Consider the following 55,963-nt stretch of genomic DNA (forward strand, 5'->3'; position numbering starts at 1 on the left):
AGCGCCCCGACAACGGGCCCGGGTGGAGCTGAGGTGGCCAAGCCCTTCTCCAGCCCGGTTGCCGACCCCGTTGCCGACCTCGTCCGGCTGCTCGACCTCGAGACCCTCGACCAGGACCTCTACCGCGGCAGCCAGCCGCCCTCGGCGCGCTCGCGGGTCTACGGCGGTCAGGTGGCCGCTCAGGCCCTCGTGGCCGGCGTGCGCAGCGTGGGGGAGGGGTTCGTGCCCCACTCGTTCCACTCCTACTTCCTGCTGCCCGGCGACTACAGCCTGCCGATCATCTACAACGTCCAGCGGCTGCGCGACGGCCGGTCGTTCCTGACGCGGCGCGTGACCGCCCTGCAGCACGGTCGGCCGATCTACCACCAGACGATCAACTTCCAGCGCCCCGAGGAGGGCTTCGACCACCAGGAGCGGATGCCGCAGGTCCCGGGGCCTGCGGAGGGCGTCGACCTGATGCAGCTGATGCGGGCGGGCGGCAACGAGGAGGCCGAGGAGCTCGGCAAGGAGTGGGCCGCCATCGAGGTCTCCTGGATCGGCAGCTCCGGCCACGGGCTGCCCGAGGACCCCGACCACCCGTCGCGGGCCCGGATGTGGATCCGCATCCGGGACGGGCTGCCCGACGACCCGATGGTCCACCTGGCGGCGTTCACCTACGCCAGCGACATCAGCCTGCTGGGCGCCAGCCTCGCGGCGCACCGCGTCACGCCCGCCACGGTCAAGATGGCCTCGCTCGACCACACGGTGTGGTTCCAGCGACCCCTGCGCACCGACCGCTGGTGGCTCTACGACCAGTGGTCGCCCACGGCGTTCGGCGGTCGCGGGCTGGCCTTCGGCAACGTCTTCTCCGAGGACGGCACCCTCGTCGCGACGGCGGCCCAGGAGGGCATGATCCGCTCGCGGCGGGACTGAACCGGCCGCCTGCGGGTACTGGTCCATCCCACTCGCGCCCGGAGTCAAGAGCGACACTCAGCCGATCGGATGAATTTACGGGGGTCGTGTCGCGTGGCTGGTGTGACTCATGTTGACTGCGTTGCGTGTACCGTCCGAAGCACCGAGCCCTCGTCCGGCGCCGGTATCCACCGCCACCCACCCGTCCCGGCATCTTCATGCTGGCCGTCGCCGCAGCCCTGGCCCTCACGATCGGGCCCGCGGCGTACGCCGACCGGGGAGGCGGGGATCCACCTGGTGGAGGCCGCACCACACTGCTCACGGGTCTGGGGAAGAGCCCCGGGAGCGGTGACTGGGAGGCCGACACGGGATCCGGCCAGGGGTCGGGGAGCGGCAAGGGCAAGGACAGCAAGGCGGGCAAGGACGGTTCGGCCGAGGGGAAGACGGCCGAGCAGTCCGAGGAGCGCCGGCTCGAGAAGCTCGCGCCGACCCCGCCGCCGCTGACGGCGTACGAGATGCCGTTCCCGTGCGGGGAGACCTGGACCGGCGGCACGCGGGCCAGCCACAGCCCGAGCCCGCGCGCGATCGACTTCAACTACGCGGGCGGTGACCTCGGCAAGCCCGTGCTCGCCGCGGCCGGCGGCACCGTCACGACGGCGGTCGTGGGCAAGAACAAGCCCAGCTACGGCCAGTACGTCGTGATCGACCACGGCAACGGCGAGAGCAGCCTCTACGGCCACCTCGACAGCGTCCTGGTGAGCGTCGGCCAGGCCGTCGCGCCCGGCGCGCTCATCGGCACCGTCGGCAACACCGGCAACTCCTACGGCTCTCACCTGCACTTCGAGGAGCGGGTCGGCAACCGGGTCGTCGACGCGTGGTTCCACGGCGCGCTGTTCCCGGTCAACACCTCGCAGACGTCGCAGAACTGCGGCGGCGCGGCGGTGCCCAACACCGGGACGCCGCCGGTGGTGACGCCGGTCGTCCTCACGCCGATCCCGACCACCGAGGTGCCGCTGGCCGGCAACCTGTACGGCGGACGCGCGGCCGAGCTGGTCGTCTACCGCAAGGTCAGCCCGGCGTCGTACCACGTGACCCGCACGGGTCGCAGCGAGCGCGTCATCCGGATGGGCGGCACCGGCGACCAGCCGATGCTCGGCGACTGGGACGGCGACGGCCGGGTCAACCCGGGCGTGCGCAACCCGACCTCCCGGGTGTTCACGATGCGCGTGCGCGGCAAGGACACCTACCTGCGCTTCGGCAAGCGGACCGACTCACCCGTCGCGGGCAACTGGGACGGCGTGGGCGGCTGGGAGATCGGCGTCTGGCGCGGCAAGAACGCGACGTTCCTGCTGCGGGCGGCCGACGGCTCCAAGACCAAGGTGCGCCTCGGCGACGCCGACGACCTGCCGGTCACCGGCGACTGGGACGGCGACGGGATCACCGACCTCGGCGTCTACGACCGGGCCACGGCGGTCTTCACGCTGCGCACGGTCGACAAGGCGACCGGGACCCCGGTGCTGAGCCAGGTCCAGTTCGGCACCCCCGGCGACCTGCCGGTCACCGGTGACTGGGACGGCAACGGCATCACCGACCTCGGCACCTGGAGCATCTCCACCGCGACCTTCACCAAGCGCGGCGCTCCCGCCCCCGTCGCCCGCTCCCAGCGGGCCAAGAAGCTCGTCTGGGGGAGCCCCTCGGCGAGCTGAGGGTCGGGCTCGGGGCGGTAGTCACCGGCGTTCGGGGGTCCTGAGAGATGTCTCAGGCCCCGAAACGTCGGTGACTACCGCGCCGGGGGTGCCGTCGTCAGGACAGGCTGGTCGTGCGCCCGGCGAGGTGCGGGGCGCCCGAGCGCGGGTCGCTGAGCGAGAAGGCCCAGCCGTCCTCGAGCGGAGCGGAGCCGAAGGCGACCCGGCCCGGCAGGAGCACCGGCCGCTTGAAGGCGACGTCGACCCGCACGGCGTCGGGCAGCCGGTTCTCCAGGGCGGCGACGCTGCGCGCCATCGTCCACATGCCGTGCGCGATCTGGCGCGGGAAGCCGAGCGCCTTCGCCGTGAGCGGGTAGAGGTGGATCGGGTTGGCGTCTCCCGAGACCGCGGCGTAGCGCCGACCCAGGTCGCCGGGCAGTTGCCAGGTGATGCCGTGGGCCGGTGCGTCGGGGAACGTCGCGCCCGACGGCGCGTCGGCGTCGCCGCGGCCGCGTCGCAGGTAGGAGGAGGTCTCCTCCCACACGGTCTCGCCGTCCGCGGTCGCCGTCGTCACGAAGTCGTAGACGGTGCCCTTGCTGTGCGGCTTCGGCGCGCCGACCGACACCGAGACCGCGAGCGACTCGCCGATCTCGACCGGGCGGTGGGAGGTGATGGAGTTCTCGACGTGCACCGTGCCGATGGCCGGGGCGGGGAACGCCGGGTCGGTCATGATCGCCATGTGCAGCCCGAACGCCAGCAGGTGCGGGTAGGGCAGCGGCACGGTGTCCTTCTCGGGGAACCCGCACACCCGTGCGTACGCCGCCACGTCGGAGCGCTCGATGCGCACCGGCGGCGCGCTGCGGGAGAGCCCTCCGAAGGGGCCGCCCTTCTTGCGCACGCCGGGCAGCTGGTTGACCACGGGCACCGACGGCAGGGCGGCGCGCAGCATCACGGGGAGGGCCACGTCAGGCTCCGAGCATCATCTGGCCGCAGACCCGCACGACGTTGCCGTTGACGGCGGTCGAGCCGGGCGAGGCGTACCAGGCGATCGTCTCGGCGACGTCGACGGGCAGACCGCCCTGCGACATCGCGTTGAGGCGCTGGCCGACCTCGCGGGTCGCGAAGGGCACGGCGGCGGTCATCTGCGTGATGATGAAGCCCGGCGCCACCGCGTTGACGGTGATGCCGTCCTCGAGCTCGTCGGCGAGGCTGTCGACGAGACCGATCACGCCGGCCTTGGAGGCGGCGTAGTTGGTCTGGCCGACGTTGCCGGCGATGCCGGCGATCGACGCAACCCCGACGATCGAGCCGCCGGCGTTGACGACCTTCTGGTCGAGGAGCTCGCGGGTGATCCGCTCGGGGGCGGTGAGGTTGACCGCGATGACCTGCTCGAAGCGGTCCTCGGCCATGTTGGCGAGCTTCTTGTCGCGGGTGATGCCCGCGTTGTGGACGACGACGTCGACGCCGCCGTGGCGGGTCGAGAGCTCGTGGGCCAGGCGCTGCGGCGCGTCCTTGGCGGTGATGTCGAGGGCGATCCAGTCGCCGTCGAGCTCCTTCATCAGCTTCGCGAGGTCGTCGGCGAGCTGCGGGACGTCGACGCCGACGACCTTGGCGCCGTCGCGGTGCAGCACGCGGGCGATCTGCTCACCGATGCCGCGGCTCGCGCCGGTCACGAGGGCGACCTTGCCCTCGAGCGGGCGCTTCCAGTCGGCGACCTCGGCGGCGTCGAGGTGACCGTGGGCGCCGATGCGCACGACCTGGCCCGAGACGTAGGCCGACTTGGGCGAGAGCAGGAAGCCGAGCGTGGAGGCCGCCGCGCCCTCGGCGCCCTCGGCGACGTAGACCAGCTGGACGGTGCCGCCCTTGCCGATCTCCTTGCCGAGGCTGCGAGTGAACCCCTCGAGCGCGCGCTGAGCGACGCGCTCGGCGCCGGAGACCTGCTCCGGCGGGGTGCCGAGCACGACGACGTGCGGGCAAGAGGCGAGCGAGCGCATCTTCGGCGTGAAGAACTCCTGCAGCGCGCCGAGCTGGCCGGAGTCGGTCAGGCCGGTGGCGTCGAAGACCAGGCCCTGGTAGCGCTCGCCCTCGCCGGGGGCGCCGGCCACCGGGGCGGCGTGGATGTCGAGGCCCGCGAGCAGCGTCGGCAACGACTCGGCGAGGCGTCCGCGGCCGCCGACGGCGACGAGTCCGTCGACGAGCGGCGCGCCCTCGGCGTACCGCTTCAGCTCGGTGGGGGCGGGGAGGCCGAGGTTCTTGACCAGCAGCTTGCCGATCGCGCTCGACGTGAAGTCCTGGTAGCGGTCGCTCATGGTGTCATGTAACTCTCTGTGTAACTCCGAGTCCACATTTCGTGATCCCCGTCGCACGGTCTTGTCTCTCGATGTTACCCACGAGAAACTTGCGTCATGGAGAAACAGACCCGCCGCGTCGCGATCGTGGGTGGCAACCGGATCCCGTTCGCCCGCTCGAACACCGCCTACGCCACCGCGTCCAACCAGGAGATGCTGACCGCCGCGCTCGACGGTCTGGTGGCCCGCTACGGCCTCGAGGGCGAGCGGCTCGGGGAGGTCGTCGCCGGCGCCGTCCTCAAGCACTCGCGCGACTTCAACCTCACCCGCGAGTCCGTCCTCGGCTCCAAGCTGTCCGCCGAGACCCCCGCCACCGACATCCAGCAGGCGTGCGGCACCGGCCTGCAGGCTGTCATCCAGGTCGCCAACAAGATCGCCCTCGGCCAGATCGAGTCCGGCGTCGCCGGCGGTGTCGACACCACCTCGGACGCCCCCGTCGCCATCAGCGAGGGCCTGCGCAAGAAGCTGATGAAGGTCAACGCCGCCAAGGGCACGCGCGCCCGGCTCGCGGCCCTGGCCGCGATCCGCCCCGGTGACATCGGCATCTCCGTGCCGCAGAACGGCGAGCCCCGCACGCGGCTGTCGATGGGCGAGCACCAGGCGCTGACCGCGCTCGAGTGGCACATCACCCGCGAGGCCCAGGACGAGCTGGCCGCGGCCTCGCACCACCACCTCGCCGCGGCGTACGACGCGGGGTTCATGGACGACCTGATCACGCCGTTCCGCGGCCTCGAGCGCGACAACAACCTGCGTCCGGACTCCTCGGTCGAGAAGCTCGCCAAGCTCAAGCCGGTCTTCGGCAAGGGCGAGGCCGCCACGATGACCGCGGGCAACTCGACCCCGCTGACCGACGGTGCCTCCACGGTGCTGCTCGCCTCCGAGGAGTGGGCGAAGGCCCACGGCCTTCCGGTGCTGGCCTACCTCACCGACTACGAGACCGCCGCCGTCGACTACGTCCACGGCAACGAGGGCCTGCTGATGGCCCCGGCCTACGCCATGCCGCGGATGCTCGCCCGCGCGGGCCTCGGCCTGCAGGACTTCGACTTCTACGAGATCCACGAGGCGTTCGCCTCGCAGGTGCTCTCCACGCTGAAGGCGTGGGAGGACCCGGTGTTCTCGAAGGAGCGCCTCGGCCTCGACGCCCCGCTCGGCGAGATCGACCGGACGAAGCTCAACGTCAACGGCTCCTCGCTGGCCGCCGGGCACCCCTTCGCCGCCACCGGCGGTCGGATCGTGCCCGTCCTCGCCAAGCTGCTCTCGCAGTCCGAGGGCGGCACCGGCCGCGGCGTCATCTCGGTCTGCGCCGCGGGCGGTCAGGGCGTCACCGCGATCCTCGAGCGCGCCTGACGCTCCGCCCACGTCGTACGACGGCCCCGTCGCCCCGCGAGGGCGGCGGGGCCTTCGGCACGGTGGTTGAGGAGGTCGTGCAGCGACCGTCTCGAAACCACTCGAGACGGCGCGGGCCGGGTCAGTTGCCGGCGAGGGCGAGCGCGGTGGTCACGAGGTAGGAGCGGACCTGGTCGGGCGAGATCGCGCCGACGGTCGGGACGCCGGGAGCCGACTCCGTGACGAGGATGCCGACGCGGGCGAGCTGCAGCGCACCGAGGCCGCTCGCGTAGAGCGTGTTGGCCAGCAGGGTCGGGTCCTCCACGGTGAAGTCGCCGCTGTCGACGCCCTGCTGCAGGGCGGCGATCAGCAGCGCGAGGCAGCCGGAGATCCCGCGTCCGAGGCGGAACAGCGCGCCCTCGCTGATCTCGTCGAGCAGCTCGGGGCCGCTGCGTCGCATCAGCGCCTGCGCGCAGTCGATGAAGGCCGGGTGCTCGAGGCCGTAGTCGACGAACGCCGTCACCAGCTCCTCCAGCTGTCGCGCGGCCGGACCGCCCGGGGTGGCGGCCGCAGCCAGCGCCTCGCGCAGCTCCTCGAGGTAGCTCACCAGCGTCAGCGCGAACAGCTCCTCCTTGCCGGAGAAGTGCCGGTAGACGATCGCCCGGTTGATGCCGACGGCCTTGGCGATGTCCTCGATCTGCGCGTCGCGCACGCCGCGCTCGTCGAAGAGCGCCCGGGTGGCCGCGATGATGTCCTTCTCCCGCGCCCGACGACGGGCTGCGGCGGCAGAACGACGGCCGTCGGTCTCGGGAGCGCGGGTGACCACCTCCTCATCGTAGTGATGTTGCAACTCGCAGTTGCACGACTGTGACGGTTCAGACAGGTGTGTCGGGCGGCGACGCCAGTGCGCGCACGGTGTCGATCGTGTCCGCCTCGGCGGCGCTCTTGTCGTCGCGGTAGCGCACGACCCGGGCGAAGCGCAGGGCCAGACCGCCGGGGTAGCGGGTGGAGCGCTGCAGGCCGTCGATCGCGATCTCGACGACCTGCTCGGGGCGCACGTGGACGACGTGGTCCTCGCGGTGCGTCTCGAGCTCGAGGAACCGCTCGGTCTGCCAGGCCAGCATCTCGTCGGTCATGCCCTTGAAGGTCTTGCCGAGCATCACGAAGCCGTCGCCGGCGCCCGAGGTGTCGCGCGCGCCGAGGTGGATGTTGGAGAGCCAGCCGCGGCGTCGTCCCGAGCCCCACTCGACGGCGAGCACGACCAGGTCGAGGGTGTGGACGGGCTTGACCTTGACCCAGGCGGAGCCGCGTCGGCCGGCGTCGTACGGCGCCGCGAGGTGCTTCACCACGACGCCCTCGTGACCGCGGGCGAGCACGTCGGCCACGAACGCCTCGGCGTCGGCCAGGTCGTCGGTCTCGAGGCGGGCGACGAGGTGCTCGGGCGGCACGAGCCGGGCCAGCGCGGCGAGACGCTCGGAGGCGGGGGAGTCGACGAGGTCCTCGCCGTCGAGGTGGAGCAGGTCGAAGAAGTACGGCGTGAGGTGGACCCCGGCGGCGCTCGCGGTGCGCGAGGCGGTCTCCTGGAACGGGCGCGGTCGGCCCGCGTCGTCGAGGGCGAGGACCTCGCCGTCCAGGACGAACGACGTGGCGGACAGGGACCGTGCGACCTCGACCACCTCGGGCAGCCGCTCGGTGATCGTCTCGAGCGAGCGGGTGGCGACGAGCACGTCGTCACCGCGCCGGTGGACCTGGATGCGGATGCCGTCGAGCTTGGTGTCGATGGCGACCGGCGCGCCCGCCTTGGCCATGGCCGCCTCGACGGTGGTGGCACTGGAGGCGAGCATCGGCAGCACCGGCCGCATCACCTCCAGGCCGAACTGCGCCAGCGCCTCCTCCCCGCCGTTCAGCGCCGCGGGGGCGACCGCGACGGTCGAGCCGGCCATCATCGCCGCGCGCCGCACCGCCGCTAGGGGCACGTCGCCGGCCGCGGCGAGCCCCTCCTGGACGAGGGAGTCGAGAGCGCCCTGTCGCACCTCGCCGGTCACGAGTCCCCGCAGCCACGCCTGCTCCTCGATCGTGGCCCGGCCGAAGAGGTCGGCGGTCGCTGCGGCGCGCGCCGTCGCCGAGCCGGCGCCCGAGAGGGAGGCGATGCCCTCGAACGCCTCGTGCACCTCCGTCACCGACAGCGTCGGCTCCGTCGCGGGCTCCGGCAGCGCGCTGAGGGAGCGCCACCCGAGTCCAGTGCGGCGCTGGCGCAGCGAGCCGGCGAGGTAGGAGGTGACGGTGCGGACCTCGTCGTCAGGGGCACCGGCCACCCGGGACAGCAGCTCGGCCAGGGCGGCGGTCTTGGCCTTGCGCGACCGGGTCGCCGCGAGCCGTGTGGAGGTCTCGACCACCTCTGCGAGCAGCACGGGCTCGACGATCGCCCCGGTCACCGTGGCCCACCCCTCTCGACGCTCTTGCGCCACCCTGTGAACGAGCGCACCGGAGCCGGTCGCGGTCGCACCAGCCACGGCCAGGGGTGCACCTCGCGCAGGTCGAGCCGCGCGCTGCGGCGCGCCCACCCCGGCACCGGGGCGTACGTCGAGGCGAGGGGCACGCCGGCCAGCTCGTCGACGACGGCGCCGCGGCGCAGCTCGAGCGGCCGCGTCGCGGCCAGCTCGCCGAGGGTCTCGGCGAGGAAGACCAGGCGCTTGCCCGACAGCCGCAGCCGGCGCAGCAACGGCTCGTCGAAGACGAAGACGGCGGGTCGGTCCGGGTCGGCCGCGAGCGCCGGGTCGCGCTCGGAGAGCGACTCCGCGGTCAGCCACACGGTCTCGGCCCCACCCGCGCCGTCCACCTCGGCGGGGCCGGCGGGGATCTCGCCCTTGCCCAGGTCGGGGCCGTCGACCGACGGGCCGAGGTCGGCGTCGGGCCACCCCTGCACCGGACAGGCGTCGGCGAGCGGGCAGGAGCGGCACAGCTGGGGTGCGCGCTTCTCGACCTGCCAGCGGCTGAACCCGTAGGACTTGCCGCTGCCCGTGCCGACCGTCCACTGCCAGCCGAGGCGGTTGGCGGCGCGCGAGCCGTCGAGCAGGTGGGTGAACATCGCGTCCTCGCCCGCCTGCCACGCACCCCCGGCCCGGACCGCCCACTGCGAGGCCAGCCACATGCGGGTCTGGTTGACCACCCAGCCGTCGCGGTGGAGCTCGCCCACGACCTCGTCCATGCAGGCCATCCGCGCCGGCCAGGGGTCCTCCCAGGGCTGCGGGCGCGGCTGCTCGCGGCGCAGGGGCTCGGCGAGGGCGGGACCGATGCGCGCGTAGAGGTGGCGGGCGTACTCCTGCCACATCAGCTCGTCGCGGTACTTCCAGCGGTCGCGACCGGGGGCCGGCTCCACGGCGTCCCACACCTCGCGCAGCGTGAGCAGGCCGTGCCGGACGTAGGGCGACATGCGGCTCGCGCCGCGTCGTTCGGGCGGCAGGACGGTGCTGCGGGTGCGGGCGTAGCCGGCGACGTCGAGCGTCGCGAGCGCGGCGTCGGCGGCCGACTGGCCGCCCCGGAAGCCCCCGGACCGGACGCCGTCGGGGCCCTCCAGGGTGAGGTCACCGAGGTGGGTCGTGACCCAGGAGACGACGTCGTCGACGGCGGCTCCGTCGGCGACGGACGGGGCGGGAGGCAGGACGGGCACGTCAGGAGGTGCCCGATCGGAGTCGGGGGAGCAACATGAGGACAGTCCACACCCGAGCACCGACACCCGAGAGCGAGGAGTGGGAGTGCACCTCGACCCGGGACCTCTGGTGGTCGTGCTGGTGCTCGTCGCCGCGGTGCTCCACGCGGGTTGGAACGCCGTGGCCCACGCGGCGGTCGACCGGCTCGTGGGGTTCGCGCTCATCAGCGTCGCGACCCTGGTGATCGGGGGCGTGCTCGTCGTGTCACGTCCGGTGCCGGACGGCCACGACCTCGCGCTGGCGTGCACGTCGGCGTCGCTGCACGTGGCCTACCTGCTGCTGCTCTGGCTGAGCTACGAGCACGGCGACCTGAGCCGCTCCTACCCGATCGCGCGCGGCAGCGGGGTCGCCCTGGTCGCGGTCGCGTCCTTCTTCGTGCCGCGCAGCCCCACCGGACCGGCGGTGCTCGTGGGCGTCGCCCTGGTGGTCGGCGGGCTCGTCGGCGTGGCTGTGGCCGGGGGCGGCGGGAGCCGCCGCGGCCTGGTCGCCGCGCTCGCGACGGGGGTCGCGATCGCCGGCTACACGGTCGTCGACGGGCTGGCGGTCAGCGGCGGCGCCGAGGTGGCGGCGTACGCCGGCTGGATCTTCCTGCTGATGTCGTGGCCGCTGCCGCTCCTGGCGCTCGCCCTGCGCAGGGGAGCACTGCTGCGGCTGCCGCGGCGCCAGCTGCTGACCGGGCTCGCCGGGGGCGCCGTGTCCCTGCTGGCCTACGCCCTGGTGCTGATCGCCCAGACCAGCGGTGCGCTCGCGGCCGTCGCCGCCCTGCGCGAGCTCAGCATCGCCGTCGGGGTGGTGCTGGGTGCGGCGGTGCTGCACGAGCCCGCGGCGCGTCGCCGTCTCCTGCCCGCGGTGGTGCTCACCGCGGGGGCCGTCGTGCTGGCCCTCTCGATCACCTGAGGACGATCACCCGGAGGCGGCTCACCGCACCCCGGCGAGGACCGCGCTGCCGCCGTCCCAGGTGGCGTGCAGGTGCTGGGCCGCGACGGGCGCCTCGCCCAGGACGCGCGCGACGACCAGCTGCAGGGCGCCGGCGTCGACGACGGTGACCGGGCCCTCGTCGTACGGTCGGGCCTCGGTGACCTCGGGGGTGGTCTCGGCCGAGCCGTCGCCGCGCACCTGCGCGCTGGTCGGCTCCACCCGGTGGGCCCCCGACTCGTCGGTGAACTCGCGGTCGCCGCCCCGGTCCCCGGTCAGCACGACCCGCGCGAGTACCTGAGCGAAGACGGGGTCGGCACACGCGTCGTAGACCCACCGCGTGCCCAGGACCGAGTGCTCGGTCGTGCCCACGAGGTGCTCCTCGGCGTCCTCGAGGGGCTCGGCGCGGTAGGACAGCGGGACGAACAGGTCCGGCACCTCGGGCCCCGCCCCCAGCACGAACCCCTCGAGACCGACCTCGCCCGCCGGGTCGTCGAAGCGGAACGCCGCGCGGGTTGTGCGGCTCACGCCGTCCCACCACCCGCGGGTCGGCAGCCACCCGTCGATGAGCTCCTGCTTGGACGGGACGAGCTGCGCGCGCGGATGGAGGAGGGCCACCCGGCCACGCTAGTACGCGCGGTACGACGGACGTCGGCGCCCGGTCGTAGGCTCGGCGCCGTGCAGGGACAGCGTCGGGTGTGGCGGCCGGACTGGCCGTGCCCGGTCGTGCGGATCCTGCACCAGGGCCGCCACGGTCGCAGCGACCCGACGTTCCGCGTCGACGAGGCCGGCCGGGTCTGGCGCGGTCTGCGCACCCCGGAGGGGCTCGCGTCGCTGGTGGTGCAGGCGCGGCGCGACGAGGTGCACGCAGAGGCGTGGGGAGAGGGGGCCGCGTGGGCCCTCGAGGCGGTCCCGGGGCTGCTCGGTGCCCACGACGACTGGTCGGGCTTCGAGCCCCGGCACCCGGTCGTCGCCGAGGCGTGGCGCCACCACCCGCACACCCGGCTCGGACGCAGCGGTCTGGTGATGGAGGCCCTCGTGCCGGCGATCATCGAGCAGAAGGTCACGGGTCAGGAGGCGTTCGCGGGGTTCCGCCGGCTCGTCCACCGCTTCGGCGAGCGTGCCCCGGGCGCCGGGGCCGACGTGGGGCTGTGGGTCCAGCCCGACGCCGCCACGCTGCGCCGCGTGCCGTCGTGGGAATGGCTGCGCATGCACGTCGACCCGCAGCGCAGCCGGGCGGTCGTGACCGCCGCCCGGGTCGCGGAGGCCCTCGAGCGCACCGCGGGACTCCCGCACGACGAGGCCGACCGACGCCTGCAGAGCCTCCCCGGCATCGGGGTCTGGACCAGCGCCGAGGTGCGTCAGAAGGCGCACGGCGACCCCGATGCGGTGTCGTTCGGCGACTACCACGTCGCCAAGGACGTCGGCTGGGCGCTCACCGGGACGCCGTTCACCGACGCCGAGATGGAGACCTACCTCGAGCCGTGGCGCCCGCACCGCGGACGGGTGCCCGCGCTGCTCGCCCTCGCGGGCCTGCACCGGCCCCGCCACGGGGCGCGCATGGCGCCGCGTACGCACCTTCCCGCACGCTGAGCCGTGCGGACCAGACCGGTTTCTGCTCGACCAGGCTGGATAACCTGTGGTGGCGGATGCTTCCGAGAGGTCTTCCGCGACACGGGGACCACATGGGGATGACACGGGGATCACAGGGGGATCCATGAAGACTCGCACGTTCCGCGCAGCGACCGCTGCCGCCGCTCTCGCCGTCGCAGGTGGCGTCGCCACCGTCAGCTTCGCCAGCGACGCCTCGCCCGCCGTGGTCCCGCAGGCGCCGCAGGCACGGGCCGCTGTCGGCTCGGTCGCCATCGTCCAGGCCGTGCCGAAGGCGACCATGAGCGTCTCGGTCGACGGCGAGCAGGTCCAGGGCGGGGTCGCCGAGGGCAAGATCGTCGGTCCGCTCGACCTGGCCCCCGGCTCGCACGAGGTGACCGTCTCCGACGGCAGCGGCGAGTGGAGCTCCACCGTCGACGTCGAGGCCGGACAGTCGAGCGACGTCGTCGTGCACCGGCCCGCCGAGGTCGGCGGCACCCCGACCATCAGCGTCTTCCCGACGCCGACGGAGCCCATCGGACCCGGCAAGGCGCGTGTCGTCCTCGCCCACACCGCGACCACGGCGCCCGCCGACGTCGTCGTCGACGGCCAGACCGTCTTCACCAACATCGCCAACGGCGAGTTCGCCGAGGCCGACGTCGCCGCCGGACCGCACGAGGTCTCGCTGCTGCCCGCCGGGGTCAAGGGCTCGCCGATCCTCGGCCCCCTCGACGTCGACCTCGCGGCCGGCACCCTGACCGCGGTCTACGCCGTCGGCAACCCGCAGGACGGCTCGATGAACGTCATCGTCCGCACCAGCGGGGCCACGGCCTCCGGCGACCAGGCGCCCACCGAGATCGACACCGGCTCGGCCGGGCTGGTCGACGGGGTGCGCGTGTGGACGTTCTCCGGCCGCTGAACCGCCCCGGCGCTCTCCGCACCCGGCTGGCGAGCACCGCCGCCGTGGCGGCGCTCGGCCTGTCCGTGGGTGTGTCCGGCTGTGCCGTCGGAGGGTCGCCGCGGTCGGACGCGGTCCCGTCGACCGCGGAGTCCGCGGCATCCCCGGCCACGAGCGACCCCGCGAGCGTCGCGCAGCGCGTCGGCGCGGTGGTGCCCCAGGCCCCCGTGGGGGTGCAGCTGCCCAACGGACGCCGGGTGGGCATCCGATCCGTCGGTACGACGGCCAACGGCGTGCTCGACGTCCCCAGCGACATCGAGACCGCCGGCTGGTGGACCGGGGGCTCGCGCCTCGGCGACCCGTTCGGCTCCACCCTCGTGGCCGCCCACGTCGACAGCACGACGCAGGGACTCGGCCCGTTCGCCAGCCTGCTGAGCGTGCGACCCGGCGACCGCTTGGTCGTGTGGTCGCAGGGCCTCAAGCAGACCTTCTCGGTCCGCTCGCTGTGGCTGCGCCCGCGCGGCACCCTCGGTGCCCGCTCCTGGCTCCACTCGCCCGAGGGCGAGCGCCGGCTGGTGCTCGTCACGTGCGCCGGTCCCTTCGTCCCCGACGCAGGCGGGTACCAGAACCTCGCCGTCGTCGTCGCCGAGCCCCGTGGAAAGGCGGTGCCTCGTCCGTGAGCCGCTCCCTCAGGACCCTGCTCGCCGTGGTGGCGGTGGTCGCCGTCGTCATCGTCGCGCTGCGCCTCGCCGGAGGTGACGACGAGACCGGCGCGAGCTCGTCGGAGGACGCCTCGTCCGCGCCCGCCACGGTGCCGCCGCTGCCCGAGGACGCCCCGGCCGAGGGGCTCTACGTCCTCAGCACCGTGACCGACGACGGACTGGTGGAGGTGCAGACCTGGCTGCGCAGCGCCCAGCCGGTCTCGGAGCTCACCCTCACCACCTCCGACCCGGACCTCGCCCCGGGCGGCGTCGAGTCGCTCGACCTCGTGGTGCGCTCGATGGAGAACAAGGTCCTCGCCCGTCGCGACAGCGTCGGCACCAACCCCCAGCGCGTCCGCCTGCGCAGCCCCGCGACCGACCTCTACTTCAGCTACACCATCGACGGCGGGCTCAGCGACGCCACCGAGACGGTCGAGGGCCGCGGCCTGGTGCGCGTGCTCGGCATGGACGTGTCGTACGACGGTGAGGCGGGCACGGTGCGCCGGGTGATCGAGGTGCCGGGCGACGTGCTCAGCGTGGCGTGCCTCAAGCCCAAGGAGGACTTCGACGCCAGCCCCCGGCCGTGCGGGGCTGCGACCGAGGACGGCGGCTGGGCGGTCGACCTGACCGGGGCCGACCGGCAGGACCGGCTGCTGGCCTCGATCGAGAGCTGAACCGGCGTCCGACGGTTCTACAGGAACGGCCGCAGGGGGCGCAGCACCATCTCCGTGAACCGTCGGTGCAGGTCGCGGGCCTCCCACTCGCCCCGGGTCAGCTCGATGCTGTTGGACTCGTCGACGCGGTAGACCTGCTCCAGGTGGCCGGCGAGGTCGCGGTCGATGACCTCGACGTTGATCTCGTAGTTGCCCTGCAGGCTGAGCCGGTCGATGTTGGCGGTCCCGACCGTCGACCAGGTGCCGTCGACGGTCGCCGTCTTGGCGTGCACCATCGCGTCCTTGAACCGGAAGATCCGCACGCCGGCCTCGAGCAGCTGGCTGAAGTACCCGCGCGAGAGCCAGTCGGCCACGATGTGGTTGGACTTCAGGGGCACGAGCACCCGCACGTCGACCCCGCGGGCCGCCGCCACCTTGAGGGCGTCCACGAAGTCCTGGTCGGGGATGAAGTAGGCCTGCGTGATCCAGATCGTGCGGCTGGCGCGGTTGATCGCCTCGAGGTACATCCCCCGGATCGGGAACATCATCAGCCGCGGCACGTTGCGGTGGAACCGCAGGTGCGGCTCCCAGGTCGACGTGGCCTCGACCAGCAGGGGGCGCTCGCTCGAGCGCAGGCGACGGCGCCGGTGCAGGTTCCAGAAGTCCGCGAACGCGCGACGCAGGTCGGCCACCCCGGGGCCGGTGATCCGCACGTGGGTGTCGCGCCACTCGGTCTCGTACGCCGACCCGATGTTGTAGCCGCCGACGAACGCCTCGGCGTCGTCGACCACCAGGATCTTGCGGTGGTCGCGGCCGTAGCGGCGCAGGTCGAAGAAGCGGAGACCGGCGGCGTAGACGGGGTAGCGCAGCACCTTGACGTTGGCCGGGAAGTGCTTGAACCGGGGGCTGACCACGAGGTTGGCGAACCCGTCGTAGATGCAGCAGACCTCGACGCCGCGGTCGGCCGCCGCGGCGAGAGCGTGCTTGAACCGCTCGCCGACCTCGTCGCCCTTCCAGATGTAGGTCTCGAAGAGGATCTGGCGCTCGGCGCGGCCGATCGCGGCGAGCATGTCCTCGTAGAGGTCACGGCCGTAGGTGTAGGTCGTGACCGTGCCCTCGCCGACCTCGACCGGGGTGGGCGGCGTGGTCGGGAAGGGCTTCGGCTTCTTGCCCCGGCGGCGGTAGGAGTCGACCAGGCTCATCGCTACGCCGATCACGACGGGCACCCCGAAGACGGCCAGCAGCGTGCGCCGGGTCCAGCAGATCACCTGGTCGACCACGTCCGCGCGCCTGCTCACCCCCTCAATCTAGTGAGTCGTCAATCGTCCGGTGCCGCGTCCGCGTCGAGGCGGCGGCGCAGGGTGACCGGGGCGACGTGGCGCCACGCGTCGGTGACGATCTCGGCCACCTCGTCCCAGTCCGGACCGTGCCCGTCCACCTCGTCGAGGCGGACGCCGACCCAGCCGCGGTGACCGACGTACGGCGGCACGAAGAACCGGCCCGGGTCGCTGCCCACGAGCTCGGCCTGCATCCCGGGCGCGGCGGCGCACCAGGCCGCCAGCCGCGGCGGGTCGTGCTCGGGCCGGTGGTGGTGCTCGTCGAGCATCACGAACTGCCTGCGGCAGAAGAAGGCGACCTCCCCGTGGCTGACCTTCTCGGTGACCTCGGGCAGGGCGAGGGCGATGCGTCGGAGCCGCTCGACCGGGTCCGACGGATCCGCAGCCTGGTCCACGGGCCCATCCTCACCGCGTCCAGCCTGGGTGGGAAGCCTCGACCCGAGGGCGTTGTCGGTGGCCGGTCGTAGTCTCGGAGCATGCGTCCAGTCACCGATCTCGAGCGCCGGGTGGCGCCGTTCGAGGTCAAGTCAGACTACGAGCCCTCGGGCGACCAGCCCGCCGCGATCAAGGAGATCTCGCGCCGGATCCAGGGCGGCGAGCAGGACGTCGTGCTGCTCGGCGCGACCGGCACCGGCAAGACGGCGACCGTGGCCTGGGTCGCCGAGCAGCTGCAGCGCCCGGTCCTGGTCATGCAGCCCAACAAGACGCTGGCCGCCCAGTTCGCCAACGAGCTGCGCCAGCTCTTCCCGGACAACGCGGTGGAGTACTTCGTCTCCTACTACGACTACTACCAGCCCGAGGCCTACGTCCCCCAGACCGACACCTACATCGAGAAGGACTCCTCGATCAACGAGGAGGTCGAGCGGCTGCGCCACTCGGCGACCAACTCGCTGCTGACCCGGCGCGACGTCATCGTGGTCGCCACCGTCTCCTGCATCTACGGCCTCGGCACCCCGCAGGAGTACGTCGACCGGATGCTGCGGCTCAAGGTCGGCGAGGAGCACGACCGCGACGGGATCCTGCGGCGCCTGGTCGAGATGCAGTACACCCGCAACGACATGAGCTTCGCCCGCGGCAACTTCCGGGTCCGCGGCGACACCCTCGAGATCTTCCCGGTCTACGAGGAGCACCAGGTCCGCATCGAGTTCTTCGGCGACGAGATCGAGCGGCTGATGACGCTGCACGCCGTCACCGGCGAGGTGATCACCGAGGACCCCGAGCTCTACGTCTTCCCGGCCACCCACTACGTCGCCGGCCCGGAGCGGATGGAGCGCGCGATCCGCGGCATCGAGCTCGAGCTGGAGGAGCGGCTGGCCCAGTTCGAGAAGGAGGGCAAGCTCCTCGAGGCCCAGCGGCTGCGGATGCGCACGACCTACGACATCGAGATGATGCGCCAGGTCGGTTCCTGCGCCGGCATCGAGAACTACTCGATGCACATGGACGGACGCACCCGGGGCTCGGCGCCCAACACCCTGCTCGACTACTTCCCCGAGGACTTCGTCCTGGTCGTCGACGAGTCCCACGTGGCCGTGCCGCAGATCGGCGGCATGTACGAGGGCGACATGTCGCGCAAGCGCAACCTGGTCGACCACGGCTTCCGGCTGCCCAGCGCGATGGACAACCGGCCGCTGCGCTGGGAGGAGTTCCTCGAGCGGATCGGGCAGACGATCTACCTCTCCGCGACCCCGGGCAACTACGAGCTCGACAAGGTCGGTGGCAACACCCCGCCGCACGTCGTCGAGCAGATCATCCGCCCGACCGGGCTGGTCGACCCGCAGGTCGTCGTCAAGCCGACCAAGGGCCAGATCGACGACCTGATCGGCTCGATCCGCGAGCGGGTGGACAAGAACGAGCGCGTCCTGGTCACGACCTTGACCAAGAAGATGTCGGAGGACCTCACCGACTACCTCCTCGACGCCGGCATCCGCACCCGCTACCTCCACTCCGAGGTCGACACCCTCAAGCGCATCGAGCTGCTGCGCGACCTGCGGCTGGGGGAGTACGACGTCCTCGTCGGCATCAACCTGCTCCGCGAGGGCCTCGACCTCCCCGAGGTGTCGCTCGTGGCGATCCTGGACGCCGACAAGGAGGGGTTCCTGCGCTCGGACAAGTCGCTCATCCAGACGATCGGTCGCGCGGCCCGCAACGTGTCGGGCGAGGTGCACATGTACGCCGACAAGATCACCCCCTCGATGGAGGCGGCGATCGACGAGACCAACCGGCGCCGCGCGATCCAGATCGCCTACAACACCGAGCACGGCATCGACCCGACCCCGCTGCGCAAGAAGATCGCCGACATCACCGACATGCTGGCGCGCGAGGACGAGTCGACCCAGGAGCTCCTCGCCACCTGGGCGGGCACCGAGGCCAAGGGCCGCGCGGGCGGCGTCAAGGCCAAGACCCGCCAGCCCACCCCGGTCCTGGGCGAGAAGGCCGCCGGGCACCACGCCGCCGACCTGGCCGGCATGCCGAGCTCCGACCTGGCCAACCTCATCCAGGACCTCACCGACCAGATGCGCTCGGCGGCCGCCGAGCTGCAGTTCGAGGTCGCCGCCCGGCTGCGCGACGAGATCGGCGAGCTCAAGAAGGAGCTGCGGCAGATGATGGAGGCGACCCGCTAGCCGGCCTCCCGGCCTACCGGTCCGGGCCGTAGAGGCCGAAGTGCAGGGCCGGGTCCGCTGGGTCCCAGGTGTCGGTGACCTGCGAGCGCGACCCCATGGCGGCGACCCGCGACAGCAGGTCGCGACCGAGGGCGAGCCGGTCGGGCTCCCACCGGGCCAGAGCGGTCGGCACGTCGGGCGCCTCGGCGAGGGCCACGGCCAGCGCCCATGCGTCGGAGGCCGCCTTGGCCGTCCCCGCGGCGGCGTGCGGACGGGCTGCGAACGCCGCGTCGCCGACCAGGGCGACCCGCCCGTGGCTCATCCGCTCGACACCGATGTCCAGCACGACCTGGATGTAGGGCTGCTCGGTGCGCTTGACCAGCTCGGCCGACGCGGGCGGCAGCAGCTCCGCCGCCTCGGCGCGCATCTCGTCGACGTAGCGCTGCTGCACCTGACCCGGGTGGACCGACACCGGGGCGGGGACCCCGCGCAGGTCGGTCACCATCTCGTCGAGGGCGGGGCCCTCGGCGACGTTGCGGTACCACACGTAGTTGAGCTGCCGGTCGCCTCGCGCGAGCCCGCCGTCGACCGCAGGGATGGGGTAGGCGCACATGTGCGAGCCGGGCACCACCGTGTAGACGGTCGCGTCGTGGATGAGGTCGGCCGTCTCGACCGAGACCTCGCGCTCGAGGACGGTGCCCCGCCAGCCGACGTACCCGGCGTAGCGCGGGCGCACGTCGGGCTGCAGCCGGCGGCGGCCCACCGACGAGATCCCGTCGGCGAACACCACCAGGTCGGCGCGCTCGCGACGTCCGCTCAGGAACCGCACCTCGGCGGAGTCGGCGTCCTGGCCGACGCCCACCGCTGACTCCCCGAGGTGGTAGTCCCGGGTGCCGAAGTCGTCGAGCAGGATCCGGTAGAGCGTCGTCCACGAGCTGAACCGCCAGGCCGCGGGCTCCTCGAAGGCGATGGTGTTGCCGGGGCCGAGGTAGCGCGTGCAGGTCGAGCCGATGCTGACCTCCTCGAGTGAGAAGGGGTGGGGTCGCTCCACGATCCAGCGCACCGTGTCGGGCTGCAGGACGATGCCTCCGCCGCGACCGTCGAGGTAGGTCGGCGTCCGCTCGAACACGTCGACCTGGAACCCCTGCTCGCGCAGCAGGAGTGCGGTGGTCAGGCCGGCGAAGGAGCCTCCGACGACGACCGCGCGCCCCTCAGTCATGGTCGAACCGCTCGCCGTCGACCTCCGGGGCAGCCGGGTGGTCGGGGAGGTTGACCACGATCGCGTCCTGGGTGGTGCGGGCGACGACCATCCGGACCGGCTCGGTGTCGCTGGCGTTCTCCTCCCAGTGCACGACGTGGGGCGCGATGAAGACGAAGTCGCCGGGGTGGGCCTCCCGAGGCTCGCCGAGCTCGTCGCCGACCCACCAGCGACCGACGCCGCTGAGCACGTAGAGGCCCGTCTCGGACTCGCCGTGGTGGTGGACCCCGGTGCGGCGGCCGGGCGGCAGCACCGACAGGCCCATCCACAGGTCACGGGTGCCGAGCCGCCTCGCGGACAGCGCCTCGAACCTCTGCAGCCCCTTCGTCTGCGGGGTGTCGGTGGACAGGTCGGAGGCGGTCACGACGTGCACGTCGGAGCCAGGTCCGGGTTGGCCGGGGTCCACGGCCTCGGGTTCGCTCTGCTCGCTCATGCAGCCAGCCTGACCGCAACGACACCGCGCTCCCATGTGTTGCTGCACAGCCCTGGCGTCAGACCCGGTGGCGTGGCACAGTCGCCGGATGGAGCACAGGAACGACGAGCGCAACGCCGGAGCCGAGCGGCTGCGCCCCTGGCTCGAGGCGGTCGCCGAGATCGCCCGGGTGCTCAATCGCCCCGCCTCACTGCCCGAGGTGCTCGACCTGGTCGCCCAGACCGCGGCGAACCTGCTGGGCTACGACTTCTGCGCCGTGCTGCTCCCGAGCGCGGACGGCCGCGTGCTGCTCATCACCGGTGCCCACGGCCTCTCGTCCGACTACGTGCACCAGGTCAACGCCGAGCGGCCGGTGGCGCTGGCTGTCGACGAGGCCGTGCTCGCGCCCTCGAGCCGTGCGTTCCTGTCCGGGACGTCGGTGCAGGTGCCCGACACGCTGGCCGACGGGGCCTTCTCGCCCTGGGGCGGGGTCGCGCGCGAGCAGGGCTACCGCTCGATGGTCTCGGTGCCGGTGAAGGCCTCCGACACCTGCGTCGCCACCCTGAACTGCTACACCCGCGAGCCCCACCGGTTCGGCCCGGACGAGGAGGAGCTGCTGGCGCTCCTGGCCGACCAGGCGGGGGTGGCCATCGAGACCGCGCGCCTGCGCGAGCGCGAGGCGAGCACGATCGAGGACCTCACGAGCGCGAACACCGCCATGGAGGCGCAGCACCAGCTGCTCGCCCGCGGGGAGGCGGTGCACGAGCAGCTGACCCAGGTCGCCCTGCGCGGCGGAGGTGTCACCGGGGTGGCCGCCTCGCTCGCCGACCTCCTCGGCACCACCGTGGTGGTCACCGAGGAGCCGTCGGGCGTCGAGCTCGCCCGGGCCGAGCGGGCGGACGTGCCTCTCGTCGCGGAGGACGCGCAGGCGCGCTCCACCCCCGTGGTCCTGGGTTCCGACACGGTCGCGCGGATCTGGGTCCCGCGCGGGGCGACGCCGCTGCCGCCGCTCGACGTACGCGCTCTCGAGCACGCGGCGACCGTCTCGGCGCTCGAGGTGCTGCGCGCCCGCACGGCCCTGGAGGTCGAGTGGAGGGTGTCGGGGGAGATCGTGGCCGACCTCGTCACCGGCAGTTCCCTGGGGATGCTGAGCGTCGCCGAGCGCGCCGCGCGACTGGGGATGGACCTCACCGCACCCCACGCCCTGGTCGTCGTGCAGGGCGGTGGCCGCCGCGCCCCCGCCGCGCGGGTCTTCTCCGTGGCGCGCTCGCACGCCACCCGCCCCCAGCCGCCGGCGCTCGTGGGCTCTGTCGGCGACGACGTGGTGCTGCTCTGGCCGGCCGCCGGGGACGTGACCGCGCTGGACAGCGCGGTCGAGCTGCACCGCCAGGTCGCCCGCCTCGACCTCGCGGACGAGGTGGTCCTGGCGGTCTCGCCGGCGTGCGCAACGCTGACGGACTACCCCGTGGCCTACCGCCGGGCCCGCGGGGCCGCGACGCTCGCCCGCGCACGGGGCGAGACCGGCGCCGTCGCGAGCTACGGCAGCCTCGGTCTGCACGGTCTGCTGCTCCAGCTCGAGGACGCAGCCGAGCTGCGGCGCTTCGCCGAGGAGGTGCTCGCCCCGGTGCGCGAGCACGACCGGGCTCGCGGCACGGTCCTCGAGCTGACCCTGCGCACCTACCTCGCCCACGACCTCAACACGGCGGCGACCGCGGCGGCGCTCTTCGTCCACGCCAACACCGTCGGGCTCCGGGTGCGCCGGATCGAGCAGCTCCTAGGAGTGTCGACCGGCGAGGTGCGCACCCTCGCCGAGCTGAGCGTGGCGCTGGGCGCGGACGAGGTGGCGGACGCGCTGGCGACGCCTCAGCCGGCGGCGGCCTCGCGCTGACGCGGCGCGTCCGGCCGCCCGGGCTGGCCTGGGGGACGGGAAGGGAGCACCAGCAGCGGGAGCAGCCAGGCGACGGCGATCGTGATCACGGCCGCGCGCGCGTGGTCGTGGTCCACCGCCCACCCGACGGCCGGGGTGGCCGTGACGACGAGTCCGAACGCGACGGTGTTCATGGCGCCGACCGCCGCGGCGGGTCGGGTGGGCTGTCGTCGCTGCGCGGCCTGCACGACGCTCGCGAACGGGATCCCGCCGACGACGCCGAGCACGGCCACGGCGGCGAAGGCGACCACCGGGGTCGAGCGCCACGCCAGGGCGAGCGTGGCGGCGGCGCACACCACGAGTGTCAGCACCCACAGCGCGCGGGTCCGCGCGGGGTGGGCCGCGACGAGCTGGCCCCCGAGCGGTCGGCTGACGACCGATAGCCCGAGGACGCACGCGCCGGCCACCGCGGCGGACGTCGGCCCGAACGACCAGACGTCCTCGAGCAGGGTGGTCGCCCACGACGACAGGATCAGCCCGAGCCCCAGCGTCATCGCGTGGACCGCGGCGAGCCGGAAGAGCTGGGCGTCGCGCAGGACCGACGGCGGGCGGGCCCCGGCCCCTTCCGGCGCCGGCGGGCGGTGCTCGCCCGGGCGCTCGCGCGGCAGGGTCAGCACGAGCACCAGCGCCACTGCTGTCACGACCAGCGTCGTCAGCCACGACGAGCGCCAGCCCACGAGGTGGGCGACGAGCGGCACGGTGAGCACCGCGAAGCCGGAGGTCGCCAGGGCCACGCCGCCGAACAGACCGGTGCCACGGGCGCCGGTGCCGCTGCGGCGGGCGAGCTCCGCGCCGGAGACGAAGCAGACGGCGTACCCGGCCCCGGACAGCGCCCGGGCCACCAGCGCGAGCCAGGGTAGGGGAGCGACCAGCGCCGCGACGTGGGCGAGGACGACCAGGGTGAGGCCGGCGGAGGTGGCCGCCCGCACGCCCAGGCGGTCGACGAGCAGCCCGCTCGGCAGCTGCAGAGCGGCGTACGGCGCGGCCAGGGCCGAAGACAGCAGACCGACCCACACGAGGCCGGTCCCGTAGGCCTCTGCCGTCTGGCCGGCGGCGGCACCCGGGGCGGTCAGCGCCCAGCCGGCCGAGCCGGCGACCAGGCAGGCGACCAGCAGCAGACGGGCCGGACCGGCGTCCCGGGGGCCGCCGCCGGTCACACCCCGCCTCGGGCGAGCACGCGGCAGAGACGGAGCGCGACCTGCAGCTCGGTGCGACGCTCGGTCAGCGGTCGCCCGAGCAGCTCGGCGGCGCGCTGGAGCCGGTTGCGCACGGTGTGCTCGTGCAGGTGGAGGTGCTCGGCGGTCACGATGTGGGACCCGAACCGGTGCGAGGCCTCCACGGTCTCGCGGAGCCGCTCGGCGAGGGGGTCCGCGACCCCCAGCTCGCCGAGCTCGGCCTCGACGAACGCGCGGGCACGGACCGGGTCGGCCATCAGCATGACCTCGAGACCGACGTCGTCGTAGGCGAGTCGCTCAGGGGGCACGGGCGCCCACGCGGCACGGATGCGCTGCACGTCGTGGACCTGCGCCCACGTGCGTCGCAGTCCGTCGAGACCGGACGCCGGCTGACTGACGCACGCCTCGACCTCCTGGACACGCAGACAGTCCACCACCTGCTCGGCGGCGCGGGCGCGCCACCCCGGGCAGCCCTGCTGTGCCAGCCACAGGACCGTGCTCGACAGGTCGACCGGGTGCACCAGCGCGTCGCGGGTGTGGGTGGCCTCGCGCAGCGCGGTGAGATGCGGACGGACCGCGCCTTCGGGCACCCCCGGCAGCAGGACGGCGAGGTGCTGTGCGTCGACGGGGTAGTCGAGCAGGGCGAGGTCGGCCGGGGAGAGCGGCGGGGCGTCGGCCCGCAGCAGGTGGCGCACCAGGCCGGCGCGGACCTGCTCCCGTGAGCGGCTGAGGGCGCTGTCGGCCCGGGCGAAGGTGTCGGCGACCTGGGACGCGACGTGGTCCTGGTAGCCGAGCAGGAGCGTGGTCATGGTGCGCAGTGCGGCGAGGCCCTCGCCGCGAGCCACGCCACTGGTCTCCGCCTGCTCGACCAGGCGCTCGCTCCAGGCCTCCCACATCGTGGCGAACCCGACGCGGTAGCTGCGCTGCACGGCGGTCTGGGGCAGCCGCAGCCTGGCCTGCAGCCCGGCGAGCGCGACGGGCTCGTCGAGCAGGACCGAGGTGGCGGCGACCCGGCCCGCCAGGACGTCGCGCAGGTGGTGCAGGTTCTCCTCCACGCTGGCCCGCAGCGCCGGCACGAACGCCGCGTGCTCGCGCAGGTCGTCGAACGCCGCGGCCAGGTCGGCCTCGATGACGCGGTCGCGCAGCCCGGGGAGGTCGAGGCCGTCGGTGGCCTCGCGCGCCCACTGCGGCAGGACGGACGGGGGAGCGGTGGGCCGGTCGAGCGCTGACGTGGTCACCCTGACCACGCTCCCGTGCTCTGGAGGCACTGCCGATGTGGCTCCACCCAGCGACGCTCGCTCGGACTGGAGGACGCCACATGGTGGCGGCCGGGTGGCCCCGTGAGGCTGTGACGCACAGCACTGGTCGGGTCCGTCGGCCGGCCGCAGGTCACTCGGGAGGAGGTCGTGATGGAACGCGCCCTAGGTCCCCGCCCGGTCGCGCACCGCCCGGGTGGTCGCCCGGGTCACCAGGCTCGTCGCGAACAGCCGCTCGCGACCACCGCCGACGTCCCCGGCGTACTCCAGCCGTTCGACCAGGAGCCGAGCGGCGGTGCGGGCCATCTCGTCCAGCGGTTGCCGGACGGTCGTCAGCTGGAACACCTCCCAGGCCGCCATGGGGACGTCGTCGTAGCCCACGATCGAGATGTCGTCGGGCACCGAGAGGCCGAGCGAGCGGGCGGCGTCGATGGCGCCGAACGCGATCACGTCGTTGCCGCAGAGCAGGGCGGTCGGGGGCTCGGGCGATCGAAGCAGGCTCAGCGCGTGCTGGTAGCCGGACTGGTGGGTGTAGGGCCCCTCGCGCACCAGGCGCGCATCGGGCTCGGCCCCCGCGGCGGCGAGGGCGGTGAGCGCGCCCGAGAAGCGGTCGCGACTCGTCGAGGTGTTCGCCGGTCCCCGCACCACGCCGATGCGGCGGTGGCCGAGGTCGGTCAGGTGACGCGCGGCGGCCGCGCCACCGCGCTCGTTGTCCGCCACGACGCGATCGACGTCGAGACCGTCGACGTAGCGGTTGAGCAGGACCAGCGGCACACCGCGCTCGCCGAGGGTCTCGTGCAGACGCGAGTCCAGCGTCGCCGTCGTCGCGAGGACACCGGCGATCGAGCGGTCGAGGAGCTGGTGCAGCGCCTGCTGCCCCGTCGGGATGTCGGTGCGCTCCGCGAACAGGCTCACGCCGTAGCCCAGGATGCGCAGCTCGTCGTGCACCGGGTTCATCAGCGCGGGGAAGAACGGGTTGGTGAGGTCGGAGACGACCACGCCGACCGTGCGGGCCGGAGCGGGCTCGGGTGGCGCCAGCCACGCGGGGCGGTAGCCGAGCCGCTCGGCGGTCTCCGCCACCAGTCGGCGGGTCTCGACGCGCACCCGCGGGTCGCCCCGCAGCGCCCGCGAGACCGTCGACTGGGAGACGCCGGCCGCCTCCGCCACGGTCGTGCTGGTCGCCGCCCGGCGCGCCCCTGTGCTGCTCACGTCGTCTCCTGTGGTCCCCGAGAGTGCGCTCCTGGCGCACCCGTGATGCATAACTTATGCATTACGAACGTAGGACGCGGTGCCCGATTCGTCAAGCGACGTGCGGCCTGTGGGCTGATCAGGAGTTTCTGCGCCGAGCCCCCGGTGCAGACCATGCACAAAATGCTTGACTCCGGTCATTGGCGTCGTGTCGTGCGTCACACGCGGCGCCCACGCCGGAGCTCCGCCCCGGCTCCAGGTCGTCCCGACCTCCAGCTCCGTCCGCTCCTGCCCCGCACACCGAGAGGCATCTCATGACCGCACCGCGCACCACCACCACCGCCCGCCGAGCCCTGGCCGTCGCCGGCGTCGTCGCCCTGCTGGCCTCGGGCTGCGGCAGCCGACCCGGTGCCGCCTCCGGCTCGGGCGAGGCCACGGACGCCGACGGCACGGTGAGCATGGTGATGGCTCCCGACCCGGTCTGGAAGTGGCTGACGGACCAGGGCATCAAGGAGGAGATGGAGGACGAGGCGGGCATCCGCATCGAGACCTCCTCGTCGTGGGACGAGTTCGGCGTCTACGCCGGCGGCCACGCCGACGTGGTGTCCGCCGCGTCCTACGAGGTGCCCGACCTCGAGGAGCAGACGGGGGAGGAGGCCACCATCTTCGGCAAGTTCAACTCCGACCGCAGCATCCTGGCCGTCCCGGCCGACAGCGACGCACAGACGATCTGCGACCTGAAGGGCAAGCGGATCGTCACCCACAGCGCGGTCTCGATCACGATCATGTGGGGCGTCTACGCCCGCGAGTTCTGCGACCTCGACCTGCGCGCCGGCGGCGGCGACTTCGAGCTCGTCGTCACCGACCCGCAGAACGCCGCGGCCCTCATCGAGCGCGGCGACGCCGACGCCGGGCTGCTCCTGCCCGACTTCTCGATCGCCCAGCTCTCGAGCGGTGCGGTCAAGCCGCTCTACGACTCCAAGTCGGTCTCGCAGATCTACGCCGAGAACTTCTCGAGCGACCCCGACCAGGTGACGCACCCGCAGAACAACGTCTTCGTGGCCCGCAAGGCCTGGGTGGAGAAGAACCCCGAGGAGGCGGCGTTCCTCATCGAGGTCTGGAACCGCGGCGTCCAGGAGTGGGCCGAGCACCGCGACGAGATCATCGACGCCTACCCCGAGGACTTCGCGGCCGAGACGCCCGAGCAGAAGGCGTTCATCAAGGACTGGGTCAGCACCAAGTACGACTGGTTCGTCGACACGACCTACCTCGACCAGGCCTGGGTCGACAGCGAGACCGAGCTGTTCGACCTCATGAAGGAGGCCGGCTACGTCGACGAGGACGTCGCCGAGCCCGACTTCACCATCCTCGAGCAGTCCTGAGCGCGCTGCGCCGGGACGAGGAGACACCATGACCGACCAGCTCGTGATGGGGCCCGACACGGGCCCCTCCACCCCTGCCGCACCCGACCGCGAGGCCGCCGCCCGGCGTACGGCGCGAGGGCGGCGCTGGCGCCGCACCGCGGTGCTCGCGCTCGGCTGGGTGGCCATCTACGCCGTGTGGGAGGCCACCTCGTGGTGGTTCGGCAGCCGCCTCCTGCCTCGACCCCACGAGGTCCTGCAGTCCGCGATCGAGATCATCGAGACCGGCAACTTCGTCGGTGACTTCTCGGCCAGCGTGCTGAAGACCTTCGCCGGCTTCGGGGTCGCGGCGCTCGTGGGTGCCCCGATCGGCTACGCCATGGGCCGCTCGCGCTACTGGCGGGCCTTCTTCCACGACGGCGTGACCATCGCCGGCACGATCCCCGCGATCGTCTACGCGGTCATGTCGCTGATCGTCTTCGGGCTGTCCAACCTGGGCCCGATCCTCGCCGTGGCGCTGGTCTCCGCGCCCTACGTCGCGCTCAACGTCGCCGAGGGCATCCGCGGCGTCGACAACCAGCTCATCACCATGAGCGAGGCGTTCGGACGCACGCCGCGGCAGATCCGCCGTGAGGTGCTGGTGCCGACGATCGTGCCGTTCGTCTTCGCCGCGATCCGGATGTGCTTCGCGGTCGCCTGGAAGGTCGAGGCGCTGACCGAGGTCTTCGGTGGACGCAGCGGCGTCGGCTTCCAGATCCGCACCGAGTACCAGCTCTACGACATCAGCGCCGTGCTGGCGTGGATGGTCCTGTTCATCGCGTTCATGCTCGTCATCGAGCGGCTGGTGCTGGCCAAGGCCGAGTCCCGCCTCCTCGCGTGGCGTCCCGAGGAGAGAGGGGCCGCGCTGTGACCACCGTGTCCGACCAGCCCACCAGTGCCAGCAGCACCGTGGGGCGACGGCGCTCCACGACCGAGATCGAGCAGGACACGCCGCAGTGGCGCAAGGTCCTCACCTCCGACCCGGCGGCCCGGGTGACCAGCCTGCTCGCCTTCGTCCTGTTCTGGGTGGTCGTCTCCGCCCTCTTCGACCGGGTCCCGGGACCCGTCGCGGTGTGGACGAGCCTGGTCGACGAGTTCTCGCGCGGCGAGGTGTTCGGCAACTTCGGCTCGACGCTGTACCGCTTCGGGGTCGGGGTCGCCCTCGCCACCGTCGTCGGCGTGGCCGTGGGTGTCCTGATGGGGCTCTCGCAGCTGTCCCGCGCCTTCCTGGAGAGCCCCGTCCTCGTGGCCCTCTCGATCCCGGCCATCATCTGGGCCTTCCTCACCGTCATGTGGTTCGGCTTCGGCGACACCGGCCCCATCATCACGACGTTCCTCACCTCCGTCCCGTTCGTCATCGTCAACGTCGCGCAGGGGGTGCGGGGCGTGTCCCGCGACCTGCGCGACATGTCGGCGACGTACGACGTCCCGATGGGGCGCCGGGTCCGCGACCTGGTGCTGCCGGCCGTCACCGGCTACATCGCCGCGGGCGTCCGCTTCGCCATCATCATCGGCTGGAACGGCGTGCTGCTGGCCGAGTGGTTCGGAGGCGGCGGCGGAGTCGGCTACCGCGCGCGGTTCTGGTACGACGCCAACCGCTACGCCGGGTTCGCCGCCTGGGTGGTGCTGTTCGTCGGCTTCATCGTGCTGCTCGACCGCTTCGTGCTCGACAAGGCCATCCAGCGCTCCTTCCGCTGGCGCGACGCCCGGTGACGCGCCGGTGAGCTCATCCCCGCCCCACCCCGTCCCGTCCTCCCGCATCCGCCCGTCCCGCAACCACCAGGAGCTCCCGTGGCCGTCCTGACCGTGACCAACCTGTCCAAGACCTTCAACCTCGGCACCGCCCGCGAGAGCCGCATCCTCGACGACATCTCCTTCGAGGTGTCGGGCCAGACCTTCGTCTCCATCGTGGGACCGTCGGGCTGCGGCAAGAGCACGCTGCTCAACATCATCTCCGGGGTCGAGGAGCACACCTCCGGCGACATCACCCTCACCAGCGACGCCGGCGGACCGGCGCGGATGGGCTACGTCTTCCAGGACCCGCGGCTGCTGCCGTGGCGCAGCGTCATGAAGAACATGATGTACGTCCAGGACGACCAGTCCCGCGACACCGTCGCCCGGGCCGAGCGCTACCTCGACATGGTGGGCCTGAAGAAGAACGCCGACTTCTACCCCGGCCAGCTCTCCGGCGGGATGCAGCAGCGCGTGGGGATCGCCCGCGCCTTCGCGGTCGAGCCCGACCTGCTGCTGATGGACGAGCCGTTCAGCCACCTCGACGCGATCACCGCGCGCGGTCTGCGCGAGCAGCTGCAGGACATCTGGGCGCAGTCGAAGAAGACCGTCGTCTTCGTGACCCACGACGTGGTCGAGGCCGTCGAGCTGTCCGACCGCATCATCGTCCTCCAGCCCGGCGGGCTGATCTACGAGGACATCACCATCGACCTCCCTCGCCCGCGCCGCCAGTCGGACAAGGCGGTCGCCACGCTGCAGGCCGACGTGCTCGCCCGCCTCGAGACGCTCAAGGCGATGGCGGCCGCCGAGCCCGTCGCCGAGCCCGTCGCCTGACCCGACGCCCGGCCACCCCGACCTGCCTCACCCCGCACCAGGACCCAGGAGCCCCCGTGAGCACCCAGCTCAAGACCCCCACCACTGCCTCGCAGACCGCACCCGGGCGCGACGCGGTCGCCGACGTCGTCCGCGACGTCATCGAGGACATCCGGCGCGACGGCGACGACGCCGTGCGCCGCTACTCGGAGAAGTTCGACAACTGGTCCCCGGCCTCGTTCCGGTTGGGGGAGGCCGAGATCCAGGACCTGATCGCGGCGCTGCCGACCACCGTCGTCGACGACATCCGGACCGTGCAGGCCAACGTGCGCGAGTTCGCGCGGCGCCAGCGCGAGACCATGCTCGACCTGGAGGTCGAGACCGAGCCCGGCGTCTTCCTCGGTCACCGCCACGTGCCGATCAGCGCCTCGGGCGCCTACGTGCCCGGGGGTCGCTACCCGCTCACCGCGTCGGCCCACATGACGGTGGTGACGGCCAAGGTGGCCGGCGTGGAGCGGGTCACCGCCTGCACGCCTCCGCTGCGGGGCGAGATCCCCCCGGCGACCATCGCCGCGATGCACCTCGCGGGGGCCGACGAGGTGTTCGTGCTCGGTGGCGTCCAGGCCGTCGCGGCCCTGGCGCTCGGTACGGAGTCGATCGGCCGGGTCGACCTCATCGCCGGCCCCGGCAACGCCTACGTCGCCGAGGCCAAGCGCCAGCTGTTCGGCGAGGTCGGCATCGACCTGTTCGCGGGCCCCACCGAGATCCTCGTGGTCGCCGACGAGCACGCCGACCCGTTCGTGGTCGCGGTCGACCTGCTGAGCCAGGCCGAGCACGGCCCGGACTCGCCCGCCGTGCTGATCACCACCTCCGAGCGGATCGCCCGGGAGACCGTGGCGCACGTCGAGGAGCTGCTGCCCGGCATGTCGACCAACGACATGGCCGGCCCCGCCTGGCGCGACCACGGCGAGGTGCACGTGGTCGAGGACCTCGACGCGGCGTACCGGCTGGCCGACACGTTCGCCAGCGAGCACGTGCAGATCCTCACCCAGGAGCCGCGCGAGGCGCTGGACAAGATGCGTCACTACGGCGCGCTGTTCCTCGGCGAGGGCACCTGCGTGTCGTACGGCGACAAGGTGATCGGCACCAACCACGTGCTGCCCACCCGCGGTGCGGCGCGCTACACCGGCGGGCTGTGGGTCGGGAAGTACCTGCGCACCGTCACCTTCCAGGAGGTCACCGACCCCGCCGCCAGCGCCCGCCTGGGCGAGCTGTGCGGCCGGACGGCGCGCGTCGAGCTCTTCGAGGGCCACGCCCGCTCCGGTGACGTCCGGGCCGCCAAGCACTCCGGTGCCGAGCTGCCCTGGGCCCTCGCGGCCCGCTGACCCCTGACCGCACGAGAGAGGACCCCCATGACCACGGGACGCCCCCGCACGATCGACATGCACGCCCACGTGATCCTGCCCGACTGCCTGCCGCTGGTGGACGGGCTGATGGCCCCGGAGATGGAGCCGTTCAGCTACTTCGGCGGCGACGAGACCAACGCCTACCAGGTCGAGCACGTGAAGGCGATCATGCCCAAGGCCACCGACCCGATGGTCCGGCTCGCCGACATGGACGCGATGGGCGTCGACGTGCAGGCCCTGTCGGTGGCGCCGGCCGGCTACTTCTACTGGACCGACCCCGAGCTCGGCCTCGAGCTCGCACGGATGCAGAACGACAACATCGCCAAGATCGTCGCAGACCACCCCGACCGGTTCGTCGGGCTGGCCACCGTGCCGATGCAGGACGTCCGGGCGGCCGTGGAGGAGCTCGAGCGCTGCGTGCGCGACCACGACTTCCGCGGGGTCGAGATCAACACCAACGTCGTGGGGATGGACCTCGACGACCGGCGCTTCCGGCCGTTCTTCGCCAAGGCCGAGGAGCTGGACGTGCCGGTCATGCTCCACCCCAACGGCTTCACGGGCGGCGAGCGGCTGCGCAAGTACTACCTGACCAACGTCATCGGCAACCCGCTCGACACGACGGTCGCCCTGACGCGGATCATCCACGGCGGGGTGCTCGAGGAGCACCCGGAGCTCAAGGTGGTCGCCGTCCACGGCGGCGGCTACCTGCCGTTCTACTCCTCGCGGATGGACCACGCCTACGACGAGCGTCCCGAGGGTCGCCACCACATCACCCGGGCGCCGAGCACCTACCTGAAGCAGGTCTACGTCGACTGCCTGGTCTTCGACGCCCCGCACCTGGAGTTCCTGGTGCAGCAGATGGGCGCCAGCCAGGTGGTCGTCGGCACGGACTACCCGTTCGACATGGGCCACTACGACCCGCTGGGCCAGATCGAGGCCACGAGCCTCGACGAGGGCGTGCGCGACGACGTCCGCAGCCGTACGGCGGCGCGGCTCCTCAAGCTCGACCGCTGACCCTGGCCGCACCACGGCCCCGGCCCCTTCGGGGGGAGCCGGGGCCGTGCTGCGTCAGGCGCCCGTCAGTCGCCGGCGAGTCCGGCCGCAGCCAGCCCGGCGAGCACGCACTGCTCGTCGACGTCCGAGGTATCGCCGCTGACCCCGACCGCCCCGATCAGGAGGCCCTCGGCGTCGTGCACCAGCACGCCGCCCGCCGCGGGGGCGAAGCGGCCGCCGGCGACGGCGGCGAGGCCGGTGAAGAACGCCGGCTGTCCCGTCGCCCGCTCGGCGATCGCCCCCGACGACATGCCCATGCCGAGGGCGCCGTAGGCCTTGGCCGTGGCGATGTCGGTGCGCAGGATGCCGGCGCCGTCCTCGCGCTTGGCGACGACGAGGTGACCACCGGGGTCGAGCACGACGACGGCCAGCGGCGCAGTGCCCTCGGAGCGGGCGTGGGCCAGGACGGCGTCGGCCACTTCGTCGGCGAGGTGGAGGAAGAGGCTCATCGGCGTCCGCCCTCCTCGAGCACCTCGAGCAGGGCCGCGGCGTCGGCGTCGGCCCAGCCGGCCTCGGCGGCCCGGTCGTAGAGCGGGAGCGTCGCGTCGAGCACCGGGGTGGCGACGTCGACGGCGGTGGCGAGCTCCTGCACCAGCGAGACGTCCTTCTGGAACATCGAGACCCGCGCGGTGGCGGGGCGGTAGGAGCGTGCGCTCATCAGCGGACCGCGCTTGTCGAAGATGACCGAGCCGCCCGCCCCCTCGCGGATCGTCTCGTAGAGCACGTCCGGGTCGAGGCCGGCGGCCAGTCCGAGCGCGAACGCCTCGGCCGTCGAGGCGTTGTGGATCGAGACCAGCAGGTTGGCGACGAGCTTCATGGTCGTGCCGTGCCCGAAGGGACCTACGTGGCGCACCGACCGGGCGAAGGCCTCCAGGGCCGGACGGACGGCCTCGAACGCCGCCTCGTCGCCGCTGCCGAGCACCACCACGTCGCGTTCGCGCGCCTGGGCGCCGGTGCCGCTGAGCGGGCAGTCGAGCAGCACTGCGCCGGCGCTCGCCAGCAGGTCGTGGCAGCGCTGCTTCACCTTGAGCGAGAGCGTCGAGGTCTCCACCACGACCAGGTCGGGCCGCGCCGAGCCGGCGAGCTGCGTGCAGACCTCGAGCGCGGCCTCGGAGGAGGGCAGCGAGGTGACGACCATGTCCGCCTCCGCCGCGAGGTGCCCGAGGGTCTCGGCGCCACGGCCGCCGTGGTCCTCGAGGTCCGCGACGGCGGCCGGCTCGAGGTCGGTGCCGAGGACGTCGAAGCCGGCGGCGAGCAGGTGGGTCGACATCGCCGAGCCCATGATGCCGAGGCCGACCACCCCCACCGTGGCGAGCGGCCGGGTCGTGGTCGTGGTCGTGCGGGGAGCGGGCTGGGGGTCCATCTCGGCACCGTAGGTCGGGCCGCGCGCCCGCCGCGTGCCGCGCGACGTCAGTCTGGTGCCCGCGCCGTGGCGGCGGGCGGGAGTCCGGGGGCCGGGGCGCAGGGGCTCAGCGCGCGGGGAGCCGCAGCACCAGTTCGCAGGCCGTCCGCACCTCGGGGCGGTCGAGGCGCAGCCCGGACACCTCGGTGACCCGCCGCAGGCGGTGCCGGACCGTGGTCACGTGCACCCCGAGCGCCTCGGCGGTCGCGGAGGCGCTGCCGCACGAGGCGAGGTAGGCGCGCAGGGTGCGCTCGAGGTCTGCGTCGGCGCGGTCGCGGTCGGCCTCGCGCAGCCGGTCGATCCCGCGGAGCCCGGTGCCGGCGGGGAGCGTGGCGACGAGGTCGGCCACGAGCACCTCGGCCTCCACGTCGGCGTACGCGACGACCGCGCCTCCCCTGGACGCGACGGCGCAGGCGGAGGAGGCCTCGTCGCGCAGTCGGGGGAGGGCGGCCAGGCCGGCACCCACCGTGCTCAGGGCCACCCGGAGCGTGCGCAGCGAGCCGTTCCCGGCCAGTCGCAGGGCGTCCTGCCCGAGTCTCGTCGCCGCCGCGTCGGCCTCCTCGGGGGCGAGCGCGACGAGCGCGAGCGCTCCGTCGCCGCGCGGCGTCGAGGCACCCAGCCTGCGGAACGACTCGAGGCAGCGGCGCAGGTGCTCCACGACGCGGTCGGCGGGGGCGGGCGCCCCGGAGGGCGAGGTGTCGGTGTCGAGGGCGGCCGCGAGGACGACGAACCGGCCGTCGCGTGCGAGTCCGAGCCGGTCCGCCGCCGCCGGGGCGCCGGGGAGGCCGTCGAGCAGCGTCGCGGCGAGCCGGGAGAGGTGCTGCTCCTGTGCGTCGACCCGCTCCAGGTGGCGCAGCAGCGGGGGAGTGGCCTCGTCGACGGCTCGACGCAGGGCGGCGGCGGCACCGTCGCCCAGGGGCTCGTCCGCCTCGGCCACCCAGGCCACCCCGAGCACCCGGTCGCCGGCCCGGAAGGCCGTGATGAGGCGGCGGTGCGCCTCCCACGGGCCGCTGTGGAGGTCGACGACGTCCGTCGAGGTGAGGAGGCGGTCGAGGCTGCCCGTCTCGGCGAGGTGCTCCTGCCACGCCTCCGGCATCCGCCGACCGAGGATCGCCTCGGTGCGCCCGCGGTCCATCGGGCCCACGAAGGCCGAGTAGCCGATCACGCGGAACGACGCGTCCTCGACGATCACCGGCCCGCCCACCGCCGCCGCGATGCGATCGGCCACGTCGAACGGCGGTGCGGTCTCGTCGATCGGAGCGGTCACGTGCCCGAACCTACTCCGATCGGAGCGTCGTCTCGGATGTGACCCAGGCCACGATGGAGGCACGCCCAGGCGGGCCGTCCGAGACCCGCCGCACCGAGAGGAGCACCCCGTGCAGCTCGTCGACCTGTCGCAGGACATCTACCAGGGGATGCAGGTCTACCCCGGTCACCTCAAGACCGTGGTCTTCGACCACGCCTCGCACGAGGAGACGGGACTCCGCTTCGAGGGCGGGTTCTCCTTCCAGACCAAGGGGTTCATGATCAACGACAACGGGCCGACCCACGTCGACTCGTTCTCCCACCTCGACCCGGACCCGTCGGCGCAGACGATCGACGAGATGGCGCTCGACCTCTTCTACGGTCCGGCCACCTGCCTGGACGTCTCGGGGGTGGGTGCGCACCAGGACATCACCCGCGAGCACCTCGACGCGGCCCAGGAGTCGGCCGGCGTGAGCGTCGAGGCGGGCGACATCCTGCTGCTCCACACCGGCACGCACGGTCGCTACGCGGGCACGCCGCAGTACCTCTCGGAGTTCCCGGGCCTCGGGGAGAGCGGGAGCGAGTGGATCGTCGAGCACGGCGTGAAGACGTTCGGGGTCGACAGCCCCACCCCCGACAACCCCACCAGCAAGTCCTACCCGTGCCACATGATGTGCCGGCGCCACCACATCACCCACTACGAGAACCTCACCAACCTCGACCAGCTGATCGGGCGGCGGTTCACCTTCGTCGGGTTCCCGCTCAAGGTGATCGGCGCCCACGGCGGCCCCACCCGTGCCGTGGCGCTGCTCGACGGTGACGCGTGAGCGACGCGGTGCCAGTGCCTACGCCCGCATCGGCGTTCCCCGGCGACCGGGTCGCGGGGCGCACCGCGCTCGTGACCGGTGCCGGCAGCGGCCTCGGGCGCGCGATCGCCCTGGCCCTCGTCGCCCGCGGGGCGCGGGTGGTCGGCGTCGGCCGCACGCAGCAGAGCCTCGAGGAGCTCGAGGAGGCGGCGCGTGGGCTGTCCGGGTCGGTGCGCACCGCGACTGCGGACGTGGCCGACCCGGTCGCCGTCACGGCCCTCGCGGCGGAGCTGGCTGACGAGACCGTCGAGGTGCTCGTCAACAACGCCGGGATCGCCGGGCCGGTGGCGCCGCTGGTCGATGTCGAGCCGGAGGACTGGGACGAGGTCTTCGCGGTCAACGTCCGCGGGACCTACCTGATGTGCCGGGCCTTCCTGCCCGGCATGGTGGAGCGGGGGGAGGGCGACGTCATCAACCTCGCCTCGGTCAGCGGCAAGCGGCCGCTGACCCGTCGCACGCCGTACACCGCGTCGAAGATGGCGGTCATCGGGCTGACGACGACCCTCGCCTACGAGGTCGGCCCGGCGGGGGTCTCGGTCAACTCCCTCTCGCCCGGCCCGGTGGACGGGCCGCGGATGCACCGCAACTTCGCGCTGGAGGCCGAGCGCACCGGGACGTCGTACGACGAGGCGGAGGCGGCGTTCGTCTCCCGCGCGGCGCTCCAGCGGATGCTCACCGAGGAGGAGGTCGCGGCGGCCGTGGTCGCGATGCTCCACATGCCGGGGCTGTGCGCGGCGGACATCGACCTGTCCGCGGGGATGGTCGCGCGCTGATCAGCCGCCCGCCTGCTCGCCTCGTCCTCTAGCCTCCTGGGCGAGCAGGTGGTCGAGCACGACGGAGTGGGAGGACGCGAGGTGCACGCGGGTGAGCTCGGCCGCCGCCTGGGCGTCACCTGCCTCGACCGCCGCGAGGATCGCGCGGTGCTCGGCCTGCAGGTGCTCCACGTCGCCGATCACGTCGAGGTGGACGTAGAGGTAGCGGTCGGTCAGACGGCGCAGCTGCTCCACGAGCGCGACCATCCGCGGCCGACCGGCCAGGGCGTAGACCTCGGCGTGGAACGCCGTGTTGGCCTCCAGCCAGGCCCGCGGCGCCGTCGCGTCGTCCTCCATCGTCGCCAGCAGGTGCCGCATCCGGGTCAGCGCGGCCCGGCCGACGCGGGGCACCGCGAGCCGCGTGGCCAGCGGCTCGACCGCCTCGCGGAGCTCGTAGAGCTCCTGCAGGTCCTCGATCGAGAGCGGGGTGACCACCGCGGTCGCGCCCCGCAGCTCGACCAGGCCCTCGGCCGCGAGCTGCTGCAGCGCGTCGCGCACGGGGATCCGGCTGACGCCGTACTCCTCGGCGACGCCGGTCTGCGAGAGCGCGGTGCCGGGCTCGACGAGTCCGGCTGACAGGCGCTCGCGCAGGTCTCGGGCGACCCGGGCGGCGGCGGACTCCGACGGCACCCGTGCAGTCTCCCGCACGGGTGCCGCCGGGCGGCTCAGGCCTCGCCCCGGCGCAGCGAGCCCACGACGAGGCGGTCGAGGCTCACCTCGAGCGCGGTCTCGTCGCCGAGGTCGCCGAAGCCCCGGAGCATGTCCTTGATGTCGCCGTGCACCCGTGGGCTGCCGGCCCGCAGGGCGGCGACGGCCGCGTCGACCCGGGCGCCGAGCTCCGCCTCGTCGTCGACGACGGCGTTGAGCATCCCGAGCTCGTGCGCACGCGACGCGGTCAGCGCCTCCCCGGTCGCGGTGAGCCAGAAGGCCTCGCGGCGACCGACGACCCGCGGGAGCCAGGCCAGCACGAGGGCCGGCGCGAGGCCGATGCCGACCTCCGGGAAGCGGAACGACGCCGCGCGCACCGCGACGGAGACGTCGAACGCCGCGACCAGGCCGACTCCGAAGCCGGCCGCGTCGCCCTGCACCTCGGCCACCGTCACGAGCCGCGAGCGCGGGATCGCCCGGGTCAGGCGCACCAGCGCCTGCGCCTCGGCCCGGACCTCGCCCGGGGCTAAAGCGGTCCCCCCGCGGTCGCGGCCGAGGCAGAACGTCGGGCCGGCGGCGCGCAGCCGCAGCACGTGGGCGCCCTCGGGCGGGTCCTCCAGCAGCGCGGCGAGCCGGTGGCACATCTCGATGCTGAAGAGGTTGTCAGGTCCCCGGTCGAGCGTGACCAGGACGACGCCGTCGTCCGCCGTGTCGATGCTCAGGCCGTCGGTGGCGTCACCCATCAGTTCAGCCTCTCCGTCGCGATGCCGCCGTACCAGTCGACGTCGTCGGGTGCGGTGCGCACGGTCACCGCCCGCACCTGGGTGAAGTCGTGGAACGACTCCCAGCCGCCCTCGCGTCCGGTGCCGCTCTCCTTCATCCCGCCCCACGGCGAGGACGGGTCGAGGCGGTGGTGGTCGTTGACCCAGACCATGCCCGCCTGCAGGTGTGAGGCCACGCGGTGGGCGCGGGCGACGTCGCGGGTCCACACGGCCGAGCCCAGGGCGTAGGCCGAGTCGTTGGCGATGGCGACCGCCTCGTCCTCGTCGTCGAAGGGGATCACGACCACGACCGGACCGAAGATCTCCTCGCGGGCGACGGACATGTCGTTGGTGACGTCGGCGAGCACGGTCGGCTGGACGAAGAACCCGCCGGGCAGCCCCGGCACCTCGGCAGCGGCGCCCCCGGTCACGACGCGGGCACCTGCGGCGACCCCGTCAGCGACGCGCCCGAGGATGCGCTCGCGGGCGGCGGCGGAGATGACGGGGCCGAGCTGGGTGGCGGGGTCGCTCGGGTCGCCGATCCTGATGCCGCGGGCCACCTCCGCCAGGGTCTCGACGAACCCGTCGTGGATGCCGCGCTGGACGATGAGGCGGCTGCCGGCGATGCAGGTCTGGCCGGCGCCGACGAACCCGCCGAACGCCGCGCCCCGTGCAGCGGTCGCGACCGGGGTGTCGTCGAAGACGAGCACGGGTGACTTGCCGCCCAGCTCGAGCGTCGTCTTGGCGAAGCGCGTCGCTGCGGCGACCGCGATCGACCGTCCGGGCTCGGTGCCGCCGGTGAAGACGACCTTCTTGACGAGCCGGTGCTGGGTCAGGGCTGCGCCGATCGTCGGGCCGGGACCGTTGACGACGTTGAGGACGCCGTCGGGGATGCCGGCCTCGTGGGCGATGTCGGCGAGCAGGAACGCCGTGAGCGGCGTCTGCTCGGAGGGCTTGAGGACGACCGAGTTGCCGGTCGCCAGGGCGGGGGCGAGCGACTTCGACGCGATCATCATCGGGTGGTTGAACGACGCCAGGATCGCGACCACGCCGAGGGGCAGCCGCGAGGTGTAGGAGTGGTAGGGGCCCGGCATGGGCACCACGGCGTCGCGGTCGGCGAGCAGCAGCGAGGCGTTGTAGCGGTACCACTCGGGCAGGCGGGTGATCTGGGCCCGGGTCTCGGTGATCGGCCGGCCGTTGTTGGCGGTCTCGAGCCGGTAGAGGTCGTCCATGCGCTCGGCGATGCCGTCGGCGAAGCGGTGCAGCACCCGCGAGCGCTCGTGGGCGGGGAGCGCGCTCCAGGTGCCGGCGTCGAAGGTCTCCTGGGCGGTGCGCACGGCGAGCTCGAGGTCGTCGGTGTCCGCGGTGTCGGCGACCGCCAGCACCTCACCGGTGGCGGGGTCGACCACGTCGAGCTGCTCGCCGTGGCCCGGCACCTGCCGACCTCCGATGCGCAGGGCCGCCGACAGCGGACCCGTCGGGAGCTGCACTCCCCGGAACTCGTCGGTGGCGGTCACGTGTGCAGTCCTGTATACGACATGTCTTGAATGTATACAGCACCTTCTGACGAGGTCAACAGGCTCACGCCTGGCGGACCGCCTCGAGCCGACCGGTGCGCGCCGAACGGGTGATGGCCTCGAAGGTGTCGACGTTGGCCAGCATCTCGGCGTACGACACGGGGTAGGCCTCGCCGCCGGCGGCGGCCCGCGCGAAGGACTCGACGTTCTCGCGCACGCTCGGGTGCGGCGGCGCGAACGTCGTCGACGGCTGGTCGCCGCGCAGCACGGTGGTGACGTCCCAGCCGGTGGGAGACTCGGGGTGGCTGCGGTCGCGGATCTCCGACCAGCCCTGCGAGCCGAGCACGGTGAAGCGACCCACGAACGGTGTCGTCAGGATCGCGGTGATGACGGCGGTCCGGCCGCCCTCGAAGCCGATCGTGACGGTGAGCGTGTCGCCGTTCTCGAACGACGTCGCAAGGGTCCCGAGCCGCGCCCAGACCTCGACCGGGCGCCCCAGCACCGCGATCGCCAGGTCGACCAGGTGGATGCCGGTCGCCGACAGCGGACCGACCGGCGCGAGCTCGGCCGAGAGGCGCCAGTTGTCCGGCGGCAGGGACAGGAACTTGTCCTGGCTGAAGTTGCCCTCGACGACCAGGGGAGTGCCGAGCTCGCCCGCGGCGCACCTCTCGCGCAGCCGCACGACCGCGGGCTCGAAGCGGCGCTCGTGCCCGATGCCCAGCTGGACCCTGGCTGCCTCGACGGCGGCGATCGCCCGCCGCGCCTCCTCGCCGGAGGTGGCGAGCGGCTTCTCGCAGAACACGTGCCGGCCTGTCGCTGCCGCCGCCTCGATCTGCTCGGCGTGGAACCGGTGGGGCGAGCACAGCACGACCGCCTCCACGGTGTCGTCGGCGAGGGCGTCGTCCAGCGTCGGGGCGGTGCGCAGCCCCCGCGCCCCGACCCGCTCCCGGGCGCCGGGGTCGACATCGACACCGAGGACGACCTCGACCTCCGCGCTCCCCTCGAGGTCGGCGACGATCTTCTGGCCCCACCAGCCGAGGCCCACGACAGCTGCTCTGATCACCCTGGGAGTGAAGCGAGACTGCGGTGCCGACCGCTTCGTCCCGAGCGTCCGCCCCGGCGCCCCCCGATGACGTCGAGCGTCAGTCAGCCCCGGGCCGCACGCCCGGGCGCGGTGCTCACGCGATCCTCAGGACCACGCTGGCGGCCAGCCCGGCGAGGGCGAGCGCCTTCAGCCAGGTCGATCCTCGGGTGCGGCGGAGCGGCTGAGGCCGCACCCGTGTCGCCCGCTCGCGTCGAGCCCGGTCACGCATCTCCAGGGTGATCGAGAAGAGGAACGCCGTCACGCTCGTGAGGGAGGCCAACGGGGCCAGGACGTCGACCATGCCTCAGCGCCGCCAGGATCGGATCAGCGGGGTCGTCGGCTCGGCTGCGCCCGGACCGCCCACGTCGCCCCCGTCCTCAGCCTGGCTCTCCGCCCGGGGTGGTACCCGCCGGCCCGGCCGGGTATCGAGGTGCCGTGGACCTCCCGTGGCTGCCGCTCCTCTTCGCTGCGTGGTCCCTCGTCGTGTCGGCGAAGTGGTCGGGCTCCACGGGTCACCAGCGGCTCCGCGAGGTGCCGGAGGACAGGGCTGCGCTGCTGCAGGACTCCTGGTCGTCGCGCTGGCTGCCTCTCGGACTGGGTGGTCTGGGTGTGCTCTGGGTGGGCCGTGGCCTGTTCGACCTGGTCGCCGACGGGCCCAGCACGGGCGTCGCAACGCGTCTGGGCTGCGGGGCGCTGCTCCTCATCGCTCTCGCGGTGCACCTTCGCGTCCGGCCCGGGGTGCTCGCCGTTCTCGACGAGCGGGACCTGCCTCCCGTCGAGGTCGAGGTCAGCCGGCGCCGGACCCGTAGGGTGCGCCAGTTCGGCGCGACGGCACTGGCGGCGTACGTCCTCATGACGGTGCTGTTGCTGGGCTCGGGCGACGCGGTGAAACCGGTCGTCGGCGCGCTCGCGGTGGTGTGTGGCGTGGTCATGCTCGGGGCGCTCATCGGGCTGGCGTGGCTGGGTGTCTGGCGCTTCGGCGACGAGGAGACCGTCGTCCGGCGCCGCTGATCCGGCCGGGGGGACTGGCACACTCCGGTCATGAGCACTGTCGCGGCACCGCGTCAACGCACGCGTGACCCGCTCGTGCTGGCCTGCGTCGGCGTCACTCTGCTGGTGGCGGCGTTCCTGGCGGCGGTGGCCGTCGCGGCGGCCGGGGCGGGTGGCTACGACTGGCCCGACGACGTGGTGGTGACCACCGACGGGCAGCCGCACCGGGTCGAGACCTCGCAGTCTCGGTCCACCCTGGTGTGGGCGTCGAGCCCGGACGTCGTGGACGGGTGCGAGGTCGCCGACGCAGCGAGCGGTGAGCCGGTTGCGCTGTCGCCGTACGACGGTGGCTGGACCCGCTCGGAGAAGGACCTCGACTGGACTGCCGTCGCGGCGTTCGACGCGCCGTCCGACGCCGTGGTCGTGACCTGCGCCGGCTCGGGGGAGACCTTCGTCGCGGTGCAGGCTCGGCCCCGGGTGCCGGCGGCGCTCGCCGGCCTGTCCGCCTGGGTGGTCGTGCCGCTGCTGCTCGGACTCGCCGGCGTGGGCGCCCTCCTGGGAGCGGTGGGGCTGCTGCGCCGGCCGCGGGTGACCCTGCCCACGCGACGCTGAGGCCGCACGGCGGCCGGGGGCGACGACCGCCTACGGTGCTGGGGTGGGGCGTGCTCTGGCGGTGTGGGGGGTCGCGCTCTCGGCGTACCTGCTGGCGATCTTCCACCGCACGTCGCTCGCCGTGGCGGGGCTCGCGGCCACCGACCGGTTCGGCATCACCGCGGCGCAGCTGGCGGTGTTCACGATGCTGCAGCTGCTGGTCTACGCCGCGATGCAGATCCCGGTCGGGCTGCTGATCGACCGGTTCGGACCCCGCAGCCTGATCCTCACCGGCACCGTGGTCATGACCCTGGCGCAGGCGGCGTTCGCGGTGGTCGACAGCTACCCGGCGGCCCTGGTGGCCCGGACGTTCGTGGGCATCGGCGACGCGATGACCTGGGTCTGCGTGCTGCGGCTGGTGAGCCGGTGGTTCCCGCCGCGGCGGGTGCCGATCGTGACGCAGCTGTCGGGCACCCTCGGGCAGCTCGGCGCGATCGCCGCCGCCGTGCCGATGGGGCTCGCGCTGTCGCGGCTCGGGTGGACCGAGGCCTACCTGCTCGCCGCGGGCCTGGGGCTGCTCGTGACCGTGGCCCTCGTGCTGGTGCTCGGCGACGCGCCCGACGCGCGCAACCTGCGCGGTCACCCGATGAGCCTCGGCCTCGTGCGCGGCAGCCTCACCGCGTCGTGGGGCCACCCGGGCACCCGGCTGGGGTTCTGGATGCACTTCGTGACCCAGTTCAGCGCCACGACGCTGTCGCTGCTGTGGGGCTACCCGTTCTTCGTGCGCGGCGAGGGCCGCTCGGAGGAGGTCGCGGGGCTGCTCCTCACCTCGATCGTCGTGGCGTTCATGTGGTCGGGTCCGCTGCTCGGCTTCCTCGTCAGCCGCCACCCCTGGCACCGCTCGAGCATCGTGCTCAGCATCGTGTGGGCGATCGTCACGGTCTGGACGGCGGTGCTGCTGTGGCCCGGTGACGCGCCGCTGTGGCTGCTGCTGCTCCTGACCCAGGTGGTCGGCATCGGCGGCCCGGCCTCGATGATCGGCTTCGACCTCGCCCGCACCTCCAACCCCGCCGACCGGCTCGCCAGCGCCACCGGGATCATCAACCAGGCCGGCTTCGCCGCGAGCCTCGTGGTCGTCATCGCCGTGGGCCTCGTGCTCGACTGGCGCACTCCGGGCGACAGCACGGCCTACACGCCCGAGGCGTTCCGCTGGGCGCTCGCCGCGCAGTACCCCCTCTGGGCGCTCGGGCTGCTGCAGGTGTGGCGCTACCGCCGCCGCACGCGCGCCGTCATCGACCGGGCCGGTCTGACAGCCAGCGCGCGAGCAGAGGGGTGAGGGCGAGGATCACGAGCAGCCGGCAGAGCTGGACCGCGAGCACGTAGGTGACGTCGGAGCCCGAGTCGGCGGCCGTCGACAGCACGGCGAACAGCCCGCCCGGCGTCGTCGCGAGGTACGCCGTGAGCCCGTCCACCGGTGTCAGCCACGCGAGCACGGCCCCCGTGGCGGCGGTGGCCAGGATGATCGCGACGATGAGCGCGAGCACGACCGGCAGCATCCGCGTGATCGAGGCGAGGCTCGCCCGGGTGAACCGCAGCCCGACCTGCACCCCGATGAGCGCGAAGGCCAGCCACTGCAGCGGCGTCGGCACCGACACGTCGCCGAGCCAGCCGCCGAGCGCGAGGACGACCGCCACCGCGAGCGGGGCGAGGAGCGTGGCGGTGGAGAAGCGCACGAGGCGCGCGATCACGAGGCCGACGGCCAGAGAGACCGCGACGAAGACGAGGTCGCGCGGCAGCCCGGCGTCGGAGGCCGCCAACCGGCCGACCGCCTGGTCGGGCCGGAACACCACCGCGGTCACCAGCGGCATGGTCAGCAGCACGACCAGCACACGGAGGTACTGCACCACCGTCACCACGCGCTCGTCGGCCCCGAGGTCGTGGGCCATCGCCACGACTCCCGAGGCCCCGCCGGCGATGAGCGAGAACACGCCGGTGACGAGGCTGACGTCGCGGCGCCGGGCCAGCAGCCAGCCCGCGCCGATCGAGATCGCGAGGGTCGCGACCAGGACGGCCAGCACCGGCACGGCATCGCCGGCGATGCGGCGCAGGGCCGACAGGGTCACCGAGGCGCCGATGACGACGCCGATCAGCCCCTGCGCCACGCGGTAGGACCACGACGGCACGGCGAGCACGGTCGGCGAGGTCAGCGCGTGCGCCATCCCACCGAGCAGCGAGGCGAACAGCACGGCGGACGGCAGCCCGAGCAGCGTGAAGACGACGCTCAGCGCGACCGTCACGCCGACGACGAGAGCCGCAGCCGCCGCCGGTGAGCGCTGCGGTCGCGCCTCACCCCCTGCCGTGCTCACCCGTCGAGCCTAGGCTCGCGTCGTGAGCGACGAGCGTGGGCCCGAGCTGACGGACGACGGTCACCACGTCGTCATCGACGGCCGGAAGTGGCGCGCGACCGACCCGCTCATCCCCGACGAGCGCCGCAGCGAGCTCCAGCGGGTGCTGATGGCCTGGCGTCGCGACGTACGACGCACCCGCGGCACAGACGAGGAGTCCACCTCGCGCGCCGGGGTGCAGGCGGCCAAGGTCGCGCTCGGTGAGCGCGGCACGCCGTGGTGGGAGCAGAGCGAGGACGAGCGGCGCGCCCGGTGGGAGACCGACGTGCCCGAGCCCGGGTCCGCCCAGAACTAGGAGACCGGCGCGGGGTAGGCCGCGCGCAGGTAGGCGCGCAGTCCCTCGGCGTCGGCCTCGGCGAGGCCGAGCAGCTGCTCGAGCAGGGCCCGGGCCGCGCCGGTGTCCTCGTGGCGGGCGGCCTGCTCGAGGGCGCGGGCGGTCTCGCCGGAGCGGGCGGCACCCAGGTTGAGCGAGGCGCCGGCGAACCGGTGGGCGACCGCGCGCAGCTCGACGTGGTCGTCGGCGTCCGTGGCCGCGCTCAGCAGGGCGAGGTCGCGTTCGAGGTTGCCGAGGTAGTTCTCGACCGCGCGGGCGACGTACGACGGGCGGCCGGGCTGGTCGAGCTCGCGGAGCTCGTCGAGGCGGCTGACGTCGATCGGGCCCGTGGCGGGCCCCGCGGCCGGCTGGGCGACGGCGGCGGGCGGCACGGCGGCGGGCGGCACGGCGGCGGGCGGCACGGCGTCGGGCGCGGGAGCGGCATCGGGCCGCAGCCACCGCTCGAGCGTCTCGGCGAGCCGGGCGGCGTCGATGGGCTTGGTGAGGAAGTCGTCCATCCCGGCCGCGAGGCAGCGCTCGCGCTCGCCCTCGACGGCGGCCGCGGTCATGGCGATGATCGGCCGGCGGGTGCCCGCCTCGCCGGCACGGATCCGCTCGGTGGCGGTGTAGCCGTCCATGTGGGGCATCTGCACGTCCATCAGGATCGCGTCGAACCCACCCGCACGGGCCGCCTCGATCGCGGCCAGTCCGTCGTCGGCGGTGTCGGCGGTGTAGCCGAGGGCGGCGAGCAGCCCGGTCGCCACCATCTGGTTGACCGGGTTGTCCTCGACCACCAGGATCCAGCCCTTGCTCGGGGTGTGCGGCCCCGGCGCGGCGAGCGCGCCGGGCCGGGAGGTGTCGAGCGGCGGCGCCTCGGGAATCAGCCGGCGCAGCGCCTCCAGCAGCGCGCTGGAGTGGACGGGCCGGTCGAGGACCTCGCCGACGTCCTGCAGCCCGGCCGTCGCTGCACGCGGGCTGCCCTCGGGGGTCAGGAGCAGCACCCCCACCCCGGCGTACGACGGCACGGCGCGCAGGCGCGCCACGACCCGCGCCACGTCGTGGGCGGGGTCGGTGAGGTCGAGGAGCATGACGTCGGGCGCGGGCCGAGCGTGTCCCAGGTGCTCGTCGAGGGCGGCCACGGAGCTCAGCCGCTCGACCTCGACGCCCCACCACGCCAGGTGGTCGTCGAGCACCTGGCGCTCCGTGCCGGTGTCGTCGAGGAGCAGGGCGCGGCGCCCCTGCAGGGCCAGCTGCGGGCCGCTGGGGGCCGCGGAGCCGAAGGTCACCGGTGTCTCGTCTCCGGCGCCCTCGTGGAGGGTGACGGTGAAGGAGAAGACGCTGCCGCCCTCGGGGTTGGGCGAGTAGACCAGCGCGCCACCCATCGCCTCCACGATCTCGCGCGAGATGGCGAGGCCGAGGCCGGTGCCGCCGTAGACCCGGGTGGTCGAGGAGTCGGCCTGCGTGAACGGGTCGAACAGCCCCCGCAGCTTCTCCGGCGAGACCCCGACCCCGGTGTCGGTGACCTCGACGTGCATCCGCACGACGCCCGCGGCGTCGTCGACCGTGGAGGGCTGGTCGTCGAGGCGGGCGCAGACTCGCACCCCGCCCCGCTCGGTGAACTTCACCGCGTTGGAGACGAGGTTGGTGACCACCTGGGCGAGCCGGGTCGGGTCACCCGAGAGCACGGGCGGCACGGGGTCGTCGCACTCGACGACGAGGTCGATGCCCTTGGCGCGAGCCGCACCGCCGAGCAGACCGGCGACGTGGTGCAGCAGCGGACGCACCTCGAAGTCGCGGCGCTCCAGCTCGAGCCGGCCGGCCTCGATCTTGGAGAAGTCGAGGATGTCGTTGATGAGGTCGAGCAGGGTGCGGCTGGCGACCTGGGTGCCCGAGACCAGGCGCTGCTGCTCGGGGGAGAGGGCGGTGCGCATCAGCAGGTCGTTGAGCCCGATCACGCCGTTGAGCGGGGTCCGGATCTCGTGGCTCATCGTCGCCAGGAAGTCCGACTTCTGGCGCGAGGCCTCCATCGCGGAGTCGCGCGCGGCGGCGAGCGCGGCCTGGTGCAGCTCGCGCTCGACGACGCGGGAGAGCTGCTCGGCGGCGAGGGTCACCATGTTCTCGACCATCTGGTGGCGGTAGAGCGGAGGCGCCGAGGTGATGGCGATGACTGCGTAGACGGTGTCGTCGAGCGAGATCGGGAAGGCCACGGTGAGCCGACGCTCGTCCCAGACCAGGTGCCGGTCGTCGTAGCAGCGCTGCGCGAGCTCGAGCTCGGAGGCGGCGAACGGGTCGTCGGCGTCGGCCGCGCGGTCGGCCTCGCTGGTGAAGAAGGCGCTCATCCGGCCCTCGTCGTCGGGCACGAACGCCCGGGCGCGCTCCCAGTCGTCGTGGAGCAGCACGAGGTGGCGGCAGCGGTCCAGCACCTCGTCGAGGGCGTGGGCCTCGTTGGCGGCGCTGGCGACGGCCTGCATGACGGTGTTCTGGGCGATCTGGTCCTCGAGGGCCTCCTCGCTCGCCCGCAGCGAGTCGATCATCCGGCGCCGCTCGGTGAAGTCGCTGTAGCGGTGCAGGAGGGCCACGGTGCGGCCCTCGTCGTCGCGCATCGCGGACTCCCGGCACAGCACCCACACGATGCTGCCGTCGCGGCGCACCCACTGCACCTCGACCTCGTGGTCGTGGATGCGTCCGCCGCGCACGTCGTCGAGGTGCGCCGCGAACTGGGTGCGTCCCTGCTCGTCGAGGGTGTCGAAGACGGTCAGGTCGGGGAGGTCGGACTCGGGGATCCCGTGGATGCGCGCGATCTCGGGGTTGGCGTACACCGTGCGCCCGTCGAGATCGACCACCCAGATCCCGTCCGGAGAGGTCTCGACGATGTCCCGGTACAGGTCGGCCAGATCCATGTCCTCACCTCCCGCCCGAAGTTAGCGCGCCGGTGCCGTCTGACGTGGGCTTTCACAGAATTGTCACCCGTCCGCGTGCTCACGCGCGCGGGGTGCTCCGGGCGACGGTCAGGCCGACGAGGCGGGCGATGACGAGCGCGACGTAGAGCACGCCGGCGATCTGCTCGACCATCACGAACGAGCGGGCGTGCGAGTCGAGCGGCAGGATGTCCGAGAGCCCGACGCTGGTGAGGTTGGTGAAGGAGAGGAACAGCAGCTCGAACCACGCCCGGGGCGGACCGCTCTCGACGAAGGAGCCGGGCCAGAGCACCTGCACCGCCGCGAAGACGTAGGCGAACGCCCAGGCCACCACCGTGAAAGCCGCCCCGGTCGCGAAGAGCTCGTCGCGGGTGACCCGGTCGTCGTGGAACAGGTAGCGGATCATCGCGTAGGAGACGTAGAAGTAGAACGGCGCGTGCACGCAGGCCGAGGCGAGCGTGATCCACTCCGTCGTCGGCTCGACCGACTCCAGGACGGCGAAGACCGTGGCCGGCAGCCCCAGCAGCAGCGCGACCCAGCTGAGCGCGGGCGTGAGCCGGACCGCCGCCACCGCGGCCAGGACGACCACCATCTGCACGACCCCGAGCACCGCGCGACCGGCGGTGGAGTTCTCGAGGAACGGGTAGGCCAGCACCACCAGCAGCTGACCGACGAGCAGCACGCCCGAGGGGTGGTGGCGGACCGCCCGCAGGATCCCCGGGGCCTCTCTCACCCGATCACTGACCCGGTCACTCACCCGGTCACTCACCCGGCTGCTCCCGCTCCCGGGCCCTCGCGATCGCCTTCGCCTGCTTGCGCTCCAGGCGGCGGACCTCCTCGGCGACCACCTGCTCGCGGCTCAGGCTGACGCGGACGAGGTTGAGCAGCAGCGCCCCCGTCGGGAAGAGGGGCCAGGGGAAGCCGCCGAACATGAAGAAGGACCAGATGGCCCAGCAGATGACCGTCGTGGTCGCGAACGCGCTGATGGCCTCCCAGCGGTCGCTGCGCCACTTCTCCTCGGCGCGTCGCTGCAGCTGCGCCGGCGTGGCGAGCTCGAGGGCGGAGGTCGCGGTGCCCGGTCGGGCGGGGGAGGTGGGGGGTACGGCGGCGACGAGGTCGGCCACGAGCGGCGGCAGCTCGCCCAGCGTGCGCGCCCCGAGCACCGCAGCCGAGCGCTCGTCGTACTCCCCCCGGTCGAGGCGGCCGTCGGCGTAGGCGTCGTTGACGACCTGCTGGATGCGGTCGCGGTCGGCGTCGGAGGCGCGCAGCCCCGCCAGCTCCGGCACCCGCGGGTCGTGCGGGAACGACGCCCACAGCTCGGCCGCTCCCGGGGTCGGACCTGGAGGCGGTCCCGGCTGGCTCACAGCGCTGATCCTAGGAGGGAGGCGCTCCGCGAGCCTGGACGCAGGCCAGGGCGGCGAGGAGGATCGGCGCCGTGAGCACCTCGACGACCCGGCCTCCCGAGCTCGTGGACACCGACGTCCTCATCATCGGGGCGGGCCCGACCGGTCTCTACGCCGCCTACTACGCGGGGTTCCGCGGTCACCGGGTCGCCGTGGTCGACTCGCTTCCGGAGCTCGGCGGGCAGGTGACCGCGATGTACCCGGAGAAGCAGATCTTCGACGTGGCCGGCTTCCCCGCGGTCAAGGGTCGTGTCCTCGTCGAGGGGCTGGTCGAGCAGGCCGCGACCGCCCGGCCCACCTACCTGCTGGGGCGCACCGCCACCGACCTGGTCAGCCACGACGACGGGGTCGAGGTGAGCCTCGACGACGGCACGCTCGTGCGCGCCGGTGCCGTGATCGTCACCGCGGGCATCGGGAAGTTCAGCCCGCGGCCGCTCCCGGCCGGCGAGGGCTGGCTGGGCCGCGGCATGGAGTTCTTCGTCCCCAGCTTCGAGCCGTACGCAGGCAAGGACGTCGTGATCGTCGGCGGCGGCGACAGCGCCTTCGACTGGGCGCTCCACCTGACCGGGATCGCCCGCTCGATCGCGCTGGTCCACCGCCGCGACGCGTTCCGCGCCCACGAGCGCACCGTGCAGCAGGTCCGCGACTCCGACGTCGAGCTGATCACCCGCGCCGAGGTCACCCGCATGTCCGGCAACGGCGTCCTGCAGGAGGTCGAGCTCGACGTCGACGGCGAGCGGGTCGTGCGGCCCGCGCAGGCCCTGGTCGCGGCGCTCGGCTTCGTCGCCGACCTGGGCCCGATCCAGCAGTGGGGCATCGAGGTGCAGCGACGCCACGTCGTCGTCGACTCCTCGATGCGCACCAGCCTGCCCCGGGTCTTCGCCGCCGGCGACGTGACGGAGTACCCCGGCAAGGTCCGGCTCATCGCCGTCGGCTTCGGCGAGGCCGCCACGGCGGTCAACAACGCCACCGTCGCCATCGACCCGGCGGCCAAGGTGTTCCCTGGCCACTCGAGCGAGGACGGGTAGCCGCCGGTGGTCGAGGAAGTCGCGCTGGCGACTGTCTCGAAACCACGCCCGCCGTCGGGAGTGGTTTCGAGACGGCCGTGGCCGGCCTCCTCCACCACCGGTGACGGTGCTGGCGCGGTAGTTTCGCGCCGTGGCCAACCAGCGTGGACAGGTCGTGATGGGCGACGACGAGGTCGAGGTGTTCCTGCGCGAGCAGCGCTCGGCCAGCGTGGCGACGTACGGGCCGCGAGGTCAGATCCACCTCGTGGCGATGTGGTACTCCACCCTCGACGGCGGGGTCTGGATCGAGACCAAGGCGAAGTCGCAGAAGGTCGTCAACCTGCGCCGCGACCCCCGGATGAGCCTGCTCGTCGAGGCCGGGCACACCTACGACCGGCTGCGCGGGGTCGCCCTCGAGGGCACCGGGGTCGTCGTGGAGGACCCCGAGGTCGTCTGGCGGGTCTGCGTCGACCTGTTCGAGCGCTACCAAGGTCCCTACGACGAGTCGCTGCGACCGCTCGTCGAGGCGATGGCCGCCAACCGCGTCGCGGTGCGCCTCGATGTAGAGCGCACGAGGTCGTGGGACCACCGCCGGCTCGGACTGCCGGCGATGGAGCTCGGGGGCAGCACCGCGGCGTCGGTCCACCAGGACTGAGCGTGGCCCGGCCGCACCACCCGGACGCCTGCGAGGCGCTCGCGACCGTGCTCGACGAGCTCAGTCACCTGCCCCCGCGGCAGCTGCTCGCCGCGCTCGGCAGCCGGGTGGCGGGCGTCCCGGCGCACGGCCCGCTGGTGCTCCCGGCGCTGGTCGCCGGTGGTCGCGACCGGCTGCGCGGCGGCGGGTTCCTGCCGGAGCTGCGCGACCACACGGCCGGGCAGGCGCGCCACTTCGCGGGCATCGCGCGCTCGGTCACGGTGCTCGGGGCCGGCGCCACCCGTTGGGCCTCGGTGCACGTGCGCCGCGATGCCGCAGACACGCCCGACGGGCGGCTCACCGACCTCGCCGTGCTGTTCGCCTCCCGGCTGCTCGACGGCACGCTCGCGCCGGACGACGCCGGCGACTGGGTGCGCCGCCACGTCTGCGGGCGCTGACGCAGCAGGTCAGGCCGGTCCGGGGAGCAGCAGCCGCACGGCCTTCTCGAGGCGCGCGTCGGCCTCGGCGGCTCCGGTGCGTCCGGTGACCCAGCCCATCAGGGCCGCGAGCCACACGTCGGCCACCACGCGGGCGGTCGTGGTCTGGTCGGGGGAGGGCGCGGCGTCGTGGGCGGCGTGGGTGAGCATCGAGGTCAGCAGCCGCTCCACGGTCGCGATGTCGTCGGCGACCGAGGCGTCGGCCGAGACGAAGGCGCGGGTGAGCGCCTCGGTCAGGTGCGGGTCGTCCTGGAGGTCCCTCGACAGCGTCCGCAGCAGGTGCAGCACCCGGTCCGCGGGGGTCCCACCCGGCACCGGGGCGGCGCGGACGCGGGCCTCGGCGCGCTCGAACTCGCGCTGCATGGCTGCCACGAGCAGGTGCACCTTGGACGGGAAGTAGCGGTAGAGCGTGCCGAGGGCGACCTCGGACCGCTCGGCGACCGCGCGCATCTGCACGGCGTCGTACCCGCCGTCGGTCGCCAGGGAGATCGCGGTGTCGAGGATGCGTCGGCGCCGGTCGAGCCGCTGGTCGAGCTGTGTCGACGTGCTCTCGCCCATGTGCGTCCCCCCTTCACACCTGCGGGCGAGGCTAGCAACGACCGCGCCCGTGATAGAACACGTTCCTGTCGGGTCACCCCGACCGACCACGCGAGAGGGGACCCGCGCCGATGCGGATCGCACTGCTGTCCTACCGCAGCAAGCCGCACTGCGGAGGCCAGGGCGTCTACGTCCGCCACCTCAGCCGCGAGCTCGTCGCGCTGGGTCACACCGTCGAGGTGTTCTCGGGCCAGCCCTACCCGGAGCTCGACGAGGGCGTGACGCTCACGAAGGTGCCGAGCCTCGATCTCTACCGCGAGCCCGACCCGTTCCGCGTGCCGAGGCTGCGCGAGTTCCGCGACCTGGTGGACGTCGAGGAGTTCCTCACGATGTGCCTCGCGGGGTTCCCCGAGCCCAAGACGTTCGGCACCCGGGTCGCCCGCGTGCTGCGCGAGCGGTTCGACGACTTCGACGTGGTCCACGACAACCAGGTGCTCGGTCGCGGGATGCTCGAGATCGAGCGGATGGGGCTGCCGCTGGTCACGACCATCCACCACCCGATCACCTTCGACCGGCGCATCGACCTCGCCCAGGCGACCACGCGGTGGCGCCGGTTCACGCTGCGGCGGTGGTACGGCTTCCTGCGGATGCAGCGCCACGTGGCGCGCCGGGCCCGCATCGTGCTGACCCCCTCCGAGGCATCCAAGCGCGACATCGCGACCGACTTCGGCGTCGACCCGGCTCGGATGCGCGTCATCCTGCTCGGCGTCGAGGAGAGCTTCGTGCCCCCGAGCGAGCCGCGGGTTCCGGGGCGCATCCTCGCCATGGCGAGCGCCGACGCGCCGGTGAAGGGCATCGCGACCCTGCTGGAGGCCTTCGCCAAGCTCCGCACCGAGCGCGACCTCGAGCTGCTGCTGGTGACGAAGCCCCAGCCGGGCGGTCGCACCGAGCAGCTCATCGAGAGGCTCGCGATCGGCGAGTCGGTGCGGTTCGTGCACGGGCTCAGCGACGCCGAGCTCGTGGCCCTCATGGGCTCCGCCGAGGTCGCGTGCGTCCCCTCCCTCTACGAGGGCTTCTCGCTCCCCACCGCCGAGCTGATGGCCTGCGCCACGCCGCTGGTGGTCTCGCGCGCCGGCGCCATCCCCGAGGTCGTCGGCCCCGACGGGTACGCCGCCGAGGTGGTTTCGCCCGGCGACGTCGACGAGCTGGCGACCGCCCTGGGCTCGCTGCTCGACGACCCCGAGCGGCGCGAGCGCCTCGGGCGCAACGGCCGTGCGCGCGTCGAGGAGCTGTTCAGCTGGCGTGCGGTCGCCCAGCAGGTCGCCGAGGCCTACGAGGACGCCGTCGCGTCGTACGACCAGGACAAGAGGAGCAGCCGTGCTGACCGTTGACTTCGACAAGCTGGGGCTGCGCCCCGGCGACCGGGTGCTCGACATGGGCTGCGGCGCCGGTCGCCACGCGTTCGAGATGTACCGCCGCGGGGCCGACGTCGTCGCCTTCGACATGGACGCCGACGAGCTGGCCGGGGTGAGCGACCTCTTCCACGCCATGCGCCAGGCCGGCGAGGTGCCCGCGGGCGCCGAGGCCGACGTCAAGCAGGGCGACGCCCTGCAGCTGCCCTTCGCCGACGGCGAGTTCGACCGGATCGTCGCCGCCGAGGTCCTCGAGCACATCCACGCCGACGTCGACGCGATCCGCGAGCTGGTGCGCGTGCTGCGCCCCGGCGGCACCCTCGCCGTCTCGGTGCCGCGCTGGCTGCCCGAGGTCGTCAACTGGAAGCTCTCCGACGACTACCACCACGCCGAGGGCGGCCACATCCGGATCTACACCGACCACGAGCTGATCGACAAGGTCACGAAGGCCGGGCGCCTCAACGACGGCACCCCCGGCGACGCGATGGTCTACGAGGGCCGCGACTACGCCCACGGCCTGCACACGCCGTACTGGTGGATCAAGTGCGCCGTCGGTGTCACCAACGACGACCACCCGCTCGCCAAGGCCTACCACCGCCTGCTGGTCTGGGAGATCATGAGCCAGCCGCGGCTCCTCCGCCTCGCCGGCGCCGTGCTCGACCCGCTCATCGGCAAGAGCCTGGTGCTCTACTTCAGCAAGCCCCTCGAGCAGGACGCGTGAGCCTGCCGTCCGTCGACGGCGTGCTGAGTGCCGACGACGTCGCGCAGAGCGCCGCGGCGATCGCGGCCATGCAGGAGCCGTGCGGCGCCGTACCGTGGACCGTCGGCGAGCACGTCGACATCTGGAACCACGTCGAGGCCGCGATGGCGATGCTGGTCGGCGGCGAGGTGGAGGCCGCCGAGCGCGCCTACGCCTGGGTGCCGACGATGCAGCGCACCGACGGGTCGTGGCCGATGAAGATCGTCGCCGGCGTCGCCGAGGACGAGCGCGGCGAGGTCAACATGTCCGCCTACTTCGCGGTGGGGCTCTGGCACCACTGGCTCGTACGCCGCGACCGCGCCTTCGTCGAGCAGCACTGGCCCTCCGTGCGGGCCGGGCTCGACTGGGTCGTGGCGCAGCAGCAGCCGTTCGGCGGGATCCAGTGGACCCCGACCGAGCCGATCTGCCTGCTGGCCGGTTCCTCCAGCATCTACCAGTCGCTGCGCGCGGGGATCGCCCTCGCCGACCTGCTCGACGACCCGCAGCCCGGCTGGGAGCTGGCCGGCGGTCGGCTGGGTCACGCGCTGCGGCGCCACCGCGACCTGTTCGCCGACAAGTCGACCTACTCGATGGACTGGTACTACCCGGTGCTGGGCGGCGCGGTCCGCGGCGCGGAGGCGGAGCGGCTGCTGGACTCGCGCTGGGACGACTTCGTGGTGCCGGGTCTGGGCATCCGCTGCGTCGACACCAACCCGTGGGTCACCGGCGCGGAGACCTGCGAGCTGGTGCTGGCGCTCGACGCGATCGGCGACCACGCCCGCGCGATCGAGCTGTTCGCATCGATGCAGCACCTGCGCGCCGAGACCGGCGGCTACTGGACGGGATGGGTCTTCGACGACGGCGAGGACGCGCACGGCGAGGCGCGCGACGTCCACTGGCCCGACGAGCGGACGACGTACACCGCGGCGGCGGTCGTGCTCGCAGCCGACGCGCTCGGCGAGCACGCGGGTCAGGCGACCCCCGGCTCCGGGATCATGCGCGGCACCTCCCTGGCGCCGCATCCCGAGGAGCTCGCCCTGCGGTGCGGCTGCGGACCGGAGGACGGCGCGGGCTCAGGCGAGCGCGTCGCCGGGGCCACCGGTCGCGCGTCGTAGGACGCGCATCGAGCCGAGCGCCTCGACCTCCTCGAAGGCGCCGCCCTCGAGCGCCCGCAGGAAGACGTGGTAGGGCGGCTGACCGCCGTCGGCGGGGTCCGGGAAGACGTCGTGGATGACCAGCGCGCCGCCCTCGACGAGCCAGGGCGCCCAGCCGGTGTAGTCGGCCTGCGCGTGCACCTCGGCGTGGCCGCCGTCGATGAAGAGCATCGAGAGCGGCGTGCGCCACAGCGCGCTGACCGTCGTGCTGCGCCCGAGGACCGCGACGACCTGGTCCTCCAGTCCGGCGTGCTCGATGGTGCGGCGGAACGTCGGCAGGGTGTCCATCAGGCCCGACTCGGGGTCGACGAGCGTGGCGTCGTGGTGCTCCCAGCCGGCCTGGTTCTCCTCCGAGCCACGGTGGTGGTCGACGGTGAAGACCGTGCCGCCCACCTCGCGCGCGGCGGCGCCGAGGTAGACCGCGGACTTGCCGCAGTAGGTCCCGACCTCGAGCACCGGTCCGTGCGGCAGTCGCTCGCGGGCCCACCGGTGCAGCAGCATCCCCTCGTCCTCGGGCATGAAGCCCTTCGCGCCCAGGGCGTGGTCGAGCCAGCCGGCGTCGGACTCGGAGTCGGCCATCGGGTCGGTCACCCGCCGAGCCTAGGAGAGGAGGGCGGCCTCAGAGGCGCCGGGTGAGCAGGCGGTGCGTGCGCCGCCTGCGTCTGGCCACCGCCCGCAGCTGCGCGTGGCGCCGCGCCGCGGCGAGATCGCTCCCGCCGGGGGTGTCGAGGGCCGCGAGGCCCAGGAGTCGAGGG

At 73.3% G+C, this 55,963-nt stretch carries 57 protein-coding genes (2 of these 57 running past the window's edge); 29 read left to right on the forward strand and 28 right to left on the reverse strand.

Translation table 11 applies throughout. The annotated features are described in order from the left end of the window. The 3 genes from GRQ65_RS03515 to GRQ65_RS03525 all read left to right on the forward strand — a co-directional run. On the forward strand, nucleotides 1-32 hold the end of the coding sequence (locus GRQ65_RS03515) for a PAC2 family protein (RefSeq protein WP_337191456.1). Its footprint begins 937 nt before the window's first position; only the last 32 of its 969 coding nucleotides appear in the window; its start codon lies beyond the left edge, outside the window; its stop codon occupies nucleotides 30-32. Between the two features lies 1 nt (nucleotide 33). Next, the gene (locus GRQ65_RS03520; protein ID WP_160875232.1) at nucleotides 34-912 is read left to right on the forward strand and encodes an acyl-CoA thioesterase domain-containing protein; all 879 of its coding nucleotides are present in this window, start codon (nucleotides 34-36) and stop codon (nucleotides 910-912) included. A 125-nt stretch (nucleotides 913-1,037) separates the two neighbouring features. Next, nucleotides 1,038-2,597 carry a peptidoglycan DD-metalloendopeptidase family protein gene (locus GRQ65_RS03525; RefSeq protein WP_160875234.1) on the forward strand — a complete coding sequence of 520 codons (1,560 nt, stop codon included), beginning with the start codon at nucleotides 1,038-1,040 and terminating at the stop codon, nucleotides 2,595-2,597. Nucleotides 2,598-2,694: 97 nt separating this feature from the next. Here the strand turns inward: GRQ65_RS03525 and GRQ65_RS03530 are convergent, their stop codons facing one another. Together GRQ65_RS03530 and GRQ65_RS03535 are read right to left on the reverse strand one after the other, a co-directional pair. Next, entirely contained in the window at nucleotides 2,695-3,540 is an 846-nt protein-coding gene (locus GRQ65_RS03530; protein ID WP_337191457.1) for a MaoC/PaaZ C-terminal domain-containing protein, read from the reverse strand. A gap of 1 nt (nucleotide 3,541) precedes the next feature. Then, the gene (locus GRQ65_RS03535; protein WP_160875236.1) at nucleotides 3,542-4,885 is read right to left on the reverse strand and encodes a 3-oxoacyl-ACP reductase; all 1,344 of its coding nucleotides are present in this window, start codon (nucleotides 4,883-4,885) and stop codon (nucleotides 3,542-3,544) included. A gap of 96 nt (nucleotides 4,886-4,981) precedes the next feature. On the opposite strand from GRQ65_RS03535, the gene GRQ65_RS03540 reads away from it, so the two are divergent. Then, the gene (locus GRQ65_RS03540; RefSeq protein ID WP_160875238.1) at nucleotides 4,982-6,271 is read left to right on the forward strand and encodes an acetyl-CoA C-acetyltransferase; all 1,290 of its coding nucleotides are present in this window, start codon (nucleotides 4,982-4,984) and stop codon (nucleotides 6,269-6,271) included. A 121-nt stretch (nucleotides 6,272-6,392) separates the two neighbouring features. On the opposite strand, the gene GRQ65_RS03545 is transcribed toward GRQ65_RS03540, so the two are convergent. Genes GRQ65_RS03545 through GRQ65_RS03555 form a run of 3 tightly spaced genes read right to left on the reverse strand, consistent with a single transcriptional unit; the run spans nucleotide 6,393 to nucleotide 9,920 of the window. Beyond that, the gene (locus GRQ65_RS03545; protein WP_160875240.1) at nucleotides 6,393-7,076 is read right to left on the reverse strand and encodes a TetR family transcriptional regulator; all 684 of its coding nucleotides are present in this window, start codon (nucleotides 7,074-7,076) and stop codon (nucleotides 6,393-6,395) included. Nucleotides 7,077-7,125: 49 nt separating this feature from the next. Then, nucleotides 7,126-8,685 carry an ATP-dependent DNA ligase gene (locus GRQ65_RS03550; RefSeq protein ID WP_337191458.1) on the reverse strand — a complete coding sequence of 520 codons (1,560 nt, stop codon included), beginning with the start codon at nucleotides 8,683-8,685 and terminating at the stop codon, nucleotides 7,126-7,128. Continuing rightward, nucleotides 8,682-9,920: an FAD-binding domain-containing protein gene (locus tag GRQ65_RS03555; RefSeq protein ID WP_160875242.1), complete on the reverse strand. Its 1,239-nt coding sequence runs from the start codon at nucleotides 9,918-9,920 to the stop codon at nucleotides 8,682-8,684. Before GRQ65_RS03555 ends, GRQ65_RS03550 begins: the two co-directional genes overlap by 4 nt. An 85-nt stretch (nucleotides 9,921-10,005) precedes the next feature. Here GRQ65_RS03555 and GRQ65_RS03560 point away from each other — a divergent pair, with 85 nt between their 5' ends. After that, nucleotides 10,006-10,857: an EamA family transporter gene (locus GRQ65_RS03560; RefSeq protein WP_160875244.1), complete on the forward strand. Its 852-nt coding sequence runs from the start codon at nucleotides 10,006-10,008 to the stop codon at nucleotides 10,855-10,857. Between the two features lie 21 nt (nucleotides 10,858-10,878). On the opposite strand, the gene GRQ65_RS03565 is transcribed toward GRQ65_RS03560, so the two are convergent. Next, complete coding sequence (locus GRQ65_RS03565) at nucleotides 10,879-11,493, reverse strand: maltokinase N-terminal cap-like domain-containing protein (protein WP_160875246.1); 615 nt, start codon at nucleotides 11,491-11,493, stop codon at nucleotides 10,879-10,881. Nucleotides 11,494-11,553: 60 nt separating this feature from the next. Here GRQ65_RS03565 and GRQ65_RS03570 point away from each other — a divergent pair, with 60 nt between their 5' ends. The 4 genes from GRQ65_RS03570 (at nucleotide 11,554) to GRQ65_RS03585 (ending at nucleotide 14,738) form a co-directional block, all read left to right on the forward strand. Then, nucleotides 11,554-12,468 carry a DNA glycosylase family protein gene (locus tag GRQ65_RS03570; protein ID WP_160875248.1) on the forward strand — a complete coding sequence of 305 codons (915 nt, stop codon included), beginning with the start codon at nucleotides 11,554-11,556 and terminating at the stop codon, nucleotides 12,466-12,468. Nucleotides 12,469-12,592: 124 nt separating this feature from the next. Continuing rightward, nucleotides 12,593-13,384: a DUF4397 domain-containing protein gene (locus GRQ65_RS03575; RefSeq protein WP_160875250.1), complete on the forward strand. Its 792-nt coding sequence runs from the start codon at nucleotides 12,593-12,595 to the stop codon at nucleotides 13,382-13,384. Further along, nucleotides 13,363-14,043 carry a sortase domain-containing protein gene (locus GRQ65_RS23765; RefSeq protein WP_160875252.1) on the forward strand — a complete coding sequence of 227 codons (681 nt, stop codon included), beginning with the start codon at nucleotides 13,363-13,365 and terminating at the stop codon, nucleotides 14,041-14,043. Before GRQ65_RS03575 ends, GRQ65_RS23765 begins: the two co-directional genes overlap by 22 nt. Further along, nucleotides 14,040-14,738, forward strand: coding sequence for a hypothetical protein (locus GRQ65_RS03585; RefSeq protein ID WP_160875254.1), 699 nt, complete (start codon nucleotides 14,040-14,042; stop codon nucleotides 14,736-14,738). The genes GRQ65_RS23765 and GRQ65_RS03585 overlap by 4 nt, the downstream gene beginning before the upstream one ends. Before the next feature lie 17 nt (nucleotides 14,739-14,755). Here GRQ65_RS03585 and GRQ65_RS03590 read toward each other — a convergent pair whose 3' ends face one another. Together GRQ65_RS03590 and GRQ65_RS03595 are read right to left on the reverse strand one after the other, a co-directional pair. Continuing rightward, nucleotides 14,756-16,015 (reverse strand): phospholipase D-like domain-containing protein, encoded by a 1,260-nt coding sequence (locus tag GRQ65_RS03590; RefSeq protein WP_337191459.1) that lies wholly within the window; start codon nucleotides 16,013-16,015, stop codon nucleotides 14,756-14,758. Between the two features lie 20 nt (nucleotides 16,016-16,035). After that, complete coding sequence (locus GRQ65_RS03595; RefSeq protein ID WP_160875256.1) at nucleotides 16,036-16,449, reverse strand: MmcQ/YjbR family DNA-binding protein; 414 nt, start codon at nucleotides 16,447-16,449, stop codon at nucleotides 16,036-16,038. Between the two features lie 81 nt (nucleotides 16,450-16,530). Here GRQ65_RS03595 and uvrB point away from each other — a divergent pair, with 81 nt between their 5' ends. Then, nucleotides 16,531-18,675, forward strand: coding sequence for an excinuclease ABC subunit UvrB (uvrB, locus tag GRQ65_RS03600; protein ID WP_160875258.1), 2,145 nt, complete (start codon nucleotides 16,531-16,533; stop codon nucleotides 18,673-18,675). Nucleotides 18,676-18,688: 13 nt separating this feature from the next. Here uvrB and GRQ65_RS03605 read toward each other — a convergent pair whose 3' ends face one another. Next, a complete protein-coding gene (locus GRQ65_RS03605) occupies nucleotides 18,689-19,873 on the reverse strand; it encodes an FAD binding domain-containing protein (RefSeq protein ID WP_160875260.1) in 1,185 nt (394 codons plus the stop codon). Beyond that, nucleotides 19,866-20,345: a cupin domain-containing protein gene (locus GRQ65_RS03610; protein ID WP_160875262.1), complete on the reverse strand. Its 480-nt coding sequence runs from the start codon at nucleotides 20,343-20,345 to the stop codon at nucleotides 19,866-19,868. Before GRQ65_RS03610 ends, GRQ65_RS03605 begins: the two co-directional genes overlap by 8 nt. An 88-nt stretch (nucleotides 20,346-20,433) precedes the next feature. Here GRQ65_RS03610 and GRQ65_RS03615 point away from each other — a divergent pair, with 88 nt between their 5' ends. Next, complete coding sequence (locus GRQ65_RS03615) at nucleotides 20,434-22,212, forward strand: helix-turn-helix domain-containing protein (protein ID WP_160875264.1); 1,779 nt, start codon at nucleotides 20,434-20,436, stop codon at nucleotides 22,210-22,212. Here GRQ65_RS03615 and GRQ65_RS03620 read toward each other — a convergent pair. From GRQ65_RS03620 to GRQ65_RS03630, 3 genes are all read right to left on the reverse strand, one after another. Continuing rightward, a complete protein-coding gene (locus GRQ65_RS03620) occupies nucleotides 22,188-23,408 on the reverse strand; it encodes an MFS transporter (RefSeq protein WP_160875266.1) in 1,221 nt (406 codons plus the stop codon). The two genes, GRQ65_RS03615 and GRQ65_RS03620, sit on opposite strands and share 25 nt — an antisense overlap. Beyond that, nucleotides 23,405-24,664: an RsbRD N-terminal domain-containing protein gene (locus tag GRQ65_RS23770; protein ID WP_160875268.1), complete on the reverse strand. Its 1,260-nt coding sequence runs from the start codon at nucleotides 24,662-24,664 to the stop codon at nucleotides 23,405-23,407. Before GRQ65_RS23770 ends, GRQ65_RS03620 begins: the two co-directional genes overlap by 4 nt. Nucleotides 24,665-24,847: 183 nt before the next feature. Continuing rightward, complete coding sequence (locus GRQ65_RS03630; protein ID WP_160875270.1) at nucleotides 24,848-25,891, reverse strand: substrate-binding domain-containing protein; 1,044 nt, start codon at nucleotides 25,889-25,891, stop codon at nucleotides 24,848-24,850. A gap of 293 nt (nucleotides 25,892-26,184) precedes the next feature. Between GRQ65_RS03630 and GRQ65_RS03635 the strand changes: the two genes are divergently transcribed. The 6 genes from GRQ65_RS03635 to GRQ65_RS03660 all read left to right on the forward strand — a co-directional run bounded on the left by GRQ65_RS03635 (nucleotide 26,185) and on the right by GRQ65_RS03660 (nucleotide 32,234). Beyond that, entirely contained in the window at nucleotides 26,185-27,252 is a 1,068-nt protein-coding gene (locus GRQ65_RS03635) for an ABC transporter substrate-binding protein (protein ID WP_160875272.1), read from the forward strand. A gap of 28 nt (nucleotides 27,253-27,280) precedes the next feature. Then, nucleotides 27,281-28,141 (forward strand): ABC transporter permease, encoded by an 861-nt coding sequence (locus tag GRQ65_RS03640; protein WP_160875274.1) that lies wholly within the window; start codon nucleotides 27,281-27,283, stop codon nucleotides 28,139-28,141. Further along, nucleotides 28,138-28,983, forward strand: coding sequence for an ABC transporter permease subunit (locus GRQ65_RS22475; protein WP_160875276.1), 846 nt, complete (start codon nucleotides 28,138-28,140; stop codon nucleotides 28,981-28,983). The genes GRQ65_RS03640 and GRQ65_RS22475 overlap by 4 nt, the downstream gene beginning before the upstream one ends. Before the next feature lie 78 nt (nucleotides 28,984-29,061). Next, a complete protein-coding gene (locus GRQ65_RS03650) occupies nucleotides 29,062-29,835 on the forward strand; it encodes an ATP-binding cassette domain-containing protein (protein WP_160875278.1) in 774 nt (257 codons plus the stop codon). A gap of 56 nt (nucleotides 29,836-29,891) precedes the next feature. Next, nucleotides 29,892-31,199: a histidinol dehydrogenase gene (gene hisD / locus GRQ65_RS03655; protein ID WP_160875280.1), complete on the forward strand. Its 1,308-nt coding sequence runs from the start codon at nucleotides 29,892-29,894 to the stop codon at nucleotides 31,197-31,199. A 27-nt stretch (nucleotides 31,200-31,226) separates the two neighbouring features. Further along, nucleotides 31,227-32,234, forward strand: coding sequence for an amidohydrolase family protein (locus tag GRQ65_RS03660; protein ID WP_160875282.1), 1,008 nt, complete (start codon nucleotides 31,227-31,229; stop codon nucleotides 32,232-32,234). Nucleotides 32,235-32,299: 65 nt separating this feature from the next. Here GRQ65_RS03660 and GRQ65_RS03665 read toward each other — a convergent pair whose 3' ends face one another. From GRQ65_RS03665 to GRQ65_RS03675, 3 genes are all read right to left on the reverse strand, one after another. Continuing rightward, nucleotides 32,300-32,722, reverse strand: coding sequence for a GlcG/HbpS family heme-binding protein (locus GRQ65_RS03665; protein ID WP_160875284.1), 423 nt, complete (start codon nucleotides 32,720-32,722; stop codon nucleotides 32,300-32,302). Next, nucleotides 32,719-33,636: an NAD(P)-dependent oxidoreductase gene (locus GRQ65_RS03670; RefSeq protein WP_160875286.1), complete on the reverse strand. Its 918-nt coding sequence runs from the start codon at nucleotides 33,634-33,636 to the stop codon at nucleotides 32,719-32,721. Before GRQ65_RS03670 ends, GRQ65_RS03665 begins: the two co-directional genes overlap by 4 nt. Nucleotides 33,637-33,742: 106 nt before the next feature. Continuing rightward, nucleotides 33,743-34,942: a helix-turn-helix domain-containing protein gene (locus tag GRQ65_RS03675; protein WP_160875288.1), complete on the reverse strand. Its 1,200-nt coding sequence runs from the start codon at nucleotides 34,940-34,942 to the stop codon at nucleotides 33,743-33,745. 109 nt (nucleotides 34,943-35,051) lie between these two features. On the opposite strand from GRQ65_RS03675, the gene GRQ65_RS03680 reads away from it, so the two are divergent. Both GRQ65_RS03680 and GRQ65_RS03685 read left to right on the forward strand, forming a co-directional pair. Continuing rightward, complete coding sequence (locus tag GRQ65_RS03680; RefSeq protein ID WP_160875290.1) at nucleotides 35,052-35,747, forward strand: cyclase family protein; 696 nt, start codon at nucleotides 35,052-35,054, stop codon at nucleotides 35,745-35,747. A 14-nt stretch (nucleotides 35,748-35,761) separates the two neighbouring features. After that, entirely contained in the window at nucleotides 35,762-36,559 is a 798-nt protein-coding gene (locus GRQ65_RS03685; RefSeq protein WP_160875292.1) for an SDR family NAD(P)-dependent oxidoreductase, read from the forward strand. Here GRQ65_RS03685 and GRQ65_RS03690 read toward each other — a convergent pair whose 3' ends face one another. The 5 genes from GRQ65_RS03690 to GRQ65_RS03710 form a co-directional block, all read right to left on the reverse strand. Then, on the reverse strand, nucleotides 36,560-37,228 hold the full coding sequence (locus GRQ65_RS03690) for an FCD domain-containing protein (protein WP_160875294.1): 669 nt from the start codon (nucleotides 37,226-37,228) through the stop codon (nucleotides 36,560-36,562). Nucleotides 37,229-37,263: 35 nt separating this feature from the next. Beyond that, nucleotides 37,264-37,989: an enoyl-CoA hydratase/isomerase family protein gene (locus tag GRQ65_RS03695; protein ID WP_160875296.1), complete on the reverse strand. Its 726-nt coding sequence runs from the start codon at nucleotides 37,987-37,989 to the stop codon at nucleotides 37,264-37,266. After that, complete coding sequence (locus GRQ65_RS03700; RefSeq protein ID WP_337191460.1) at nucleotides 37,989-39,524, reverse strand: aldehyde dehydrogenase; 1,536 nt, start codon at nucleotides 39,522-39,524, stop codon at nucleotides 37,989-37,991. The genes GRQ65_RS03695 and GRQ65_RS03700 overlap by 1 nt, the downstream gene beginning before the upstream one ends. A gap of 64 nt (nucleotides 39,525-39,588) precedes the next feature. Next, nucleotides 39,589-40,587, reverse strand: coding sequence for a Gfo/Idh/MocA family protein (locus GRQ65_RS03705; protein ID WP_160875298.1), 999 nt, complete (start codon nucleotides 40,585-40,587; stop codon nucleotides 39,589-39,591). 115 nt (nucleotides 40,588-40,702) lie between these two features. Further along, on the reverse strand, nucleotides 40,703-40,909 hold the full coding sequence (locus tag GRQ65_RS03710) for a hypothetical protein (protein ID WP_160875300.1): 207 nt from the start codon (nucleotides 40,907-40,909) through the stop codon (nucleotides 40,703-40,705). A gap of 134 nt (nucleotides 40,910-41,043) precedes the next feature. Here GRQ65_RS03710 and GRQ65_RS03715 point away from each other — a divergent pair, with 134 nt between their 5' ends. Genes GRQ65_RS03715 through GRQ65_RS03725 form a run of 3 tightly spaced genes read left to right on the forward strand, consistent with a single transcriptional unit; the run spans nucleotide 41,044 to nucleotide 43,525 of the window. Further along, nucleotides 41,044-41,619 carry a hypothetical protein gene (locus GRQ65_RS03715; RefSeq protein WP_160875302.1) on the forward strand — a complete coding sequence of 192 codons (576 nt, stop codon included), beginning with the start codon at nucleotides 41,044-41,046 and terminating at the stop codon, nucleotides 41,617-41,619. A 30-nt stretch (nucleotides 41,620-41,649) separates the two neighbouring features. Beyond that, nucleotides 41,650-42,210: a hypothetical protein gene (locus GRQ65_RS03720; protein ID WP_160875303.1), complete on the forward strand. Its 561-nt coding sequence runs from the start codon at nucleotides 41,650-41,652 to the stop codon at nucleotides 42,208-42,210. Between the two features lie 43 nt (nucleotides 42,211-42,253). Next, nucleotides 42,254-43,525, forward strand: a complete 1,272-nt coding sequence (locus GRQ65_RS03725) for an MFS transporter (protein WP_337191461.1) — start codon at nucleotides 42,254-42,256, stop codon at nucleotides 43,523-43,525. Here GRQ65_RS03725 and GRQ65_RS03730 read toward each other — a convergent pair. Next, nucleotides 43,479-44,555 (reverse strand): AbrB family transcriptional regulator, encoded by a 1,077-nt coding sequence (locus tag GRQ65_RS03730; protein WP_160875305.1) that lies wholly within the window; start codon nucleotides 44,553-44,555, stop codon nucleotides 43,479-43,481. The genes GRQ65_RS03725 and GRQ65_RS03730 overlap by 47 nt on opposite strands. A gap of 22 nt (nucleotides 44,556-44,577) precedes the next feature. On the opposite strand from GRQ65_RS03730, the gene GRQ65_RS03735 reads away from it, so the two are divergent. Next, a complete protein-coding gene (locus GRQ65_RS03735; RefSeq protein WP_337191462.1) occupies nucleotides 44,578-44,889 on the forward strand; it encodes a hypothetical protein in 312 nt (103 codons plus the stop codon). Here the strand turns inward: GRQ65_RS03735 and GRQ65_RS03740 are convergent. The 3 genes from GRQ65_RS03740 to GRQ65_RS03750 form a co-directional block, all read right to left on the reverse strand. Further along, nucleotides 44,886-47,807 carry a hybrid sensor histidine kinase/response regulator gene (locus GRQ65_RS03740; protein WP_160875307.1) on the reverse strand — a complete coding sequence of 974 codons (2,922 nt, stop codon included), beginning with the start codon at nucleotides 47,805-47,807 and terminating at the stop codon, nucleotides 44,886-44,888. The genes GRQ65_RS03735 and GRQ65_RS03740 overlap by 4 nt on opposite strands. A gap of 79 nt (nucleotides 47,808-47,886) precedes the next feature. Continuing rightward, nucleotides 47,887-48,558 carry an ion channel gene (locus tag GRQ65_RS03745; protein WP_337191463.1) on the reverse strand — a complete coding sequence of 224 codons (672 nt, stop codon included), beginning with the start codon at nucleotides 48,556-48,558 and terminating at the stop codon, nucleotides 47,887-47,889. 28 nt (nucleotides 48,559-48,586) lie between these two features. Further along, on the reverse strand, nucleotides 48,587-49,189 hold the full coding sequence (locus tag GRQ65_RS03750; protein ID WP_202387303.1) for a DUF1707 domain-containing protein: 603 nt from the start codon (nucleotides 49,187-49,189) through the stop codon (nucleotides 48,587-48,589). 71 nt (nucleotides 49,190-49,260) lie between these two features. Here GRQ65_RS03750 and GRQ65_RS03755 point away from each other — a divergent pair, with 71 nt between their 5' ends. From GRQ65_RS03755 to GRQ65_RS03765, 3 genes are all read left to right on the forward strand, one after another. Next, entirely contained in the window at nucleotides 49,261-50,256 is a 996-nt protein-coding gene (locus GRQ65_RS03755) for an NAD(P)/FAD-dependent oxidoreductase (protein ID WP_337191464.1), read from the forward strand. Between the two features lie 130 nt (nucleotides 50,257-50,386). Then, nucleotides 50,387-50,890: a pyridoxamine 5'-phosphate oxidase family protein gene (locus GRQ65_RS03760; protein WP_337191465.1), complete on the forward strand. Its 504-nt coding sequence runs from the start codon at nucleotides 50,387-50,389 to the stop codon at nucleotides 50,888-50,890. 2 nt (nucleotides 50,891-50,892) lie between these two features. Then, entirely contained in the window at nucleotides 50,893-51,327 is a 435-nt protein-coding gene (locus tag GRQ65_RS03765) for a hypothetical protein (RefSeq protein ID WP_160875309.1), read from the forward strand. 9 nt (nucleotides 51,328-51,336) lie between these two features. On the opposite strand, the gene GRQ65_RS03770 is transcribed toward GRQ65_RS03765, so the two are convergent. Next, entirely contained in the window at nucleotides 51,337-51,924 is a 588-nt protein-coding gene (locus tag GRQ65_RS03770; RefSeq protein ID WP_160875311.1) for a TetR family transcriptional regulator, read from the reverse strand. A gap of 110 nt (nucleotides 51,925-52,034) precedes the next feature. Between GRQ65_RS03770 and GRQ65_RS03775 the strand changes: the two genes are divergently transcribed. The 3 genes from GRQ65_RS03775 to GRQ65_RS03785 are packed head-to-tail and all read left to right on the forward strand — an operon-like array spanning nucleotide 52,035 to nucleotide 55,169. Then, entirely contained in the window at nucleotides 52,035-53,294 is a 1,260-nt protein-coding gene (locus GRQ65_RS03775) for a glycosyltransferase family 4 protein (protein WP_160875313.1), read from the forward strand. Further along, entirely contained in the window at nucleotides 53,281-54,036 is a 756-nt protein-coding gene (locus GRQ65_RS03780; protein ID WP_160875315.1) for a methyltransferase domain-containing protein, read from the forward strand. The genes GRQ65_RS03775 and GRQ65_RS03780 overlap by 14 nt, the downstream gene beginning before the upstream one ends. Further along, nucleotides 54,033-55,169, forward strand: a complete 1,137-nt coding sequence (locus tag GRQ65_RS03785; protein ID WP_160875317.1) for a prenyltransferase/squalene oxidase repeat-containing protein — start codon at nucleotides 54,033-54,035, stop codon at nucleotides 55,167-55,169. Before GRQ65_RS03780 ends, GRQ65_RS03785 begins: the two co-directional genes overlap by 4 nt. On the opposite strand, the gene GRQ65_RS03790 is transcribed toward GRQ65_RS03785, so the two are convergent. Further along, the gene (locus GRQ65_RS03790; RefSeq protein WP_337191466.1) at nucleotides 55,128-55,799 is read right to left on the reverse strand and encodes a class I SAM-dependent methyltransferase; all 672 of its coding nucleotides are present in this window, start codon (nucleotides 55,797-55,799) and stop codon (nucleotides 55,128-55,130) included. The two genes, GRQ65_RS03785 and GRQ65_RS03790, sit on opposite strands and share 42 nt — an antisense overlap. A gap of 28 nt (nucleotides 55,800-55,827) precedes the next feature. Next, nucleotides 55,828-55,963: the 3' portion of a hypothetical protein gene (locus GRQ65_RS03795; RefSeq protein ID WP_160875319.1), read on the reverse strand. Its footprint extends 32 nt past the window's final position; 136 of the gene's 168 nt are visible here — the last part of the coding sequence; its start codon lies off the right edge, out of view; it ends in the stop codon at nucleotides 55,828-55,830.

The organism is Nocardioides flavescens, from assembly GCF_009823805.1.
In the GTDB taxonomy this organism is placed as follows: domain Bacteria; phylum Actinomycetota; class Actinomycetes; order Propionibacteriales; family Nocardioidaceae; genus Nocardioides; species Nocardioides flavescens.

Bases quoted from the DNA above. Each gene is read 5' to 3' on its own strand.
- GRQ65_RS03535 (WP_160875236.1), bottom strand. From the start codon at position 4,885: ATGAGCGACCGCTACCAGGACTTCACGTCGAGCGCGATCGGCAAGCTG.
- GRQ65_RS03540 (WP_160875238.1), top strand. From the start codon at position 4,982: ATGGAGAAACAGACCCGCCGCGTCGCGATCGTGGGTGGCAACCGGATC.
- GRQ65_RS03575 (WP_160875250.1), top strand. From the start codon at position 12,593: ATGAAGACTCGCACGTTCCGCGCAGCGACCGCTGCCGCCGCTCTCGCC.
- uvrB (WP_160875258.1), top strand. From the start codon at position 16,531: ATGCGTCCAGTCACCGATCTCGAGCGCCGGGTGGCGCCGTTCGAGGTC.
- GRQ65_RS03605 (WP_160875260.1), bottom strand. From the start codon at position 19,873: ATGACTGAGGGGCGCGCGGTCGTCGTCGGAGGCTCCTTCGCCGGCCTG.
- GRQ65_RS03610 (WP_160875262.1), bottom strand. From the start codon at position 20,345: ATGAGCGAGCAGAGCGAACCCGAGGCCGTGGACCCCGGCCAACCCGGA.
- GRQ65_RS03615 (WP_160875264.1), top strand. From the start codon at position 20,434: ATGGAGCACAGGAACGACGAGCGCAACGCCGGAGCCGAGCGGCTGCGC.
- GRQ65_RS03635 (WP_160875272.1), top strand. From the start codon at position 26,185: ATGACCGCACCGCGCACCACCACCACCGCCCGCCGAGCCCTGGCCGTC.
- GRQ65_RS03640 (WP_160875274.1), top strand. From the start codon at position 27,281: ATGACCGACCAGCTCGTGATGGGGCCCGACACGGGCCCCTCCACCCCT.
- GRQ65_RS03660 (WP_160875282.1), top strand. From the start codon at position 31,227: ATGACCACGGGACGCCCCCGCACGATCGACATGCACGCCCACGTGATC.
- GRQ65_RS03665 (WP_160875284.1), bottom strand. From the start codon at position 32,722: ATGAGCCTCTTCCTCCACCTCGCCGACGAAGTGGCCGACGCCGTCCTG.
- GRQ65_RS03670 (WP_160875286.1), bottom strand. From the start codon at position 33,636: ATGGACCCCCAGCCCGCTCCCCGCACGACCACGACCACGACCCGGCCG.
- GRQ65_RS03695 (WP_160875296.1), bottom strand. From the start codon at position 37,989: ATGGGTGACGCCACCGACGGCCTGAGCATCGACACGGCGGACGACGGC.
- GRQ65_RS03710 (WP_160875300.1), bottom strand. From the start codon at position 40,909: ATGGTCGACGTCCTGGCCCCGTTGGCCTCCCTCACGAGCGTGACGGCG.
- GRQ65_RS03720 (WP_160875303.1), top strand. From the start codon at position 41,650: ATGAGCACTGTCGCGGCACCGCGTCAACGCACGCGTGACCCGCTCGTG.
- GRQ65_RS03740 (WP_160875307.1), bottom strand. From the start codon at position 47,807: ATGGATCTGGCCGACCTGTACCGGGACATCGTCGAGACCTCTCCGGAC.
- GRQ65_RS03770 (WP_160875311.1), bottom strand. From the start codon at position 51,924: ATGGGCGAGAGCACGTCGACACAGCTCGACCAGCGGCTCGACCGGCGC.
- GRQ65_RS03775 (WP_160875313.1), top strand. From the start codon at position 52,035: ATGCGGATCGCACTGCTGTCCTACCGCAGCAAGCCGCACTGCGGAGGC.